General features: G+C 72.1%; 54 protein-coding genes and 1 pseudogene (2 of these 55 only partly in view). 30 read left to right on the forward strand and 25 right to left on the reverse strand.

Going from position 1 to position 54,881, the window contains the following annotated elements; genetic code table 11:
* Both V4Y04_RS04110 and V4Y04_RS04115 read right to left on the reverse strand, forming a co-directional pair.
* Positions 1–725 carry the 5' portion of a DUF6397 family protein gene (locus tag V4Y04_RS04110; RefSeq protein WP_332425936.1) on the reverse strand. 226 nt of this gene lie to the left of the window's left edge, so 725 of the gene's 951 nt are visible here — the first part of the coding sequence; it begins with the start codon at positions 723–725; the stop codon falls past the left edge of the window.
* Between the two features lie 123 nt (positions 726–848).
* Positions 849–1,262, reverse strand: coding sequence for a roadblock/LC7 domain-containing protein (locus V4Y04_RS04115; RefSeq protein WP_332425937.1), 414 nt, complete (start codon positions 1,260–1,262; stop codon positions 849–851).
* Between the two features lie 88 nt (positions 1,263–1,350).
* On the opposite strand from V4Y04_RS04115, the gene V4Y04_RS04120 reads away from it, so the two are divergent.
* Positions 1,351–1,779, forward strand: coding sequence for a PPOX class F420-dependent oxidoreductase (locus V4Y04_RS04120; RefSeq protein ID WP_332425938.1), 429 nt, complete (start codon positions 1,351–1,353; stop codon positions 1,777–1,779).
* A gap of 177 nt (positions 1,780–1,956) precedes the next feature.
* Entirely contained in the window at positions 1,957–2,556 is a 600-nt protein-coding gene (locus V4Y04_RS04125; protein WP_332425939.1) for a class I SAM-dependent methyltransferase, read from the forward strand.
* A 189-nt stretch (positions 2,557–2,745) separates the two neighbouring features.
* Here V4Y04_RS04125 and V4Y04_RS04130 read toward each other — a convergent pair whose 3' ends face one another.
* A complete protein-coding gene (locus tag V4Y04_RS04130) occupies positions 2,746–3,324 on the reverse strand; it encodes a restriction endonuclease (protein ID WP_332425940.1) in 579 nt (192 codons plus the stop codon).
* Between the two features lie 301 nt (positions 3,325–3,625).
* Here V4Y04_RS04130 and V4Y04_RS04135 point away from each other — a divergent pair, with 301 nt between their 5' ends.
* The 3 genes and pseudogenes from V4Y04_RS04135 to V4Y04_RS04145 all read left to right on the forward strand — a co-directional run bounded on the left by V4Y04_RS04135 (position 3,626) and on the right by V4Y04_RS04145 (position 6,012).
* Complete coding sequence (locus V4Y04_RS04135) at positions 3,626–3,922, forward strand: hypothetical protein (RefSeq protein WP_332425941.1); 297 nt, start codon at positions 3,626–3,628, stop codon at positions 3,920–3,922.
* Positions 3,923–4,160: 238 nt separating this feature from the next.
* Positions 4,161–4,428: pseudogene (locus V4Y04_RS04140) on the forward strand (hypothetical protein); the annotation flags it as partial.
* Between the two features lie 195 nt (positions 4,429–4,623).
* On the forward strand, positions 4,624–6,012 hold the full coding sequence (locus V4Y04_RS04145) for a tannase/feruloyl esterase family alpha/beta hydrolase (protein ID WP_332432703.1): 1,389 nt from the start codon (positions 4,624–4,626) through the stop codon (positions 6,010–6,012).
* Between the two features lie 46 nt (positions 6,013–6,058).
* Here the strand turns inward: V4Y04_RS04145 and V4Y04_RS04150 are convergent, their stop codons facing one another.
* Positions 6,059–6,241, reverse strand: a complete 183-nt coding sequence (locus V4Y04_RS04150; protein ID WP_332425942.1) for a hypothetical protein — start codon at positions 6,239–6,241, stop codon at positions 6,059–6,061.
* A 410-nt stretch (positions 6,242–6,651) separates the two neighbouring features.
* Between V4Y04_RS04150 and V4Y04_RS04155 the strand changes: the two genes are divergently transcribed.
* Together V4Y04_RS04155 and V4Y04_RS04160 are read left to right on the forward strand one after the other, a co-directional pair.
* The gene (locus V4Y04_RS04155) at positions 6,652–9,573 is read left to right on the forward strand and encodes a DEAD/DEAH box helicase (RefSeq protein WP_332432704.1); all 2,922 of its coding nucleotides are present in this window, start codon (positions 6,652–6,654) and stop codon (positions 9,571–9,573) included.
* Positions 9,570–11,021, forward strand: coding sequence for an SWF or SNF family helicase (locus V4Y04_RS04160; RefSeq protein WP_443079947.1), 1,452 nt, complete (start codon positions 9,570–9,572; stop codon positions 11,019–11,021). Before V4Y04_RS04155 ends, V4Y04_RS04160 begins: the two co-directional genes overlap by 4 nt.
* Before the next feature lie 53 nt (positions 11,022–11,074).
* Here V4Y04_RS04160 and V4Y04_RS04165 read toward each other — a convergent pair whose 3' ends face one another.
* The gene (locus V4Y04_RS04165) at positions 11,075–11,413 is read right to left on the reverse strand and encodes a hypothetical protein (RefSeq protein ID WP_332425943.1); all 339 of its coding nucleotides are present in this window, start codon (positions 11,411–11,413) and stop codon (positions 11,075–11,077) included.
* Between the two features lie 464 nt (positions 11,414–11,877).
* Positions 11,878–13,044: a xylose isomerase gene (gene xylA / locus V4Y04_RS04170; protein WP_055598213.1), complete on the reverse strand. Its 1,167-nt coding sequence runs from the start codon at positions 13,042–13,044 to the stop codon at positions 11,878–11,880.
* A gap of 115 nt (positions 13,045–13,159) precedes the next feature.
* Here xylA and xylB point away from each other — a divergent pair, with 115 nt between their 5' ends.
* The gene (gene xylB, locus V4Y04_RS04175; protein WP_332425944.1) at positions 13,160–14,605 is read left to right on the forward strand and encodes a xylulokinase; all 1,446 of its coding nucleotides are present in this window, start codon (positions 13,160–13,162) and stop codon (positions 14,603–14,605) included.
* Positions 14,606–14,702: 97 nt separating this feature from the next.
* Positions 14,703–15,941 (forward strand): ROK family transcriptional regulator, encoded by a 1,239-nt coding sequence (locus V4Y04_RS04180; RefSeq protein WP_332425945.1) that lies wholly within the window; start codon positions 14,703–14,705, stop codon positions 15,939–15,941.
* Between the two features lie 134 nt (positions 15,942–16,075).
* On the opposite strand, the gene V4Y04_RS04185 is transcribed toward V4Y04_RS04180, so the two are convergent.
* The 3 genes from V4Y04_RS04185 to V4Y04_RS04195 all read right to left on the reverse strand — a co-directional run bounded on the left by V4Y04_RS04185 (position 16,076) and on the right by V4Y04_RS04195 (position 18,276).
* Positions 16,076–17,149, reverse strand: coding sequence for a hypothetical protein (locus V4Y04_RS04185; protein WP_332425946.1), 1,074 nt, complete (start codon positions 17,147–17,149; stop codon positions 16,076–16,078).
* A 47-nt stretch (positions 17,150–17,196) separates the two neighbouring features.
* Positions 17,197–17,781: a TerD family protein gene (locus V4Y04_RS04190; RefSeq protein WP_332425947.1), complete on the reverse strand. Its 585-nt coding sequence runs from the start codon at positions 17,779–17,781 to the stop codon at positions 17,197–17,199.
* 129 nt (positions 17,782–17,910) lie between these two features.
* Entirely contained in the window at positions 17,911–18,276 is a 366-nt protein-coding gene (locus tag V4Y04_RS04195; RefSeq protein ID WP_332425948.1) for a DUF4180 domain-containing protein, read from the reverse strand.
* A gap of 95 nt (positions 18,277–18,371) precedes the next feature.
* Between V4Y04_RS04195 and V4Y04_RS04200 the strand changes: the two genes are divergently transcribed.
* Positions 18,372–18,770 carry a luciferase domain-containing protein gene (locus tag V4Y04_RS04200; RefSeq protein ID WP_332425949.1) on the forward strand — a complete coding sequence of 133 codons (399 nt, stop codon included), beginning with the start codon at positions 18,372–18,374 and terminating at the stop codon, positions 18,768–18,770.
* Between the two features lie 58 nt (positions 18,771–18,828).
* On the opposite strand, the gene V4Y04_RS04205 is transcribed toward V4Y04_RS04200, so the two are convergent.
* The 6 genes from V4Y04_RS04205 to V4Y04_RS04230 form a co-directional block, all read right to left on the reverse strand.
* Positions 18,829–19,023, reverse strand: coding sequence for a hypothetical protein (locus V4Y04_RS04205; protein ID WP_332425950.1), 195 nt, complete (start codon positions 19,021–19,023; stop codon positions 18,829–18,831).
* A gap of 110 nt (positions 19,024–19,133) precedes the next feature.
* Positions 19,134–19,997 (reverse strand): phosphatidylinositol-specific phospholipase C/glycerophosphodiester phosphodiesterase family protein, encoded by an 864-nt coding sequence (locus V4Y04_RS04210; protein WP_332425951.1) that lies wholly within the window; start codon positions 19,995–19,997, stop codon positions 19,134–19,136.
* A 233-nt stretch (positions 19,998–20,230) separates the two neighbouring features.
* Positions 20,231–21,385, reverse strand: coding sequence for an acyl-CoA dehydrogenase family protein (locus tag V4Y04_RS04215; RefSeq protein WP_332425952.1), 1,155 nt, complete (start codon positions 21,383–21,385; stop codon positions 20,231–20,233).
* Positions 21,382–22,566 carry an acyl-CoA dehydrogenase family protein gene (locus V4Y04_RS04220; protein WP_332425953.1) on the reverse strand — a complete coding sequence of 395 codons (1,185 nt, stop codon included), beginning with the start codon at positions 22,564–22,566 and terminating at the stop codon, positions 21,382–21,384. The genes V4Y04_RS04215 and V4Y04_RS04220 overlap by 4 nt, the downstream gene beginning before the upstream one ends.
* A complete protein-coding gene (locus tag V4Y04_RS04225; protein ID WP_332425954.1) occupies positions 22,563–23,540 on the reverse strand; it encodes an NADPH:quinone oxidoreductase family protein in 978 nt (325 codons plus the stop codon). Before V4Y04_RS04225 ends, V4Y04_RS04220 begins: the two co-directional genes overlap by 4 nt.
* 140 nt (positions 23,541–23,680) lie before the next feature.
* The gene (locus V4Y04_RS04230) at positions 23,681–24,253 is read right to left on the reverse strand and encodes a helix-turn-helix domain-containing protein (RefSeq protein ID WP_332425955.1); all 573 of its coding nucleotides are present in this window, start codon (positions 24,251–24,253) and stop codon (positions 23,681–23,683) included.
* A 62-nt stretch (positions 24,254–24,315) separates the two neighbouring features.
* On the opposite strand from V4Y04_RS04230, the gene V4Y04_RS04235 reads away from it, so the two are divergent.
* From V4Y04_RS04235 to V4Y04_RS04255, 5 genes are all read left to right on the forward strand, one after another.
* Entirely contained in the window at positions 24,316–25,365 is a 1,050-nt protein-coding gene (locus tag V4Y04_RS04235; protein ID WP_443079948.1) for an NAD(P)/FAD-dependent oxidoreductase, read from the forward strand.
* A 59-nt stretch (positions 25,366–25,424) separates the two neighbouring features.
* Complete coding sequence (locus V4Y04_RS04240; RefSeq protein ID WP_332425957.1) at positions 25,425–26,963, forward strand: ATP-dependent DNA ligase; 1,539 nt, start codon at positions 25,425–25,427, stop codon at positions 26,961–26,963.
* Positions 26,960–27,424 (forward strand): NUDIX domain-containing protein, encoded by a 465-nt coding sequence (locus V4Y04_RS04245; RefSeq protein WP_332425958.1) that lies wholly within the window; start codon positions 26,960–26,962, stop codon positions 27,422–27,424. Before V4Y04_RS04240 ends, V4Y04_RS04245 begins: the two co-directional genes overlap by 4 nt.
* Before the next feature lie 77 nt (positions 27,425–27,501).
* A complete protein-coding gene (locus V4Y04_RS04250; RefSeq protein ID WP_332425959.1) occupies positions 27,502–28,887 on the forward strand; it encodes an NADP-dependent succinic semialdehyde dehydrogenase in 1,386 nt (461 codons plus the stop codon).
* A 25-nt stretch (positions 28,888–28,912) separates the two neighbouring features.
* Positions 28,913–29,149: a DUF6213 family protein gene (locus V4Y04_RS04255; RefSeq protein WP_332425960.1), complete on the forward strand. Its 237-nt coding sequence runs from the start codon at positions 28,913–28,915 to the stop codon at positions 29,147–29,149.
* 46 nt (positions 29,150–29,195) lie between these two features.
* Here the strand turns inward: V4Y04_RS04255 and V4Y04_RS04260 are convergent, their stop codons facing one another.
* Together V4Y04_RS04260 and V4Y04_RS04265 are read right to left on the reverse strand one after the other, a co-directional pair.
* A complete protein-coding gene (locus tag V4Y04_RS04260; RefSeq protein WP_332425961.1) occupies positions 29,196–29,858 on the reverse strand; it encodes a transcriptional regulator in 663 nt (220 codons plus the stop codon).
* 182 nt (positions 29,859–30,040) lie between these two features.
* Positions 30,041–31,267: an acyl-CoA dehydrogenase family protein gene (locus V4Y04_RS04265; protein ID WP_332425962.1), complete on the reverse strand. Its 1,227-nt coding sequence runs from the start codon at positions 31,265–31,267 to the stop codon at positions 30,041–30,043.
* Between the two features lie 171 nt (positions 31,268–31,438).
* On the opposite strand from V4Y04_RS04265, the gene V4Y04_RS04270 reads away from it, so the two are divergent.
* Positions 31,439–32,080 carry a TetR family transcriptional regulator gene (locus V4Y04_RS04270; RefSeq protein WP_332425963.1) on the forward strand — a complete coding sequence of 214 codons (642 nt, stop codon included), beginning with the start codon at positions 31,439–31,441 and terminating at the stop codon, positions 32,078–32,080.
* A gap of 350 nt (positions 32,081–32,430) precedes the next feature.
* On the opposite strand, the gene def is transcribed toward V4Y04_RS04270, so the two are convergent.
* On the reverse strand, positions 32,431–33,009 hold the full coding sequence (gene def, locus V4Y04_RS04275; RefSeq protein ID WP_332425964.1) for a peptide deformylase: 579 nt from the start codon (positions 33,007–33,009) through the stop codon (positions 32,431–32,433).
* Between the two features lie 149 nt (positions 33,010–33,158).
* On the opposite strand from def, the gene V4Y04_RS04280 reads away from it, so the two are divergent.
* The 3 genes from V4Y04_RS04280 (at position 33,159) to V4Y04_RS04290 (ending at position 36,381) form a co-directional block, all read left to right on the forward strand.
* Positions 33,159–34,397: a Mur ligase family protein gene (locus V4Y04_RS04280; RefSeq protein ID WP_332425965.1), complete on the forward strand. Its 1,239-nt coding sequence runs from the start codon at positions 33,159–33,161 to the stop codon at positions 34,395–34,397.
* Positions 34,398–34,440: 43 nt separating this feature from the next.
* Positions 34,441–35,169 carry a type 1 glutamine amidotransferase gene (locus V4Y04_RS04285; RefSeq protein ID WP_055609394.1) on the forward strand — a complete coding sequence of 243 codons (729 nt, stop codon included), beginning with the start codon at positions 34,441–34,443 and terminating at the stop codon, positions 35,167–35,169.
* Positions 35,170–35,355: 186 nt separating this feature from the next.
* Entirely contained in the window at positions 35,356–36,381 is a 1,026-nt protein-coding gene (locus tag V4Y04_RS04290) for a 6-phosphofructokinase (protein WP_332425966.1), read from the forward strand.
* A 34-nt stretch (positions 36,382–36,415) separates the two neighbouring features.
* Here the strand turns inward: V4Y04_RS04290 and V4Y04_RS04295 are convergent, their stop codons facing one another.
* The gene (locus V4Y04_RS04295) at positions 36,416–37,696 is read right to left on the reverse strand and encodes an RNA-guided endonuclease InsQ/TnpB family protein (protein ID WP_332425967.1); all 1,281 of its coding nucleotides are present in this window, start codon (positions 37,694–37,696) and stop codon (positions 36,416–36,418) included.
* Positions 37,697–37,719: 23 nt separating this feature from the next.
* On the opposite strand from V4Y04_RS04295, the gene tnpA reads away from it, so the two are divergent.
* The 4 genes from tnpA to V4Y04_RS04315 all read left to right on the forward strand — a co-directional run bounded on the left by tnpA (position 37,720) and on the right by V4Y04_RS04315 (position 41,507).
* Complete coding sequence (gene tnpA, locus V4Y04_RS04300) at positions 37,720–38,148, forward strand: IS200/IS605 family transposase (protein WP_332425968.1); 429 nt, start codon at positions 37,720–37,722, stop codon at positions 38,146–38,148.
* Between the two features lie 195 nt (positions 38,149–38,343).
* On the forward strand, positions 38,344–39,294 hold the full coding sequence (locus tag V4Y04_RS04305) for a cytochrome c oxidase assembly protein (protein ID WP_332425969.1): 951 nt from the start codon (positions 38,344–38,346) through the stop codon (positions 39,292–39,294).
* Positions 39,295–39,394: 100 nt separating this feature from the next.
* Positions 39,395–41,317 (forward strand): serine/threonine-protein kinase, encoded by a 1,923-nt coding sequence (locus tag V4Y04_RS04310; protein ID WP_332425970.1) that lies wholly within the window; start codon positions 39,395–39,397, stop codon positions 41,315–41,317.
* Between the two features lie 13 nt (positions 41,318–41,330).
* Complete coding sequence (locus V4Y04_RS04315; protein WP_107098506.1) at positions 41,331–41,507, forward strand: hypothetical protein; 177 nt, start codon at positions 41,331–41,333, stop codon at positions 41,505–41,507.
* 61 nt (positions 41,508–41,568) lie between these two features.
* Here V4Y04_RS04315 and V4Y04_RS04320 read toward each other — a convergent pair whose 3' ends face one another.
* Genes V4Y04_RS04320 through V4Y04_RS04335 form a run of 4 tightly spaced genes read right to left on the reverse strand, consistent with a single transcriptional unit; the run spans position 41,569 to position 45,637 of the window.
* Positions 41,569–42,774, reverse strand: a complete 1,206-nt coding sequence (locus V4Y04_RS04320) for a sensor histidine kinase (RefSeq protein WP_332425971.1) — start codon at positions 42,772–42,774, stop codon at positions 41,569–41,571.
* Positions 42,771–44,483: a sodium/solute symporter gene (locus V4Y04_RS04325; RefSeq protein WP_332425972.1), complete on the reverse strand. Its 1,713-nt coding sequence runs from the start codon at positions 44,481–44,483 to the stop codon at positions 42,771–42,773. Before V4Y04_RS04325 ends, V4Y04_RS04320 begins: the two co-directional genes overlap by 4 nt.
* Positions 44,484–44,498: 15 nt before the next feature.
* Positions 44,499–44,858 (reverse strand): hypothetical protein, encoded by a 360-nt coding sequence (locus tag V4Y04_RS04330; RefSeq protein WP_332425973.1) that lies wholly within the window; start codon positions 44,856–44,858, stop codon positions 44,499–44,501.
* 8 nt (positions 44,859–44,866) lie between these two features.
* Positions 44,867–45,637, reverse strand: a complete 771-nt coding sequence (locus V4Y04_RS04335; protein ID WP_332425974.1) for a LytR/AlgR family response regulator transcription factor — start codon at positions 45,635–45,637, stop codon at positions 44,867–44,869.
* 203 nt (positions 45,638–45,840) lie between these two features.
* Here V4Y04_RS04335 and V4Y04_RS04340 point away from each other — a divergent pair, with 203 nt between their 5' ends.
* The 5 genes from V4Y04_RS04340 (at position 45,841) to V4Y04_RS04360 (ending at position 52,562) form a co-directional block, all read left to right on the forward strand.
* Entirely contained in the window at positions 45,841–46,323 is a 483-nt protein-coding gene (locus V4Y04_RS04340) for an Lrp/AsnC family transcriptional regulator (RefSeq protein ID WP_257853230.1), read from the forward strand.
* A gap of 164 nt (positions 46,324–46,487) precedes the next feature.
* On the forward strand, positions 46,488–47,300 hold the full coding sequence (gene ddaH, locus V4Y04_RS04345; protein ID WP_332425975.1) for a dimethylargininase: 813 nt from the start codon (positions 46,488–46,490) through the stop codon (positions 47,298–47,300).
* Positions 47,297–48,523, forward strand: a complete 1,227-nt coding sequence (gene rocD, locus V4Y04_RS04350) for an ornithine--oxo-acid transaminase (protein ID WP_332425976.1) — start codon at positions 47,297–47,299, stop codon at positions 48,521–48,523. Before ddaH ends, rocD begins: the two co-directional genes overlap by 4 nt.
* A 251-nt stretch (positions 48,524–48,774) precedes the next feature.
* A complete protein-coding gene (locus V4Y04_RS04355; RefSeq protein WP_332432706.1) occupies positions 48,775–51,234 on the forward strand; it encodes a SpoIIE family protein phosphatase in 2,460 nt (819 codons plus the stop codon).
* A 98-nt stretch (positions 51,235–51,332) separates the two neighbouring features.
* Complete coding sequence (locus V4Y04_RS04360; protein WP_332425977.1) at positions 51,333–52,562, forward strand: PP2C family protein-serine/threonine phosphatase; 1,230 nt, start codon at positions 51,333–51,335, stop codon at positions 52,560–52,562.
* Between the two features lie 31 nt (positions 52,563–52,593).
* On the opposite strand, the gene V4Y04_RS04365 is transcribed toward V4Y04_RS04360, so the two are convergent.
* A complete protein-coding gene (locus tag V4Y04_RS04365) occupies positions 52,594–53,052 on the reverse strand; it encodes an RpiB/LacA/LacB family sugar-phosphate isomerase (RefSeq protein WP_332425978.1) in 459 nt (152 codons plus the stop codon).
* Positions 53,053–53,374: 322 nt separating this feature from the next.
* On the opposite strand from V4Y04_RS04365, the gene V4Y04_RS04370 reads away from it, so the two are divergent.
* Positions 53,375–54,100 (forward strand): lysophospholipid acyltransferase family protein, encoded by a 726-nt coding sequence (locus tag V4Y04_RS04370; protein WP_332425979.1) that lies wholly within the window; start codon positions 53,375–53,377, stop codon positions 54,098–54,100.
* Between the two features lie 168 nt (positions 54,101–54,268).
* On the opposite strand, the gene V4Y04_RS04375 is transcribed toward V4Y04_RS04370, so the two are convergent.
* Positions 54,269–54,565, reverse strand: a complete 297-nt coding sequence (locus V4Y04_RS04375) for a type II toxin-antitoxin system Phd/YefM family antitoxin (RefSeq protein ID WP_332425980.1) — start codon at positions 54,563–54,565, stop codon at positions 54,269–54,271.
* A 91-nt stretch (positions 54,566–54,656) separates the two neighbouring features.
* Between V4Y04_RS04375 and V4Y04_RS04380 the strand changes: the two genes are divergently transcribed.
* Positions 54,657–54,881 carry the 5' end (the start) of an ATP-dependent Clp protease proteolytic subunit gene (locus tag V4Y04_RS04380; protein ID WP_332425981.1) on the forward strand. 411 nt of this gene lie beyond the right edge of the window, so 225 of the gene's 636 nt are visible here — the first part of the coding sequence; its start codon is at positions 54,657–54,659; the stop codon falls past the right edge of the window.

Below are 54,881 nucleotides of genomic sequence, written 5' to 3' on the forward strand. Positions count from 1 at the left end.
CAGGCGATCTCGTCGGGGTCCTGGGCGGTCACGAGGGTCTCCGTGAGGACGGCGCCGGGTGAGCCCGGAGCACTGCGGGAGGGCCGCTCGGGGCAGAACCGGCTGAGGTGGGAACGCTCATAGGGGTCCTTGACGACCTCGTGGATGTACAGCGGGTCGAGCAGGGACGCGACCGCTCCGGCGCGCGACCACGGGTCGGTGGCCCGGCGGAGCAGGGTTGCCAGACGGCGGGTGCGCCAGTTACGGGCCCGTAGGTCGAGACCGGTGTCGAGCTGCCCCCTGAGGTTGTCGGACGTACGGCCCCTCAACAGTGAGGTGTTCCTCTCGTCGGCCGCGAACTGCCGCAGTTCCTCTGCGAGATAGAGCCAGACCACGGCACGGTAGCGGTTGAGGTAGAACCTCGTGGGGGCCAGCATCCCCAGCCGGGCCAGTCGCGTGAACCGGTCCTTCGTCACCCCCATGAGCAGCGCACCCTCCGTGGTGCCCACGGTCCTGACGCTCTCACGCAGGGCCTCCGGGTGACCTGGCCGGGCGCGGAGCCGTTCGAGTTCGGCGCGGTCCACGCGGCGGCCGGCTCCCCGCTCGTCGGGGGTGGCGCGGATCCGTCCGAGGTCCACGGCGAGGTCGAACTCATCTGGCTTGAGGCCGAGTTCGCGTGCCGCGCGGCCTGCCGTGATCCAGGAATCGACGGTCGCGGCTTCGTGTGTGGTGGTGTTTCCGGACATGCTCGTCTCCCCCGTGGAGTGCGGGCCGGCGCCGTGTGCGCCGCTCGGAGAAAACCGTATCCGGTCCATCACTCTTCGTGACGAGCCTGTGGATAACTCCACGGGGGCCAACGAACGTGCAGGTCAGTCGCTTGTGGGGTCGTCGGGTTCCGGTCGGCGGGCGTCCACGTCCAGATGTTCGCCGACCCGGTTGACCAGCAGCGTCATCTCGTACGCGATCCGGCCGATGTCGGCCTCGGCTCCGCTGAGCACGCACAGGCAGCTACCGGCACCGGCCGCGGTGACGAAGAGCACCGCTTCGTCGAACTCGATCATCGTCTGGCGCATCCCGCCCGCGCCGAAGTGCTGTCCGGAGCCCTTGGCGAGGCTGTGCAGTCCGGACGAGACCGCGGCTAAGTACTCCGCGTCCTCACGTCGAAGCCCTGTACTCGTCCCGGTCACCAGCCCGTCGTTGGACAGGACCAGCGCGTGCCGTACTTCCTCGACTCTCTGGGTCAGGTCGTCCAGCAGCCAGTCGAGTCCCCGTTTTTGCGTCATATCGTGAATCTCCCCCTTGCTCTTCCCCGTATGGGTCCCTCCGCCAGCCTTCCCCACGGCAGGGCGCCGGACAAGGAGGATAGGAGCCATGGGACAGAGGATGACCGACGAGGAATGGCGGGAGTTCGTCTCGTACGGGACCCGCACCGCCAAACTTTCCACCGTGCGGGCCGACGGCAGTCCGCACGTGGCACCGATCTGGTTCGTGCTCGACGGGGACGACGTGGTGTTCAACACCGGCGGGGAAACGGTGAAGGGACGCAATCTGGCCCGTGACGGGCGGGTCGCCCTGTGCGTGGACGACGACCGGCCGCCGTTCGCCTTCGTGGTGCTGCGGGGCCGGGCGCGGATCTCGGAGGATCCCGATGACCTGGTGCGCTGGGCCACCCGGATCGCCGCGCGGTACATGGGCCAGGACCGTGCCGAGGAGTTCGGGGTGCGCAACGGCGTACCGGGGGAGCTCCTCGTCCGTGTCGCCGTCGAGAAGGTTCTGTCGGAGAAGGGCGTCGCGGACTGATCGCCGGACCGTGGCACGAGGTGACGCGGCCCTGGTGGTCTCACGCGGGGCGACACGGTCAAGGGCGGCCGTGGCCGGATCCATTGCCTCGGCGAGGCGTACTCGCGCGGGGCGGTACGTCGCCGAGGCCCGCCGGATGCTGGGGGCCGGGCCGTCCGGTGGGGGATCATGCCGGGCATGAGCGACGACCACACACACGTCCAGGAGTTCTTCACCGCGCGTGCCGCCGACTGGGACCGCCGGTTCCCCGACGACGGTCCGGCCTACGCGGCGGCGGTGGCCGGGATAGGGCTGCGCGAGGGCGCCCGGGTGCTCGACGCCGGCTGCGGCACCGGACGGGCCCTGCCCCCGCTGCGTGCGGCCGTGGGCCCTTCCGGAACGGTCCTCGGGGCAGATCTGACCCCGGCCATGCTGCGGGAGGCCGCGCGGGCCGGACGGGGCCACGACGGGGTGCTGCTGCTCACCGACGTATCCGCGCTGCCACTGCGTTCGGGATCACTCGACGCCGTGTTCGCGGCGGGCCTGATCGCGCACCTGCCCCACCCGGCCGAGAACCTCCGGGAGCTCGCACGGGTGGCACGTCCCGGTGGCGTGCTCGCGCTGTTCCATCCGATCGGCAGGGCGGCGCTCGCCGCGCGTCAGGGCCGCTCGATCACGCCGGACGACCTCCGCGCGGAGGCGAACCTCCGTCCGCTGTTGGCCGGCTCGGGTTGGCGCATGACGTCGTACGCCGACGAGGACGCCCGGTTCCTGGCGCTGGCCGTCCGCGTGGGCTGAGCGCCCGGCCCCGCGCCGGTGCCTCTCGGCCCGTACCGGCCGACAGCACCCGGGCGACTGTTCCGCCGGCACTTCGCAGCCTGCCGGTCCGGAGCCGGATGTTTCGGAAGGCATGGCCACCGGCACTCCCGGTCCTCGATGCGCCTGGCGTGAAGGGGCAACGCTGTTCACGACACGGCGGTTCTCCTGTCAGTCGTGGTCCGGGGGGAGCTTGCGGTGGGTACCGGAGCGGCTGATGTCCAGGTCCAGGAACGAGATCAGCGAGGTTCCGCTGTTCCAGAAACCGAGCAGGTTGACGTCGATCAGGCACAGCCGGTGACGGGCGGCGAACTCGCGGGCCGGCTTGGTGAAGACGCAGGAGGCCACGAAGACGGGTACGTCGGCACCGTGTTCGACGCGAGCCGTGCCGTTGAACGTCTGGAGGTCACGGCTCCCGACCGTGCGGTGCTTGGCGTACCGCTTGCACTGGATGACGAAGCGACGGCCGTCGGGCAGGTACCCGGTCACATCGGCTCCGAGGTCACCGGCCCCGCCGACGCGCGTGACATCGGTACAGCCGTCCCGGCGGCACAGGTCGGCGACGTACCGCTCGAACTCGCGGTCGTCCATCGCCCAGACCACGTCCAGCGACCGGCGCGCCTGCCGTCGTGCCTCCTCGGCGAGCCTGCCTCTTTCCGCCCGTGCCTCACGCCGCCCGGCGCGTACGAGGCCTGCGGTGACGGCTGCGGCCACGACGGCGGCCAACGCCACCAGCAGCACTGTCCCCATGCCGTTCCCCCTGTTCCCTCTGTCGGAGTGCCGCCTTGTTGCTCCCCATTCGGGTGCGGGTCCATCCGGCGAGGCCGGCCGGGCAGGAAGTACTGGTGTGCCGCGGCGGCCGGTGGTTCCGGCACACCCTGCCGAGCCCTGATTCCGCAAACGAGTGAGCTCGAAGGGGACGGTTGAACGGTTCCGGCCGTTCGAAGCGCCTCACCGCACTGCCCCTTCTGTCGCGGACGCCGCGACTCTACGTTGAGTGGCAGGAGATGAACGGCCGGCGAGGGAAACCGCTCAGGGAAAGGTGGACCGGATGTGGGGCAGGGTTCGCAGGATCGGGGGCAAAGTGGTGGACAGCCTTCGCACGGAGAAAAGGACCGGGCGGGAGGAGCGTCCGCACAATCTGTTCGAGGCCGCCGCGACGTACGTCTCGGCCTGCGCGGAGGACGATCAGGAGCGGATCGACGAGGCGGCCGGCTGGGTGTCGCCGGAGGCGCTGGCGTTCGGGGTGAACGAGTTGGCGTGCCGGGCGGTCGTCGCGCTCGCGCGGGAGCGCGACGCGTCTCCGCGGACGGTCGCGCGGGACCTGCTGGGGCTTCCGGCAGCCTGATCCGGCCGGGAGTGCGTGGCCGATTCGTCCCGACGGGCCAAGGAGCCGCAGCTCCGGGTGCGGCTGTGAGGCCGTGACAAGGGGCTCGGGGTCGACGACTCGGCCTCCCCTGTCGCGGGCGGTTCCGTGGAGGCCTCCGACAGCTCTGGAGAAACAACCGGTGACGGTCCGGCCGGCGACAGTCCGGTCGGCGAGGGCATGACCGCGGAGCAGCCGAGCGAGGGCACCCCGGCAGACGGGCCACAGCGGCATTCGGCGGGGCCTGGCGTAGGCACGTGCCTACGTCTCCTCGCCGCCGCTCGGCCGGGTCCGCTCGCCCTTCGCACCGGGTGACGCCCGGCACCCCGCGTGCCGACGGGCCCGGTCGGCCCCTGGTCGCCAGGACCGACGACATGGCGTTCGTCCTGCTCGACGGCGCACCCGGCGAGGTCCTTCCGGTGGGCAGGGGGCCGGAACTGCCGGGTCTTCCGGAGGGCTTGGACAGAATCGGCGTACGGCCGCTCTGAACCGCACCCGGTGGGGGCGTCTGTCTCCGCGTGAAGTACGTGCCTGCCTTCGCATGTGGTGCGAACCCCCACGCGTCGGCGTCGCTCCATAGGGCGCCAACCCATCGATGATGGCAGCGTTGGGCCCGCACCATGGGGCAGCTTCGTGCTCCGTACCGTGCCCTCTTCCGCTTCCCGTCCTTCCTGGAGGCCGTCATGCGCCCGTCCCTCGGCGTTCCGTTGCTCGCCTTCGCCCTCGCGGCGGCAGCCCTCATCGCTCCAGCTCCGGCCGACGCCGCCACCGAGGACGAACACTGCGCGCGCCAGGAACGTGTGCGGGTGCCGGGTGCGGCCCACCAACGCGTCACCTGTCTGGCCGATCTGACCACCACGGGGCTGGCGGGCACCCCGTACACCGACCCGGCGGACCAGGCAGGACTGACCGCGGCCGCCACCCGGTCGCCGTCAGGAGTGCCCGGCATCCAGGTCGACGGGTACTTCCCGGACTCCTCCCGCTTCAACACGACGCACGGCTGGGCGCACGACGCGCAGTTCGTGATCCGGCTGCCCGACCGGTGGAACGGCGGGTTGGTCGTCACGGGCGCGCCCGGCACCCGCAAGCAGTACGCGACCGACAAGGCCATCTCCGACCGGGTACTGGCCCAGGGGTACGCGTATGCCTCGACGGACAAGGGAAACAACGGGGTCGACTTCTACCGTGACGGAGTCCGGCCCGGTGACGCGGTGGCCGAGTGGAACACCCGGACCACGCAGCTCACCCGGGCGGCCAAGCAGGCGGTGGCCCACCGTTACGGGCATGCCCCGCGCCGGACGTACATGACCGGCGTCTCCAACGGCGGCTATCTCACCCGCTGGCAGCTGGAGAACCACCCGGAGCTGTACGACGGCGGCGTGGACTGGGAGGGCGGACTGTGGAGCGCCGACGGGACCGGTCTGTTCACCACCCTGCCGGTCACGGTGGCCCGGATGTTCGGTACGGCACGGGACGAGGACCTGCACGCGGCGGGCTTCGCACCGGGCTCCGAATTCCTGTGGCCGTACCACGAGAAGGCCTACTGGGGTGTCACGCAGAAGATCTACCGCGCCGAGTTCGACCCGGCCTACGATCCCGCGTGCCCAGGGCCCTCGGCCGGGACCACGGTGGAGCAGATCCTGGCGCCGTGCGCGTCCGACGCCACGTACGACTACGCCTCGCGTCCCGCTTCCGTGCACCGCGCCGTGGCCCGGGTGGCACTGACCGGGCGTATCGGCCGGCCGCTGATCACGCTGCACGGTGATCTGGACGCCCTGCTGCCGAAGGCCGCCCACTCCGACGTGTACGCCCGCATGATCGACGCGAAGGGCCGGGGACCACTGCACCGCTACTACACGGTGCAGGGCGGCACCCACGTCGACGGGCTGTACGACACCCATCCGGACCGGCTGCGGCCGATCCTGCCCTGCTACCGGTCGGCGTTCGACACTCTGACCGCATGGGTGGAGCGTGGCGTCAGGCCGCCCGCGGACCGGACGATCGACAGGCCCGCCGAGGGTGACGTGGTCAACTCCTGCGCGCTGGACGGTGCTGGGGCGGCGGCGCGGTAGCAGTGCCCGGTCAGGGGCCCGGTCCTTTGGGACGGGCCCCTGCGCCTCAGCGGCCCAGCTCCTTGCGCGAAACGCGGCGCAGCCTGCTCCGCTGCGAGGGGTCCAGGGTGAGGTACGCGGCGGCCGGGACTCCCAGGATGATCAGGAGCGCCGCCCACCAGGGCAGCCAGATGAACAGAATGAGCCCGGCCGCCACACCTCCCACGGCGATCTTGGCATTCTTCGACATGGTGTCGCCTCCTTCGCGGCCACTGCCGCTCTCTGTCCTGAAAACGGCCCCGCGCTCCCGACGGTTCCGACCGCGACCCTGAGACGTCCCTGAGGTTCGCCCCCTAGGGTTGCCTCAGAGACCGCCGTCGAATCCCGAATCCCGAATCCCGAATCGTCGGCTCGCCGGCCCTTCGGGACGGAGCACGACCGCGTGTCCATGGTGTCCCAGTTCACATCTCAGGCATACCCGGCCGACCGCGGCCGTGCTGTACTCTCGGCGACTCCTACCCCACTAGTCAAGTTTGATGAATCAAGGATTCCGTGAGCGCTGCGCAGACGACTCCCGCGTTCCCCTCCCCCACCCAGTACACCGACCTGGCCCGCTGCTCCGCCGTGTTCGTCCCCGGCGACCCCGCCCGCACCGGCCGCATGGCCTTCTGGCGGCCCGACGGGTCGGCTCCCCCTGCCGTGAACACGGCGCAGGTCGAGGAGCTGACCGTCGTCGTGCCCGGCGGCGAGGGGGTGGAGGCGGTGAGCGTCCCCGCGGTGCTGCTGCCGGTGCGTGCCGCCCTGCCCGTCCTCACGCGCGCACGGGCCGACGGTGCCGGGCACCCGGCCGCCGTCTTCTGGGGTACCGCCGCCGTGCACGCACTGCGTCTGGTGGCGCGCGGGCTGCTCCTGCCGGGACTGTCCCCGGCCGGTCACGACGCCTGGCGCACGGGCCCGCTGGACGCGGAGGACATCGAGGCCGTGCGCCGGCTCGCCGCCGCGATGCCGCCCGAGGCGCACGCCCAGCCGCTGGACGGCACCGGGCCCCTGCGGCTGCCCGACCCCGAACGGCTGCTGCGCGCCTTCCTCGACGCGGTCGCCGACGCCCTGCCCCGCTCCCCCGCCGCGCCTCTGGTGACCGGTTCCCCCGCCTTCGCCGTGCCCGAGCCGCAGCACCTGCCCGAACTGCGTGACTGGGCCGCCGACGTGGCCGCGGGTCACGACGCGGGCGTACGTCTGTCGCTGCGCATCGAAGTGCACGGCCTCACCGACGCGCCGGAGACCTGGGCCGCGCCGAAGAAGCAGGCGACGCATGGTGCCACGGACCACGCCGGTCCCGCCCTCCACCCCATCGACGACGGCGCCGACGTCACGTTCCGGGCCGTGCTCCAGGTGCACGGCGTGAGCGATCCCTCGCTCGTCGCGGACGCCACCGATGTGTGGGCCGGGGCCGCGGAAGGCCAGGACGGCCCGGTCGGCTCAGCCGGCCCGGTCGGCTCAGCCGGCCCGGATGGCGGCTTCGGGCCGCGGGCCCGGATGGACACGCTGCTCGCGCTGCGCCGGGCCGCCCGCGCCTGGGCCCCGCTCGCACCCCTGCTGTCGGCGACCGTGCCCGACGCGGTCGAACTCGCCGACGAGGAGATCACCGAGCTCCTCGGGGAGGGCGCGCGGGCGCTCGCGGCCGCGGGCGTCGACGTGCACTGGCCCAAGGAGCTGATCCGCGAACTGACCACCCGCGCGGAGATCGGTCCCGCCGACGAGGAGCGGCCACCCGGCCGGGCAGGCTTCAAGGGCACCTCTCAGCGACCGTCCTTCCTGTCGGCCGACGCGCTGCTCGCCTTCGACTGGTCGTTCGCCCTGGGCGACCGGACGCTCACCCGCGCGGAGCTGGACCGGCTCGCGGAGACCAAACGCCCCGTCGTGCGGCTGCGCGACCAGTGGGTGCTGATCGATCCCCAGGAGGTGCTCCGTGCCCGTGCGCGCCGGGACCACGAGGTCACGCCCGTCGACGCGCTCGGCGCGGCCCTGACCGGCTCGGTGGAGGTGGACGGCCGCCGGTTCGAGGTGCGCCCCACCGGCCGGCTGGCGACCCTGCGGGACCGGCTCGCGGAGCCCGAGTCCCAGGAGCCCGTCCCGCAGCCCGCGGCCCTCGCCGCCACGCTGCGGGACTACCAGCGGCGCGGGCTGAACTGGCTGGCCCACATGACGTCCGTGGGCCTGGGCTGCTGTCTCGCCGACGACATGGGCCTCGGCAAGACGATCACCCTGATCGCCCTGCATCTGCACCGGCAGTCCGACCCCGCGTCCGCCGGGCCCACCCTCGTGGTCTGCCCGACCTCCCTGATGGGCAACTGGCAGCGGGAGATCGAACGGTTCGCGCCGGGCACCGAGGTGCGCCGCTTCCACGGTGCGCGCCGCTCACTGGACGGTGTGGCCGACGGCGAGTTCGTGCTCACCACGTACGGCACCATGCGCCTGGACGCTCCCCGGCTCGCCGAGGTGCCCTGGGGGATGGTCGTCGCCGACGAGGCACAGCACGTGAAGAATCCGTACGCGGCGACGGCCCGGCAGTTGCGGTCCATCGACGCACGCGCGCGCGTGGCGCTCACCGGCACGCCGGTGGAGAACAACCTCTCGGAGCTGTGGGCCATCCTCGACTGGACGACGCCCGGGCTGCTGGGCCGGCTCGGCACCTTCCGCAGGCGGTACGCGGATGCCGTGGAGGGTGGGACGGACCCTGCCGCGGCGGAGCGGCTGGCCCGGCTGGTACGGCCGTTCCTGCTGCGCCGCCGCAAGTCGGACCCGGGAATCGCGCCCGAGCTGCCGCCGAAGACGGAGACCGACCACGCGGTGTCACTCACGCAGGAGCAGACGGCGCTGTACGAGGCCGTGGTCCGCGAGGCCCTGGCCGAGATCTCCGGCGCTTCCGGCGTCTCCGGGACCGACGGCATGGCGCGGCGGGGAATGATCGTGAAGCTGCTGACCGGGCTGAAGCAGATCTGCAACCATCCGGCGCAGTTCCTCAAGGAGGAGCGACCGGCGATCGCGGGGCGGTCCGGGAAGCTCGAACTGCTCGACGAACTCCTCGACACCGTGCTCGCCGAGCAGGCCTGCGTGCTGGTCTTCACGCAGTACGTGCAGATGGCGCGGCTGCTGGAGCGGCACCTCGCCGCGCGGGGTGTGCCGTCGCAGTTCCTGCACGGCGGGACACCGGTCGCCGAACGCGAGGCGATGGTGCGGCGCTTCCAGGACGGCGAGGTCCCCGTCTTCCTGCTGTCACTCAAGGCTGCGGGCACCGGGCTGAACCTCACCCGCGCCGAGCATGTCGTGCACTACGACCGCTGGTGGAACCCCGCCGTGGAGGCGCAGGCCACGGACCGCGCGTACCGCATCGGCCAGACCCGGCCGGTGCAGGTGCACCGGCTGATCGCCGAGGGCACGATCGAGGATCGTATCGCCGAACTGCTGATCCGCAAGCGCGAGCTGGCGGACGCGGTGCTCGGCTCCGGCGAGACGGCGCTCACGGAGCTGACGGACGCGGAACTGGCGGATCTGGTGGCACTGCGAGGGGGACCGCGATGACCCGGTACAACGGTGACGGAGCTGAAGTGGAAGACACCGACGACCGGTACGAGTCGGAGGGAGCTCCGATGGGCGGGGCCGGCCCGGACGGAACCGGCCCCCAGGGGGACCACCCGCAGGGGAGCGGCGGCGGGGCCGGCGCGGAGCGGACGTTCGCCGCGCTGCCTCCCGCGCGGGGACGTGGTTTCGCGCAGACCTGGTGGGGCCGGGTCTGGCTGACGGCGCTGGAGGGTACGGCGCTGGACGCCCAGCAGCTCAAGGCGGGCCGCCGGCTCGCCCGCGCGGGAGCGGTCGGTGCCGTGTCCGTACGGCCGGGGCGGATCACGGCCGTCGTGCAGGACCGTGACCGCACGGCGCACCGCGCGGACGTGCTGTTGCAGGAACTGTCCGACGAGCAGTGGGACCGTTTCCTGGACATGGCCGTCGAGCGGGCCGGGCATGTGGCGGCGCTGCTCGACCGGGAGATGCCGCCGCATCTGGTGGAGGACGCGGAGCTGGCCGGGGTCGCACTGCTGCCGGAGCTGGGCGATCTGGAGCCGGAGTGCGACTGCGGAGCGTGGGACCACTGCGGTCACACGGCGGCGCTCTGTTACCAGGTGGCCCGGCTTCTGGACCATGACCCGTTCGTCCTGCTCCTGGTGCGGGGACGCGGTGAGCGCGTCCTGCTGGACGCGCTCCAGTCGTGTGGCGGGCCGCCGGCCGCTTCCGGGCAGCGGCCGCGGCCGGAGGGTGTGGACGCGGCCGAGGCGTTCGCGGCGGGCGGCATCCGGCCGGCGCTGCCCGGCGTCCCCCCGCTCCCCGCGGAGCCGGGGGTGCCACCGTCTCTGGACACGGACGAGCCGCCGGTTGCCGGAGTCGACCCGTCCGCCCTGGAGTTTCTCGCCGCGCGGACCGCCGTGCAGGCCCACCGTCTGCTGGCGGAGGCGCTCCACGACGGGCACGAGCGGCACCCGGCTGCGCCGGAACCAACGGTGGCGCGGGACGCGGTGCGGCTGGCCGCCGGTGAGCCCCCGCACTCCGTGGCGGCTCGGCTCGCCGACGGTTCGGGCCGTGGCCGGGAAGGCCTGGCGGTGGCGGTACGGGCCTGGCGCCAGGGCGGTGCGGCGGCACTGGCCGTGCTCGACGAGGAGTGGACGGTGGACGCCGAGGCCCTCGCACGCGCACGTGCCGCCCTCGAGTCGGCCTGGGCCGAGAACGAGGAGGCCGAGCGGCCGGTGTTCCGGGCCCGAGCCAACCGCTGGACCCTCGACGGCGGGCGGATCCAGCTGCGCCTGGGACGCGACGGCCGCTGGTGGCCGTACCGCAAGGAGCGCGGCCGTTGGGTCCCGGCCGGAGGCGCCGACCAGGACCCTGCGACGGCCCTGGCCGCAGCGGACTCGGAAGCGCGAACGGAGGCCCGCGCGGAGCCGAAGCCGGACGCGGCGGCGGGGCGGCCCTCCGGGACGTAGCCCTCCTGGAGCAGCTTCGTGCCGGCCCTCGCACGCCACGCGTTCCGCTCGGTTCAGCGCAGCGCGGCCTCGTCCAGGGACGGTGGGAGCGACTCGAGGCCACTCGGCAGGTTGCTGGGCACGCCGCTCGGCAGGTTCGGCAGCTCGGTCGGCAGCAGGCTCTCCAGATCACTGGGCAGCTCACTCGGGAAGTCCGACGGCAGTTCGGTGGGGAAGCCGGACGGCAGCAGGCTCTCCAGGTCACTGGGGAGTTCGGACGGGATGCCCGAGGACGGCTCCGGCGAGCCGTCGGTCCGGCTTCCTGTGGGCCGGTCGCCCGGCGAGTCGTCGCCCCCCGACGCCATCAGCACGATGACGGTGACGGCCGCCACGGCCACGATCGCGGCGAGCACGATGAGCAGGAGATTGCGGCGCCCGCCGGAACCACGTCCCGGGCCTGCCCCGTCGTCGGGCGGGCCCGGTGGCGGAGGTGGTTCCTGTGGCGGCGGTGCGCCACCGTACGAGGGAGGTCCGAAGCCGCCGCCCGGGGGCGGCGTGTCACCCGGCGGACCGGGCGGCTGGGGCGGTACCGGTGGCGTGGCCATACCGGCCATGGTCGCCTCGGACGCATCCTCGCGCGAGCCTCCCGCGCGGAATTCGCCACGGAGAGGGACGCCGGATTCCGGGCCGGGGGCCGGAAATCAGCGTCGGGCGGTCTCCGCGCGGTGGGCCGGACGCCTGCGCGCGATGCCGGACGCCTGCGCGCGATGAGGCGCGGCCGACGCGCGAAAGTACCGCGCCGGCCGCGCCCGCACCCCCTCTCCCACGCCCGCAGCAGACTCCGGCAGGTCTCCCGGGCCCCCGGAGCCGGGGGAACTCAGCCCCGGGCGCCCAGCAGGTGATCCATCGCCAGCTGGTCGAGGTGCTCGAAGCCCATCCCGCGCGCGGCGGCGGTGTCGGCGTCGAAGTCCTCGAAGGCGGACCGGTCGCCGAGCAGGGCCTGGAGTCCGTCGGCCGCCGTGGGCTCGGCCAGCTGGTCCAGACGGGCCGCGCGCAGCGCCTCCTGCACCTCCGGGTCGGAACGGAAGGCAGCCGCGCGGTCCTTGAGGATGAGGTAGTTGCGCATGCAGCCGGCCGCCGAGGCCCACACACCGTCGAGGTCCTCGGTCCGCGGCGGCTTGAAGTCGAAGTGCTTCGGGCCGCTGTAGCCGGCCGACTCCAGCAGGTCCACCAGCCAGAACGCGGCGCGCAGGTCACCGGCGCCGAACCGGAGGTCCTGGTCGTACTTGATGCCGGACTGGCCGTTGAGGTCGATGTGGAACAGCTTGCCGGCCCACAGCGCCTGCGCGATGCCGTGCGGGAAGTTCAGCCCGGCCATCTGCTCGTGGCCGACCTCGGGGTTGACGCCGTACAGCTCGGGCCGCTCCAGGCGCTCGATGAACGCCAGGGCGTGGCCGACGGTCGGCAGCAGGATGTCGCCGCGCGGCTCGTTCGGCTTGGGCTCGATGGCGAAGCGGATGTCGTAGCCCTGGGAGGTGACGTACTCGCCGAGCAGGTCGAAGGCCTCCTTCATCCGGTCCAGGGCGACCCGTACGTCCTTGGCGGCACCGGACTCGGCGCCCTCACGGCCGCCCCAGGCCACGTACACCTCGGCGCCGAGCTCGACCGCGAGGTCGATGTTGCGAACGGTCTTGCGCAGCGCGTAGCGGCGCACGTCCCGGTCGTTGGCGGTGAAGGCGCCGTCCTTGAACACCGGATGGGTGAACAGGTTGGTCGTCGCCATCGGCACCTTCATGCCGGTGGAGTCCAGCGCCTGGCGGAACCGCTTGATGTGTCCCTCGCGCTCGCTGTCGCTCGAGCCGAACGGGATCAGGTCGTCGTCGTGGAAGGTGACGCCGTGGGCGCCCAGCTCGGACAGGCGCTGCACCGACTCGACCGGGTCGAGGGCGCGTCGGGTGGCGTCACCGAACGGGTCCCGTCCCTGCCAGCCGACGGTCCACAGGCCGAAGGTGAACCTGTCCTCGGGGGTGGGCTGGTAGTTCATGCTGCGGCTCCTTGTTCGCTGAGGCTATTTCGTCATGGCGGTTTACAAATTAGTATGCAGCATCATCTCTGGGAAGATGGTCAGCCCGCCGGGTCGTACTTAGAGGGAGAAATCGATGTCAGCAGCCGAGGGTCCGCTCGTCGTCGGCGTGGACACGTCCACCCAGTCCACCAAGGCGCTGGTCGTCGACGCGGCCACCGGGCGGGTCGTGGCGAGCGGCCAGGCACCCCACAAGGTGACCTCGGGAGCGGGCCGGGAGAGCGATCCCCGTCAGTGGTGGGACGCCCTGACAGAGGCCCTGCGCCAATGCGGTCAGGCGGCACACGAGGCCGCCGCGGTGTCGATCGGCGGCCAGCAGCACGGGCTGGTCGCCCTGGACGCCCACGGCGAGCCGGTACGCCCGGCGCTGCTGTGGAACGATGTGCGCTCCGCGCCCCAGGCCCACCGGCTGACCGAGGAACTGGGCGGCGCGAAGTTCTGGGCCGAGCGCACCGGAAGCGTGCCGGCCGCGTCCTTCACGGTCACCAAGTGGGCCTGGCTGGCGGAGCACGAGCCGGAGGCGGTCCGTGCCACCAAGGCCGTCCGCCTCCCCCACGACTATCTGACCGAGCGGCTCACCGGGCAGGGCACGACCGACCGCGGCGACGCCTCCGGCACCGGCTGGTGGGCCTCCGGGACCGAGGCGTACGACGAGGAGATCCTCGCGCACGTGGGGCTGGACCCGGCGCTGCTCCCCCGTGTCGTGCGCCCCGGCGAAGTGGCCGGGACCGTGCGCGAGGACCATGGCCTGCCGTTCTCCAAGGGCACCCTGGTGGCGTGCGGCACCGGGGACAACGCGGCCGCCGCGCTCGGCCTGGGGGTACGGCCCGGCACGCCGGTGATGAGCCTCGGCACCTCGGGCACGGTGTACGCGGTGTCACGGAGGCGGCCCGCCGACCCGACCGGCATCGTGGCGGGCTTCGCCGACGCGTGCGGTGACTGGCTGCCGCTCGCCTGCACGCTCAACTGCACGCTCGCCGTGGACCGGGTCGCGACACTGCTGGGCCTGGACCGCGAGGCCGTCGAGCCGGGCGCCGGCGTCACGCTCCTGCCCTTCCTGGACGGCGAGCGCACCCCGAACCTTCCCAACGCGTCCGGTCTGCTGCACGGGCTGCGCCACAACACGACCGGTGGCCAGCTGCTCCAGGCCGCCTACGACGGTGCCGTGCACTCGCTGCTGGGCGCGCTGGACCGCGTGGTCGACGAGGACGCGGACCCCTCGGCTCCCCTGCTGCTGATCGGCGGCGGCGCGCGGGGCACGGCCTGGCAGCAGACCGTACGGCGGCTGTCGGGACGGCCCGTGCAGGTGCCCAAGGCGCGGGAGCTGGTCGCGCTGGGGGCGGCGGCGCAGGCGGCCGGTCTGCTCACCGGCGAGGACCCGGCCGCGGTCGCCCGCCGCTGGGACACGGCCGCGGGGCCGGTGCTGGAGGCGGTGGAGCGGGACGAGGAGACGCTGGCCAGGATCACCGGGGTACTCTCCGACGCGGCCCCGCTCCTGGAACGCGGCACGGACACCGCCTGACGGCCGAGAACCGATTCAGGGCCGGTTCAGAACCGGTTCACGACCGATTCAGGACCGACCGAGAACGACCCGGCCCCGACCAAGGACTGACGGAGGCATGAGCGCACCGCTGCACGAGGCCCGCCCGGCCGGCCCGGGGCGGACGCTGCCCTCGGCCGGCCCGCAGCGGCGCGCGCTGCCCGACACCCAGCAGGGCATGCGCCGCCGCAATCTCTCGCGGGTGATGCACACCGTCAGCGCCGAGGGGCCACTGTCCCGGGCCGCCGTCGCCTCCCGCATCGGCCTGACCAGGGCGGCGGTGTCCACCCTGGTGGACGAGCTGGTCCGCTCGGGCCTGCTGGAGGAACTGGGCCCCGAGCGGCCCGGACGCGTGGGCCGGCCCGGCTCGGCACTCGCCGTCAGCGGGCGCGGTCCGGCCGGGATCGGCGCCGAGGTCGGCGTCGACCACCTCGCGGTCTGCGCGGTCGACCTGCGCGGAGAGATCCGGACCCGGGCCGTGCGCCACGTCCCGAACCGCGGCCGCTCCCCCGCGGCCGTGAGCGAGGAGCTCGCCGCGCTGCTGCTCCGGGTCGTCGGCACGATCGAGGACGAGGGTCTGTGGCCGGCCGGGCTGACCGTGGCCGTACCGGGCCTGGTGGCACGCGACGCCCGGACTGTCGTCCGCGCGCCGAACCTGGGCTGGCACGACACCGACCTCGGCGCCCTGCTCCCGGCGCGGTTCCCGCTGACCGTGGTCAACGAGGCCAACTGCGGCGCGCTGGCCGAGCTCTGGCTCGGCGAGGGCACCCCGCGCGACTTCCTCCACGTCTCGGCCGAGATCGGCATCGGCGCCGCGGTGGTCGTGGAGGGGCGACTGCTGCTCGGAAACCGGGGCTTCGCGGGCGAGCTGGGCCATGTGCCGGTCCGGCCCGACGGCCCTGAGTGCGCGTGCGGCGGCCGCGGCTGCCTGGAGCAGTACGCCGGCGAGGAGGCCGTGCTGCGCGCCGCCGGCCTGGAGCCCGGCGAGGACCGCGTGGGCCTGCTCGCGGGCCGCGCCGCGCAGGGCGACCCCGCCGTACGACGTGCCCTGCACGACGCGGGAACGGCGCTGGGCATCGCGCTGACCGGGGCGGTCAATCTCCTGGACCCCGAGGGCGTCGTCCTGGGCGGCGCCCTGTCCGGGCTCGCCCCCTGGCTGCTGCCGTCGCTCCGCTCGGAACTGGCCCGGCGCACGGCGGGCCCGGCCTGCCCCGTCTCGGTGTCCGCCCTGGGCCCCCAGGGCCCCCTGCTGGGCGCGGCCCACTCGGTGATCCGGGGAATCCTGGACGACCCCGCGTCCGTCGCCGAACAGGCTTGAGCCGAACTGTCCGGCCGTCACCGGCCGTTCGGTCTGCCGCGGGGCGCGGTTGCCCGTTGCCGGTGGGGCGTGGTTGCCGGTTGCTGCCGCCGGGGCGGGCAAGGGGAACGTCGATGCCGCCGGTGGCCTCGCGGCTAATCCCCGCCGCCTCCGCCACCGCCTCCGTCACCACCGCCTCCGTCACCACCGCCACCACCGTCGCCGCTCCCGCCGTCGCCTCCGTCCGAGCCCCAGCCGTCGCCGCCGCCGGGCTCGTTGTCGTCCCTCCCCCTGCCGAGGTTGCTGAACCAGGGACGGCCCCACGACGCGTCATCGGCGCCGTCCGGCTCGTATCCGTCCACCGGGCCGCGCTCCGACCTGAACCGGGCCGAGCCGGTCGTGTCCCCGAGCCCGAAGGCGACGGCGAAGACCTGCGCCATGACGGCGTCCAGCGGGTCGGGGCTCTCGTACCACACGGGGGCCAACGGCAGCAGTACCGTGTCCTGTTCCGGCCAACGCGAGGGCTGCGCCAGGAGGGCGACACGCCGTTCGTCGCGCAGCAGCCACGAACTCTCCGCGTCCCTCCTCGACAGCACCCAGTGCCGGTCGGGCAGTCGTACTTCCACGGAACTCTTGGACTTGCGCAGTTTCTTCCGGAGAACCAGTTCCGCGGCGACGTCGCCGACGGTCAGCCGCAGGCCCTTGCCGGGTTCGGGGCTGTCGGGATGGAAACCGCGCGGCGCCCTGATCCGCACCACGGAAGCGCCCGGCCCCCACACGTCCACGCGCACCAGTCGCCGGTCCACGGTGACGGTGACCGGCCCGGCGGGGCCTTGCGCGAACCGCCGCGCGATCCACAGCGGCACGCCCTCGGCACGAGCCCGGGCCCCCAGCATGGCCACCTGACCGGGCCCGCCGCACCACCGGACCGCCAGTTCCCCCAGGGCGTGGGCGAACCCCGCGGCCTGTCGCACCTTCAACGGCGTGGTCGTGCCGGTGACACGGGTCACCGGCACGACCCCGGCTCCGTCCGGGAGCCACCCCAAGGGGCGTTCCGTCCCGCCGCCTCCGAGCCAGAATCCGCGGTGGAACGCCTCGGCCATGGCGCCGAGGTTCAGCTCGCTCAACGGCGTGATCCTGCCGCCCCTGCGCAGCCGGTCCCCGGTCAGTTCCACGGTCCGTGCCAGCGGATTCCTCGACCGCTCGCCGTAGAGCACCTGGCTCACCACGGCCCCGCCCCCCTATCCACGCAGTCCGCTCGGCCGGCCCGCTCTCACTACTTGCTGACAGCGAACCGCATCAGGGCGTGCTCGTCACCCTGCTTGACCTTGCCCGTCACATTGATCACCTCGAGCTTCCACGCGCCACCGACCCGGATCGCCTTGGCCACGGCGCAGCAGTTGTCCTGGGTGAGCATGCTCGGCCAGATGTCGGCGACCTGCTGGGTGCTGCCCCCGGTGGCGTCGTAGACCTTGAAACTGATGTTGCGCGCCTTCTGGAAGGCGCTGCCCTTCTTGTAGGCGGCGGCGACGAACACGATCGACGTGATGTTGGACGGGACCCGGGCGAACTCGACGGTCACCGTCTCGTCGTCCCCGTCGCCGTGTCCCGTCTGGTTGTCTCCGCTGTGGATCAGCGAGCCGTTGCCCAGCGGGTCGAGCGAGTCGAGACCCGCGAGGCGTACCGGGTCCCCGCCCTGCATGGCGATGGCGATCAGGTCGAGGTCCGTGCCGGTCTTGCGGCGCATCTTGCCCAGCACCCCGCCGCTGCTGCCGGCGGTCGGGTCCCAGGAGGCCCCGATGGACAGGTGGGTCACTCCGTCCAGGTCTGCCGGGCCGTCTTCCTTCGTAAGCGTGATCATGAGTGGGTCATCCTTCATCAAGACGGACTACGACACTCAAAGTGTGCCCGATGCCCTGTCCGCCGCCTGCGACCGGCCCCAGGAAGGGAGGGACGTGGCCTCCCGCCGGCAGGGCCTCTGCCGGCACTCTCAGGCCGGCCGCGCCTCGAGTTCCGCACGGTCGGGGACGAACCAGAGTCGCTTGCCCCGGTTCGCCTCGCGCACGAAGTCGCGGAGGGCGTCGCTGCCGGCCACGTGGGAGGCGATGTCGCCGATGATCGCCAGGCGGACGCGGTAGTTGACGAACTTCTGCGCGACCTCACCGGCCACGCCCGAGCGCAGGACGAAGAAGTCGTCCGCCACCCGCTCGACCGGGACGGCCGCCATGTCGGCCTGACACCCCAGGGCGTCACCGATCAGATCGAGGGCGGTCCGGCCGCCACTCAGTTTCGATCCGTCCCTGCCGCACAGGAGAACGGAGACTCCGTGCACGGTCGCGAGGTGACCGGCTGTCACGATGTGATCGTATATGAGCGAGCACATCGCTCACTGATCGATTAAGAAACGCCCAACCACTGGTTGCCGCACGGTGAGCAGGTCACTATGAGGTCATGACACCGGCGCAGCAAGCCATGGAGCGACTTCGGGCCTGGCCCGATCTCACCGCCTGCAAGGCGGGGTGCGGTACCGGGCAGGCTCTCCGTTTCGCCCGGGCCGAGGTCGTCCACTTCCACACGGGACGGGACGTCGACCTCCATCTGACCCGCCGCGCCATCCAGCGCTTCCGCTACGACCTGAGCGCCTCGACCGCGATCCAGCTGGTCCCGGGGTCGAACTGGGTGACGGTGCATCTGGACTGCGCCACCGACATCGACCTGCTGCTGACCCTGGTGAGCGTGGCCCTCAAGGCCCACCAGGCCGCCCCGCTCCCCTCCCCCGCGCCGACGGCCCCCGGGTGCAATTTCCACCGGGTCACGGTGCTGCCGCGTGACCTGGTGACCGAACGCTGAGAAAACGCCCGCCCCTTGGCCGATCGGGAACCTCCGGTACCGACGGCCTCCGGCCTCCTCAGGGCCTCAGACCGCTGACGATGTCCGCCGTGGCCGTCAGGCCGCTGTGGATGGCGGGGGCGATGCCCGAGCCCGCCAGATAGAACCCGAGCAGCAGGCAGACGATGCCGTGGGAGAGCTTCAGTCCGCCGTTGCGCAGGAAGATCACCGCCAGGATCGCGAGCAGCAGCACCACAGAGATGGAAATGGCCATCGTCAACCTCCTCCGCCACGTCCGCTTCGCGGCGTTCGGCCGCAAGTGTGGCGTAGCGGAGGGTTCGTCCGGGCGGCTGAGCTGTCCTCCGAACGTGTGGTGTCTACGGCTTACCGCGGGCGGTACGCGTCGAGGAAGGACTCCAGCCCTGCGAGGTCGTCGGTGTTGAGGTGGTCGACGTCCGCGGCGACCAGTTCGCCCCACAGGGCGTCCCGGGCGGGGCCCGGCAGGTCGGGGGTGGCCCAGAACCGGACCGTCCGGCCGCGCCCGTGCGCGGTGCCCACGATGTCACGCAGCTTGCGTCGCTCGGCGGCGGGGAACGGACCGACGCCCTGCCAGGTGAAGTTGAGCGTCCAGTTGTCGCTGATCAGCGGGATCAGGGAAGAGCGGGCCGGGCCGCCGAGGTCGGCCAGCCGGCCGTCGTAGAAGGCGTGCCGTACCCGCTGGGCCTCCATCGGGGCGCGGGCGGCGCGGTCGCCGGAGACGACGGCGGTGACCGGACCGGGCAGCACCCGGCCGTCGGCGCAGGTGGTGAACAGGTGCCGGTACCGCTGGAGACGGCGGTGCAGCTCGAGGTAGGTGGACGCGCCCTCGGTCTTGATGTCGATGAGCAGCCGGAGCGGTTCGCGGTGCCCTCGGTACACCGATCCGTGGTGGGCTCGCACACGGGCGGTGAGCGGGTCGAGGTAGAGGGACTCCAAAGTGCGGGACGGGTCGAGGTCCTCGGGGCCGTGGGCGACCAGGAGTTGGTCGCCCACGAGGTGGATGTCGGCCTCGACGCTGCCGAAACGGTGGTCGATGGCGTCGAGGAGGGGACGCGGGTGCTCGTAGTCGTTGTGGGCGTGGGCCCGCCACAACGGCCTTGGGCGATAACCGTGTTCACCGGCCAGTGCCTGGGTCGCCGGCAGGGCGAACGAGGCCGCGAGGGCGGTGCCGAGGATGGTGAGGGCTCTGCGACGGGTGGTGAGGGCCATGCTCCGCCTCCCTGGAATGACGTACGGGGACCTCTGGAGTATGAGGTCCCCGCATGTCCAAGGAGCAGTGCCGTGAAGCGAGTTGTCCGATCCGCCGTCGCACGTTCACCTCGTGGGAGCCGGACGCACGGGAGAGCCCGCCGTGACGGCGGGCTCTCCCGTGCGACGTTCGGCCGGGTGCGCGTGCCGGTACCCGGCGGATTCGACGGTAAGGAAAGGTAAGTGACGCTGCCTCAGGGGGTTCGTAGATCGACGAGTTCGGCCAGCGCCTCGCGGTGGGCGCCCGCCGTACCGTAGGCGATCGAGTCGGCCTTGGCCCGCTTCAGGTACAGGTGGACCGGGTGCTCCCAGGTCATTCCGATGCCGCCGTGCAGTTGCAGCGCCTCCTCGGCGGCATGGACGGCGACCTGGCCCGCGTATGCCTGCGCGACAGCAACGGCGACAGCCGTATCGGGGCCGTCACCCACGGTCACCGCGTCGGCGGCCAGCGCGTCCGCCGCGTTGCGGGCCGCCGCACGGAGGCTGACGACCTCGAGCCACAGTTGGGCGAGCCGGTGCTTGAGCGCCTGGAAACCGCCCACCGGCCGGTTGAACTGCCTGCGATCCTTCAGATAGCGGACGGTCTCCGTCAACGACCATTCGGCGAGCCCGAGTTGTTCCGAGGCCAGCAGTCCGGCGCCCGCGCGCAGAGCCCGTTGCACGGCGGGCTCCGCGTCGCCCACCCGGTGTCCCGGGGTGCCGTCCAAGGTGACGCGGCCGAGGGGCCGGGTCAGGTCCAGGGAGGTCTGCCCGGTAACGGTGACGCCGGTGGCGTCCGCCTCGACGGCGTACAGCCCGCCGTCCGCCGCCGGGACGAGCAGCACGTCGGCCGCGGCCGCGTCCGCGATGCCTGCCAGCTCGCCGTGCAGGACGCCGTCCGCCGCGCGGGCGCTGGGAAAGGGCGCGCCCGGGGCGGTGTGCAGGGGGACGGCAAGGGCGCCGATGCGGCGCGCGGACGCCAGCGAGGTGAGCACCTCGCTTCCGTCGGCACAGGCCAGCAGTGCCTCGGTGGCCACGACGGCGCTGGTCAGATAGGGCACGGGGGCGACGGCCCGCCCCAGCTCCTCGAGGACGACCGCGGCCTCCCGGTGCGTGGCGCCCTGGCCGCCGCGCTCCTCGGGCACCAGCAGCCCGGCGAGGCCCATGCCGTCGGCGAGTGCCTTCCACAGCGACAGGTCGTGCGGAGTGTCCGACTCGGCGCGGGAGATCACCCGGGCCGCGCCGCAGTGGTCGGTGAGCAGGTCCCGGACGGCGGCGCGCAGCGCCTCTTCCTCCTCCGAGTAGAGGAGATCGGGTTGCGCGCTCACCGGACTCACCGGGCCGGTCTTCGTCGGGCTCGTCGTGCTCATCGGGCCAGGTCCTTCCAGGCGACGTCCTTGTCGGTACGCGGCTCGGCCGGGAGGCCCAGGACGCGCTCGGCGACGATGTTCAGCAGGACCTCGCTGGTCCCGCCCTCGATGCTGTTGCCCTTGGAGCGGAGGTAGCGGTAGCCGGCCTCGCGACCGGTGAAGTCGACCAGTTCGGGACGCCGCATGGTCCAGTCGTCGTACAACAGTCCCTCGGCCCCGAGGAGTTCCACCTCCAAGCCACTGATCTGCTGGTTGAGGCGGGCGAAGCCCAGCTTCATCCCGGCGCCCTCCGGGCCCGGCTGGCCCGCGACGAGCTGCTGGCGCAGGCGTTCGCCGGTGAGCCGGGCGACCTCGGCCTCCACCCAGAGTGCGAGCAGGCGCTGGTGCAGGTCGTGGGTGCGCAGTTCGGGACGTTCGCGCCAGGTCCTCGCGACCGGGCCGATCATGCCGCCCTCGCGGGGCAGCCGCATGCCGCCGATGGCCACGCGCTCGTTGTTGAGGGTGGTCTGCGCGACCCGCCAGCCGTCGCCGGTCTCGCCGAGCCGGTGGGCGTCGGGGATGCGGACGCCGGTGAGGAAGACCTCGTTGAACTCGGCCTCACCGGTGATCTGGCGCAGTGGCCGTACCTCGACGCCGGGGTCGGTCATGTCGCAGACGAAGTAGGTGATGCCCCGGTGCTTGGGCACGTCCGGGTCGGTACGGGCGATGAGGATGGCCCAACGGGCGGCATGGGCACTCGATGTCCATACCTTCTGCCCGTCGACCACCCAGCCGTCCTCGTCCACGCGGGCCGCCCGGGTGCCCAGGGCGGCCAGGTCGGATCCGGCGCCCGGCTCGCTGAACAACTGGCACCAGACCTCCTCGCCGGTCCACAGTGGCCGCAGGAAGCGCCGCTTCTGCTCCTCCGTGCCGTACTGCAGAATCGTCGGCGCGGCCATGCCGAGGCCGATGCCGATGCGCCGCGGGTCGTTGCCGGGCGCCCCGGCTGCCTCCAGCTCGGCGTCCACGACGGCCTGGAGGGATCGCGGGGCGTTGAGTCCGCCGAGCCCCTCGGGGTAGTGCACCCAGGCGAGTCCCGCGTCGAAACGGGCGCGCAGGAAGTCGAGGCGGCCGGTGGTGGCGGGCGGCTGCGCGACCAGCAACTCCTGGGTGCGCCGCCTCAGTTCGGCTGCGTCGGTCATGCGAGGGCTCCGTTCTCCGCTGCGGGCAGTACCGCGACGCGTCCGGTGGTGACGCCGTCCGCGACCCGCTGCACGGCACCGGCGGCACCGGACAGCGGCACGCGCTCGCTCACCAGCGGTCTGACGGCGCCCCGGGCGGCCAGCTCCAGAAGCTGCTCGTGGCAGTGCTGGACCAGTTTCGGGTTCCTGGTGTTGTAGAGGCCCCAGTGCAGGCCGAGGACCGAGTAGTTCTTCACCAGGGCGTGGTTCAGCGCCGGGCTGGGGATCGTGCCGCTCGCGAAGCCGACGATCACGATCCGGCCCTCGAAGGCCACGACCTTGGTGGACTGGATGTAGGCCTCTCCGCCGACCGGATCGTAGATCACGTCGGCGCCCCGGCCGCCGGTGGCCTCCTTCACCGCGGCGATGACGTCCTGCTCACGCCGGTCGATCACCACGTCGCAGCCCAGTTCGCGGGCGGCGGACACCTTCGCCCCGCCGCCGACCACGCCGATCACGGTGGCACCCGCGGCCTTGCCGAGCTGCACGGCCGCGCTGCCGACCCCTCCCGCGGCGGCGTGCACGAGCAGCGTCTCGCCGGCCTCCAGGCGGGCCCGGCGGTGCAGCCCGAACCAGCCGGTCTGGTAGCCGATGTGCAGAGCGGCGGCCTCGGCGTCGTCCAGCACGTCCGGGGCGGAGCGCAGTCCGGCGGCGTCCGCGACGGCGTACTCGGCGAAGCCGCCGTACGGCAGCGCGGGGTTGGCGAGGACCCGGCGCCCGTCCTCGGTCTCGCCGCAGATCTCCACCCCCGGGGTGAACGGCAGCGGCGGCCTGACCTGGTACTGGCCCCGGCACATCAGCGCGTCCGGGAAGTTGATGTTCGCGGCACGCACCTTCAGCAGGACCTGGCCTTCACCGGGCGTCGGCCGCTCCACGTCCGCGAGGCTCATCACCTCGCCCGGTTCGCCGATCTCGTGCACCTGCCATGCCTGCATGCGGAGCCTCCACGGGACTGTGAACGTCGTGTTCGCCTGACCGGGTCCACCGCATACTAAGCGGTCGCTTGCCTTCAGGGAACCGTCTCGTACGTCACGGCCTCGCGCACCCCGGTCCACCGAGGAGGCTTCCTCGTCCGTCAGGGCCGCTTGGGACGTGCCCGTACGTGCATCCGCTCCCCCTGCGGACCGAACAGGCTGAGGAACTCCACCGGCCCCTCCCCCGTGGACCCGAAGGCGTGCGGCACGCGCGTGTCGAACTCCGCCGCCTCCCCCGCCGTCAGTACCACGTCGTGCTCGCCCAGCACCAGCCGCAGCTTGCCGGACAGCACGTACAGCCACTCGTAGCCCTCGTGCGTGCGGGGTTCAGGCTCGAACGTGCGTTGCGGTTCGAGCACCTTGTACGCCTGGAGTCCGCCGGGCTGGCGGGTGAGCGGCCAGTGGGTGCGTCCGCAGTGCTGGAACGGCTTGGATCGGATGCGCGGATCGCCGACCGGTGGCGCACCCACCAGGTCGTCCAGCGGCACCTGGTGGGCCTGCGCGATCGGCAGCAGCAGTTCGAGGCTGGGTTTGCGCAGTCCGGACTCCAGCCGCGAGAGGGTGCTCACGGAGATGCCGGTCGCCTCGGACAGCCCTGCGAGGGTCACCTCCCGCTCCTTCCTGATCCGCCTCAGCCGGGGGCCCACATCCGCGAGAACGTCGTCGGTAGCCATACGGATATTGCAGGATCAGCAAAGGCATTTGTCAATCCGGTAGTGCTCGGGCGACGGTCGACGTGGAGGTGGTCACCATGACCGGAAAGAGCGGGAGAACCCGCGAAGGACACGTGCACGGGACCGGAGGAACGGACGGCACCGGCACCGGCTACGACGTGGTGGTGGTCGGAGGTGGTGCGGCCGGGCTGTCCGCCGCGCTGGTGCTCGGCCGGGCCCGGCTGCGGACCCTGGTCGTCGACGCGGGCGAGCCGCGCAACGCGCCCTCGCCCCATATGCAGGGCTATCTGTCGCGGGACGGGATGTCACCGGCCGCGTTCCTGGCCGCCGGCCGTGAGGAGATCGCGGGCTACGGCGTCGAACTGCTCACGGGCCGGGTGACGGCCGTGACCCGGAACGACACCGGCACCGGCACCGGCACCGGCACTGGCACTGGCAACGCAGGCTTCGCCGTACTGCTGGACGACGGCCGGACCGTCCGCGCGCGGCGGCTGATCGTCGCCACCGGGCTGAAGGACGAACTGCCCACTGTCCCCGGAGTCACCGAACGGTTCGGACGGGACGTGCTGCACTGCCCGTTCTGCCACGGATGGGAGGTCCGCGATCAGCCGTTCGGCGTGCTCGCCTCCAGCGCCATGAGTGTTCACCAGGCACTGATGGTGTCCCGGTGGTCCAAGGACGTCACCTTCTTCCTGCACACGGTCGCCGAGGAGGAGCTGTCCGACCAGGACCTGCGCCGGCTGGCCGCGGCCGGTGTCGGCGTGGTGCCCGGCGAGGTCGCGGAACTGGTGGTCGAGAACGACCGGCTCACCGGCGTCCGTATCACCGACGGCTCCGTCCACGCCCGCTCCGTGCTGTACGTCGGGCCGCGCCCCGTGCCGCGGACGGGCCTGCTGGAGCGGCTCGGCGCCGAGCTGTCCGAGACCCCGTTCGGCGCGTACCCGGTCGTGGACCCGACGGGCCTGACCTCGGTGCCGGGCGTCTGGGCGGCGGGCAACGCGGTCGGCTTCGCCGAACAGGTCGTCCACGCGGCGAGCGGGGGCTACCGGGCGGCGGCCGCGATCGTCGGGGATCTGCTGATGACGGACCTGGACGCCGCGGTGGCCGCGTGATCCGCGGCCACTTCGGCGGCCCGGGTGTGGAACGCCGGGCCCCGTAGCACCATGACTGCATGCTGCTGTCCCGGCTGGCCCGTGTGTCGCGGGAGATCGCCGCCACCTCGGCACGGTCCCGGAAGATCGCGCTGCTCGCGGATCTGTTCCGGGACGCGGAGGCGGACGACGTCCCCGTCGTCATCCCGTATCTGGCGGGCCGGCTGCCCCAGGGCCGGATCGGCGTGGGCTGGAAGGTCCTGAGCCGGCCGGTCGCCCCGGCGGACCGGCCGGCCCTGACGGTGCGCGCGGTCGACGCCCGGCTGGGCCGGCTCGCCGAGGTGTCCGGCCCCGGTTCGCAGGCCGAGCGGGCCCTGCTGGTCGGGGAGCTGCTGGGCGCGGCGACCGAGGACGAGCAGCGGTTCCTGATCGGCCTGCTCACCGGCGAGGTCCGGCAGGGGGCCCTGGACGCGGTCACGGTGGAGGGGCTGGCGCGGGCGACCGGGGCGCCGCCGGCGGAGGTGCGGCGGGCGGTGATGCTGGCCGGCTCGCTGCAGGCCGTGGCCGGTGCACTGCTGGCGGACGGCCCCGGCGCACTGGAGCGGTTCCGTCTCACGGTGGGGCGCCCCGTGCTGCCGATGCTGGCGCACAGCGCCTCCTCGGTCGCCTCGGCGGTGGAGAAACTGGGGGCGGTGGCGGTCGAGGAGAAACTGGACGGCATCCGCGTCCAGGTGCACCGCGACGGCGACACGGTGCGCGTGCACACCCGCACTCTGGACGACATCACCGACCGGCTGCCCGAGGTGACGGCGGCGGCACGGGCGTTGCCGGGCGAGCGGTTCGTCCTGGACGGCGAGGTCATCTCCTTCGACGAGGAGGGGCGCCCCCGCTCGTTCCAGGAGACCGCCGGCCGGGTCGGTTCCCGGGTGGACGTGGCCACGGCCGCCCGGGACGTGCCCGTCTCCGCCGTTTTCTTCGACGCGCTGTCCGTCGACGGCCGTGACCTGCTGGATCTTCCCTTCGCCGACCGGCACGCGGAGCTGGCCCGGCTGGTGCCGCAGGTCATGCGGGTACAGGGCACCAGGGTGTCCGGGCCCCAGGACGCACAGGTGGCGGAGGACTTCCTCACCGACACGCTGGCGCGCGGTCACGAGGGCGTCGTGGTCAAGGGACTCGACGCCCCCTACAGCGCCGGGCGGCGCGGCGCGTCCTGGCTGAAGGTGAAGCCCGTGCACACGCTCGACCTGGTGGTGCTGGCGGCCGAGTGGGGCCACGGACGCCGTACCGGCAAACTGTCCAACCTGCACCTGGGTGCCCGCACCGCCGACGGCGGCTTCGTGATGCTCGGCAAGACCTTCAAGGGGATGACCGACGTCATGCTGACGTGGCAGACCGAACGGCTGCGCGAACTGGCGGTCGACGAGAGCGCGTACGTCGTCACCGTGCGCCCGGAACTCGTCGTGGAGATCGCCTACGACGGCCTCCAGCGCTCCACCCGCTACCCGGCCGGTGTCACCCTGCGCTTCGCCCGGGTGGTCCGTTATCGCGAGGACAAGCGCCCGGACGAGGCGGACACGGTGGAGGCCCTGCTCGCCGCGCACCCGGAGGCAGGACCGTGAGGGGCACCCGGAGCGCCGGCCTACTGGTGTTCAGACACACCGATCACGGGCTGGAGGTGTTGCTCGGTCATATGGGCGGCCCGTTCTTCGCCCGCAGGGACGCCGGCGCGTGGACCGTGCCGAAGGGCGAGTACGACGCCGGTGAGACGGCCTGGGACGCGGCGCGCCGGGAGTTCGAGGAGGAACTGGGCCTGCCGCCGCCCGACGGGGAGGCCGTGCCGCTCGGCGAGGTCCGGCAGCCGGGCGGCAAGACCGTCACGGCCTGGGCCGTCGAGGGCGACCTCGACCCGGCGGCCGTGGTGCCCGGCACCTTCCGGATGGAGTGGCCGCCGAAGTCGGGGCGGATGCGGGAGTTCCCGGAGCTCGACCGGGTGGAATGGCTCTCCGCGCACCGGGCGCGGGAGCTGATCGTCTCCGCCCAGGCGGTGTTTCTCGACCGCTTGGCGGAGCACTCGCCCTGAGGAACCCTCCCGCGTTGCGACGCCCACCGTCGCGCGGGAGGGTCGACATGCACGCCCCGTCCCCAGGGAGGCCAGCCATGCCCATCGCAACGGTGAATCCGGCGAACGGCGAGACGCTCAGGACGTACGAGGCCATGGGCGAGGAGGAGACCGAGCGCCGGCTCCAGCTCGCGGAGGCCACGTTCCGCACGTACCGGACGACGACGTTCGAGGAGCGCGCCCGCCTGCTGCACCGGGCCGCCGGCCTCCTCGACGAGGACCGGGACAGCATCGCCGAGGTGATGACCACCGAGATGGGCAAGCCGGTGGGGCAGTCCCGCGCGGAGGCCGCCAAGTGCGCCAAGGCGATGCGCTGGTACGCCGACCACGCCGCGGGCCTTCTCGCCGACGAGGAGCCCGACCCGTCCGAGGTGAAGGACTCCGGCGCCTCCCGGGTCCTGGTGCGCTACCGGCCGCTCGGCCCGGTGCTCGCCGTCATGCCGTGGAACTTCCCGCTGTGGCAGGTCGTACGGTTCGCCGCGCCCACGCTGATGGCCGGCAACGTGGGACTGCTCAAGCATGCTTCGAACGTGCCGCAGACCGCCCTGTACCTGGAGGACCTGTTCCACAGGGCGGGCTTCCCCGAGGGCTGCTTCCAGACCCTGCTCATCGGCTCCGCGGCGGTCGACGACATCCTGCGGGACGAACGGGTCAGGGCGGCCACCCTCACCGGCAGTGAGCCCGCGGGGCGCGCGGTGGCCGCCACCGCCGGAGAGATGATCAAGAAGACGGTGCTGGAGCTGGGCGGGAGCGATCCGTTCGTCGTGATGCCCTCCGCCGACCTGGACCGGGCCGCCGAGGTCGCGGTCACCGCGCGGGCGCAGAACAACGGGCAGTCCTGTATCGCCGCCAAGCGGTTCATCGTGCACACGGACGTCTACGACGCGTTCGCCGAACGCTTCACCCGGGGCATGCGGGCGCTGACGACGGGCGACCCCATGGACGAGGCGACGGATGTCGGCCCGCTCGCCAGTGAGCAGGGCCGAAAGGACCTGGCGGAGCTGGTCGACGACGCCGTACGGTCCGGGGCGCGTGTGCTGTGCGGCGGCGAACTCCCCGAGGGGCCCGGCTGGTACTACCCGCCGACCGTCCTGGCCGGGATCACCCGCGACATGCGCGTCCACCGGGAGGAGGCCTTCGGGCCGGTCGCCACGCTGTACCGGGCGGCCGACCTGGACGAGGCGGTGCTGATCGCCAACGACTCCCCGTTCGGCCTGAGTTCCAACGTCTGGACACAGGACGAGGCGGAGGTCGACCGGTTCGTCCGGGACCTGGAGGCGGGCGGCGTCTTCGTGAACGGGATGACGGCGTCCCATCCGGCGCTCCCGTTCGGCGGGGTCAAGCGGTCCGGGTACGGACGTGAGCTGTCCGGGCACGGAATCCGCGAGTTCTGCAACATCACCACGGTTTGGCACGGTGCGTGACGCTCCCGCGGCTACGATCCGGTCTGTGAACCGCGAAGTGACTCTGCCTCTGATCGTCGACCACCGCGGCACCTTGCAGGTCTCCGCGGCGGACGTGAGCAAATTGCTGCGCACGATGGGCGGGCGGTGGCTGCATCTCGTGGAGTCCGGCGACGAGCAACTCGACGAGGACACGGTCGCCGCGCTCACCATCGAACTGGCGAAGCTGGCCGACCGGATCGACGTGGCGTGCATCGCCCACAGCAGCGGGGGCAGGGCCTGAGGCCTGCCCCCGGAGAAGCGCGGGCGGCGGTCTGCCGGTCGCGTGCTCACACCGGCCGGAGCAGCGTCCTCCAGAACAGCGACTCGTAGCTCTGCAGCAGGTGGCCGTACCCCCGCGCCAGGCTCTCGTCGAGGCGGCCCGTGTCCAGGCCGTCCTGGACCGCTTCCGCGGCCGTCCGGTCCAGGCCGGGAACCGGTTCGGCGAAGAAGTCGAAGAACGCGCAGGCCTCGTCGGTGAAGCCGTAGTGGGTGCGCAGCGCCTCGGCGATGGTGGCGCAGTAGCCGCCCCAGGCCGAGAAGTTGGCGGTCACGGAGAGGACGGCGTCCGCCGGTGCCGCGTTGAGGGCCAGCCAGGCGACGTAGGCGGGGTATGCCTGGCAGCCCGGCAGGGGGTCGTACGACGCCGCACGCTCCCGGTCCACGCCGCAGGCCGCGGCGAAGGAGTCCAGCCGCGCCGCCGCCAGGTCCTCGCCCTCGGCCAGGGCGGTGAAGTACGCGGCGGCCCGCGGCTGGTCCGCGGAGCGGTCCGCCAGGTGCCGGAACGCACGGCGGTCGGCGGGGATCACCCAGTTCTGTTCCAGGGCGAGCGCGGCCAGGGTGTCCCGGCCGGCCTCACCGCGGGCGATCAGCGGTACGAGCGGGTTGGACCGGGGGTCCGGGGCCAGTTCCCGCGTGATCGTCTCCAGCAGTTCCCGGGCCGTGCGCGTCATCGCGGTCTCCGTCGCGTCGGTCGGCCGGTCCGTGGGGCGACCGGCTCCCCACCATGGTCCCCCAGGGGCCGGGCGGACGTCATCCGCGATGACTCGGCAACGCGACGGAGCGGCGGCCCGGCGGTGTGGTTCCCGCTGCCGGGCCGGCTCCGCTCCCCGCCTCAGCTCCTTGCGTGCGGCGCCTAGCGGATGGGCATGCCGGACAGGGTGCGGGCGATGACCAGGCGCTGGATCTCGCTCGTGCCCTCGAAAATGGTGTAGATGGCGGCGTCGCGGTGCATGCGCTCCACCGGGTACTCGCGCGTATAGCCGTTGCCGCCGAGGATCTGTACGGCCTGGGCGGTGACCTGCTTGGCGGTCTCGCTGGCGTACAGCTTGGACATGGAGCCCTCGGCCGCGGTGAAGGGCTTGCCGTTCACCGCCATCCAGGAGGCACGCCACACCAGGAGGCGGGCGGCGTCGATCTGGGTGCGCATGTCGGCCAGCTGGAAGGCGACGCCCTGGTTGTCGATGATCGGGCGGCCGAACTGCTCGCGGGTCTGCGCGTACTCCATGGCGACCTCGTAGGCCGCGCGGGCGGTGCCGACCGCCATGGCGCCGACCGCCGGACGGGACGCCTCGAAGGTGGCCATCGCGGCGTTCTTCACCCTCTCTCCGCCCTGCTGGGCCCGCTCCCGGGCGCGGGCGAGGCGCTCGTCGAGCTTCTCCTTGCCGCCGAGCAGGCAGGAGCCGGGCACACGGACGTTGTCCAGGATCACCTCGGCGGTGTGCGAGGCGCGGATGCCGTGCTTCTTGAACTTCTGGCCCTGGGAGCAGCCGGGGGTGTTCGGCGGAATGATGAACGAGGCGTGGCCCTTGGAGCCGAGCCCGGGGCCGACGACCGCCACGACGACGTGGACGTTGGCGATGCCGCCGTTGGTCGCCCAGGTCTTGGTGCCGTTGATCACCCACTCGTCCTTGGCCTCGTCGTACACGGCACGCGTCCGCATGGAGGCGACGTCGGAGCCGGCGTCGGGCTCGGAGGAGCAGAAGGCGGCGACCTTGACGTCGTTGACGTCGCCGTACATCTGGGGGATCCAGGTGCCGATCTGCTCCTCGGTGCCGTTGGCGAGGACGCCGACGGCGGCGAGGCCGGTACCGACGATCGACAGGGCGATGCCGGCGTCGCCCCAGAACAGTTCCTCCATCGCCGTGGGGATGCCGAGGCCGGTGGCGTCGAAGTACTGCTGGGCGTAGAAGTCGAGCGAGTAGATGCCGACCTTGGCGGCCTCCTGGATGACCGGCCAGGGAGTCTCCTCGCGCTCGTCCCACTCGGCGGCCGCGGGGCGGATCACATCGGCGGCGAAGCCATGGAGCCAGTCCCGGACTTCCCTCTGTTCGTCGTTGAGCTCCATGGTGAACTCGGCCATGTCCCCTCCAGCGGCGTCACACATACGTGTTACTTGCGGTAACCGCAGTCTGTTACCGGCTGGTAGAGAAAGTCAACTCCTCCGGACCCCCGTCATCCCGTTCGCCGCTGGTCACACCGTCAGTGTTAGTTTGCGCAGGCGTCAACGAATCAGCAGGGGTGGGGAGAAATCATGGACACCACACAGCGGACCGATCAGCAGCGGTCCGCCGACCGCCGCCGGCGTGAGCTGCTGGAGGCCGCCGACCGGGTGGTACTGCGTGACGGCCCGCATGCCTCGATGAACGCGATCGCCGCCGAGGCGGGCATCACCAAACCGATCCTCTACCGGCACTTCGGCGACAAGGGAGGACTGTACGCCGCCCTCGCCCAGCGGCACACCGATGCCCTGCTGGCCTCGTTGCGGGCGGCGTTGGATGCCCCGGCGGACCGGCGGGAGCGGGTCGAGAACACCCTGGACACCTATCTCGCGGCGATCGAACTGCGTCCCCAGGTGTACCGGTTCCTGATGCACCCGGCGGAGGGCTCCCCCGGCGACCAGGGCTTCGACGTCGGCAAGCACTCGGCGCCGCTGCTGCGGCGCATGGGCGAGGAACTGGCCCAGGTCATCGAGGAGCGGCTGGACCTCGGCCCCGGCAGTCAGCAACTGGCCCGCGTGTGGGGGCACGGAATCGTCGGCATGATGCACGCGGCCGGCGACTGGTGGCTCGGCGAACGGCCGTGCTCCCGAGCCGAGTTGGTGCGCAGCCTGGCCGACCTGCTGTGGGGCCGGCTGGCGGCGGCGGGCGACCGGGTCGGCGGGCCGGGGTTCTGAGCCCGGCCCCGGCCCCGGCCCGCCTCGGCCGGCCGGCCGGCCCGCTCCACCGGTTCCGCCGGCTCCAGGAGACCGCCCGTCCTTCGGTCCCGCCCGCTCCCTCGGTCCCGCCCGCTGTCGGCGCGTCCACCCTCTGTCGGTGCGTCCACCCGCTCTCGGTGCGTCCACCAGGTCGTGGGCGTCGGCCAGGTCGTGGGCGTCGGCCCGCTCGATCCAGGTGTCGGTGCCCCCGGCGCCCGGCACCGCCGCCGTGAGGCCGGTGCCGGCCGGGCCGGCGGGGGCCCGCAGCAGGAACTCGTCGACCGTGGCCGTGCCCAGCGGTGCGTCCACAGGCTCGGGATGCCGACCCCTCAGCCCTCCGCCTTCGAAGCACCACCCGCCCCCCGGTCCCGCCCGTTCCAGGAGGCCCGCCGCACCTGGCGGTCGAGCCTGCGCCGGCGCAGGCCGGTCAGGCGGTCGGCGTAGACGCGGCCCTCCAGGTGGTCGCACTCGTGCTGCAGGCACCGGGCGAAGAAACCCGTGCCGTGCACGGTGACCGGGTCCCCGGCCGCCATGCGGCCCTCGACGACCGCGTGGTCGTGACGTTCCGTCCCCGCCTCCAGGCCCGGCAGCGACAGACAGCCCTCCGGGCCGCGCACCACCACCCCGTCCGTCTCGACCAGCCGCGGGTTGACCACATGTCCCAGGTGACGGACGTCGTCGTCGTCCGGACAGTCGTACACGAACACCCGCAGCGGTACGCCTATCTGGTTGGCGGCCAGGCCCACCCCCTGCGCGGCGTACATCGTCGCGAACAAGTCCTCCACGAGGCGGGCCAGTTCCGGGCCGAAGTCGGTCACCTCCTCGCAGGGCGCGTGCAGCACCGGGTCGCCGAGCAGAATGAGGGGCCGGACACGACCGTGGACACCGGGGATGGAACCGTCTCGCATGGCGGTCAGAGTACGGTCCTTTGCAGCAACGCCCGTCTCATGGGGGGTGACGTGGTTCTGGAGTGCGAATGGTTCTCGATAGGCTGAGGTTCACACCACGTGGCCGCCAGCCACAGGCGCGGCGCGTACGCAAGGAGGATCGAGACTAGATGGCAGGCAACTCGGACCCGCTCACGCCGCGGGCCAAGCTGGCCGTGACCGCCGGCAGGGCGGTCGCAGCGGCATCACGCGCCGCGGGACGCGGCAGCGGTTCGGTGATCGGCGGCCGGGTGGCGCTCAAACTCGACCCCGACCTCCTCGCCCGGCTCGCCCAGAACCTGGACTGCATCCTGGTGTCGGCGACCAACGGCAAGACCACCACCACCCGCCTCATCGCGGAGGCCCTGCGGGCCGCCGGGCCGGTCGTGTCCAACGCCCTGGGCGCCAACATGCCCGCGGGCATCACCTCGGCACTCGCGGGCGGCTCGGAGTCGAAGTTCGGCGTCATAGAGGTCGACGAGAAGTACCTCGCCGGCGTCGCCCGGGACACCGACCCCAAGTGCATCGCCCTGCTCAACCTCTCCCGCGACCAGCTCGACCGGTCCGGTGAGACGCGGATGCTCGCGGAGAACTGGCGCGAGGGCCTGGCCGGTTCCAAGGCGGTCGTCGTCGCCAACTGCGACGACCCGCTGGTCGTATGGGCCGCGTCCTCCTCCGCCAATGTGATCTGGGTCGCCGCGGGCCAGATGTGGAAGGACGACGCCTGGTCCTGCCCGTCCTGCGGCGGCGTGATGCAGCGCCCCGGAGACGACTGGTTCTGCAACGAGTGCGGATTCCGCCGGCCCACCCCGAGCTGGGCGCTCTCCGGCGACCACGTCCTCGACCCGCACGGCTCCGCCTGGCCGATCCACCTCCAGCTGCCGGGCCGCGCCAACAAGGCCAACGCCACGAGCTCCGCGGCCGTGGCCGCGGTGTTCGGGGTGCCCCCGCAGGTCGCCCTGGAGCGCATGTACCAGGTGCAGGCCGTCGCCGGCCGGTACGACGTCGTCCAGTACCAGGGCCGTGACCTGCGGCTGCTGCTCGCCAAGAACCCCGCGGGCTGGCTGGAGACGTTCTCGCTCATCGACCCGCCGCCCACCCCGGTGATCCTCTCGGTGAACGCCCGCTCCGCCGACGGCACCGACACCTCCTGGCTGTGGGACGTCGACTACACCCGGCTGGCCGGCCACCCGATCGTCGTCCTCGGCGACCGGAAGCTGGACCTCGCGGTGCGGCTCGAGGTCGCGAACCAGCAGTTCCAGGTCTGCGATGACCTCGACCGGGCGCTCCAGCAGTGCCCGCCCGGCCGGATCGAGGTCATCGCCAACTACACCGCGTTCCAGGACCTGCGCCGCCGCGTCGGCAACTGACCCGGCCGGCGCATCGCGACGTACTCACAAGGACAGTGACTTCATGAGCGACAACGGTCTGCGGATCGTATGGATCTACCCCGACCTGCTGAGCACCTACGGCGACCAGGGCAATGTGCTCGTCGTGGAGCGCCGGGCCCGGCAGCGTGGCCTCGACGTGTCCCGGCTGGACGTGCGAAGCGACCAGCCGATCCCGACGTCCGGCGACATCTACCTGATCGGCGGTGGTGAGGACCGTCCGCAGCGGCTCGCCGCCGAGCGGCTGCGCCGGGACGGCGGCCTGCACCGGGCGGTGGGCAACGGCGCGATCGTGTTCTCCGTGTGCGCCGGTTACCAGATCCTCGGCCACGAGTTCATCAACGATCTCGGCCAGCGGGAGCCCGGCCTCGGCCTGCTCGACGTCGTCTCGGTGCGCGGCGAGGGCGCCCGGTGCGTCGGCGACGTGCTGGGCGACATCGACCCGCCGCTGGGTCTGCCGCCGCTGACCGGTTTCGAGAACCACCAGGGCGTCACCCACCTCGGTCCGACGGCCCGCCCGCTCGCCCGGGTCCGCTTCGGCAACGGAAACGGCACGGGGGACGGCACCGAGGGTGCCTACAACGACACCGTGTTCGGCACGTACATGCACGGCCCGGTACTGGCCCGCAACCCGCAGATCGCGGATCTGCTGCTGAAGCTGGCGCTCGACGTCAACGCGCTGCCGCCGACCGACGACCACTGGTACGAGGCACTGCGGGGCGAGCGCATCGCGGCCTCGCAGCAGCCCGCGTAACCCGCGACCGCGTCGGACGGGCCGGTGCCATCCGGCCCGTCTGACGGCTGGTCCGCACAGGTGAGCGGGGTCGTCCAGTAGGCGGACGCGCGCTTCGGTCCCACCCCCCGGTGCCGCTAGGGTGGCGGGATCGAGCCGGACGACGCGGTCCGGTCCCGGCCCACGGCTAGAAGGTTGTTTCGGGCTATGCGCATTGGTGTCCTCACGTCCGGCGGCGACTGCCCCGGCCTGAACGCCGTCATCCGCTCCGTCGTCCATCGCGCCGTCGTCGACCACGGCGACGAGGTCATCGGCTTCCGGGACGGCTGGAAGGGCCTCCTGGAGTGCGACTATCTCAAGCTCGACCTCGACGCGGTGGGTGGCATCCTCGCCCGCGGCGGCACCATCCTCGGATCCTCCCGGGTGCGTCCCGAGCATCTGCGGGACGGTGTGGCACGGGCCAAGGGGTACGTCCAGGAGCTCGGCCTCGACGCGATCGTCCCGATCGGCGGTGAGGGCACGCTGAAGGCGGCCCGGCTGCTGTCGGACAACGGCCTGCCGATAGTGGGTGTGCCGAAGACCATCGACAACGACATCGCCGTCACCGACGTCACTTTCGGCTTCGACACGGCCGTCGGTGTGGCGACCGAGGCGCTGGACCGGCTGAAGACGACCGCCGAGTCCCACCAGCGGGTGCTCATCGTGGAGGTCATGGGCCGCCACACCGGCTGGATCGCGTTGCACTCCGGCATGGCGGCCGGCGCGCACGCGATCGTCGTACCGGAGCGGCCCTTCGACATCGACGAGCTGACCGCGAAGGTGGGTGCGCGGTTCTCCGCGGGCAAGCGGTTCGCCATCGTGGTCGCCGCGGAGGGCGCCAAGCCGCGGGCCGGGACCATGGACTTCGACGAGGGCGCCAAGGACGTCTACGGCCACGAGCGGTTCGCCGGGATCGCGCGGCAGCTCTCCGTGGAACTGGAGACGCGGCTCGGCAAGGAGGCGCGTCCGGTGATCCTCGGACACACCCAGCGCGGCGGGACCCCGACCGCGTACGACAGGGTGCTGGCCACCCGCTTCGGCTGGCACGCCGTGGAGGCCGTGCACCGCGGGGAGTTCGGAAGAATGACCGCGCTGCGCGGCACGGACATCGTGACGGTGCCGCTGGCCGAGGCCGTCGAGACGCTGAAGACGGTGCCCGACGCCCGCTACGCCGAGGCGGAGTGTGTCCTTTGAAGTGCTCTCCCGGCTGAAGCCGGGAGATTCCTGTCTACCTCACGGTGGCGGGCTTGACGCGCTTGGCGCGCCTGACGACTGCCCTCCCGGCAGCCGGGACGAGCGCGAGGCCCGTCCGGTACAGGTGCAAGACGTTGCGGGCCGCGTTGTGGTCGGCGTTGCCCGACCAGCCGCAGTCCGGGTTCCTGCACACGAACACGGCCTGGGACTCCCGGCTGCCGGGCGTGATAGAGCCGCACGCCGAGCAGCGCCGGGAGGTGTTGGGGGCGGGGACCTTGTGCAGGGTGCCGCCGTGCCGGGCGGTCTTGTAGGTCAGCAGGGTGACCGTGCGCCCCCAGGCCTCGCCGCTGATGGCACGGTTGAGCCCGGACTTCTGGGCGACGTTCTTCCCCGGCTCCTCGATGGTGCCCCTGGCGGACTTGACCATGTTCGGGAGGGTGAGTGCTTCGACCACGATCGTGCCGTAGGTGCGGGCGATGGCAGTGGTGGTCTTGTGCTGCCAGTCCAGGGCCCGGCGCTTGGCTTTCGCGCGCAGTCCCGCGATCCGGTCATAGGTGCGGTGCAGCCGGCCGCTGGTGCGCTCGCCGGACCTGCGGTGCCGCTTGCGCCGCGCGGCGCGCTGCTCCAGGCGCAGGAGTGTGGCCTTCTCCTCGCCGGTCAGCCATGCGCCGTGCTCGTACGCCGTCCCGTCCGAGAGGGCGATGGGCACGGTGACGCCCACGTCGATACCGACGTCCGACCCCTGGTGGGGATCGGGCCCGGCCTGAAGGGTCTGGACGCGGAAGGCGATGTGCCAGCCGAGCGCGTCCTTGATCAGCCGGGCCCCGGTGATCCGGTTCTCCGCGCCTGCGCGCTTTCCGACGGGCAGGTCCTTGGTCCAGCGGAAGCGGACCCGGCCCACCTTGGGAAGGTTGACCACGCCCCATCGCCGGTGCACGCGGACGATGTTCAGGTCGCGTCCCTGTGGGATGTCCACGGACATCACCGTGCGGAACCGTCCCTTGAAGTGCGGGGCGTCGGCCCGGTGCTCCCAGCAGTTCCGCCACGCCCGGAAGTACGCCTTGAGTACCGCTTGAGCGGCCTGCGCGGGGAGGGCGGCCAGGAAGTCGATGTCCTTGCGGGCCTGGTGGATCGCGGCGTCCGCGTTCGCGAGTGTCCGCTTCTCCTTCGGCATCATCTGCCACCAGGCGTGCAGCAGGTTCCACAGGGTGCGGGCCGCGTGCGCCTGATCATCCACCGCGTGAACCCCGGCAGACGACAGCGCAAGCCGGGCACGGTGCCCGAACTGCCGCTTGACCAGGGTGTATCGACTCACGATCGCGAGAATAGCCAGGGTTGGTGTCACCACGCTGGAACCCGAACCCTGATGTCAGAACCGGTCGCCATGTTGTCTACAACCTGCACGTTCACTTGGTTTTTCTCACCAAATACCGGCGGAATGCGTTCACCGACGCCATGCTGACCCGCACGGAGGAGATCATGCGGGAGGTCTGCGCCGACTTCGAGGCCGAACTGAAACAGTTCAACGGCGAAGAGGACCACGTCCACCTGCTCGTGCACTACCCGCCCAAGGTCCAGCTCTCCAAGCTGGTCAACTCCCTCAAGGGCGTCAGCTCCCGCAGGCTCCGCCAGGAGTACGACAGCCACGTCCGCCGGCATCTGTGGGGCGGACACTTCTGGTCCGGCTCCTACTTCGCCGGATCATGCGGCGGGGCACCCCTGACCGCCGTCAAGCAGTACATCGAAAACCAGCAACGCCCCGCCTGACCGACACCCCGGAGACCGCAGCGCACTCCGGCGCTCCGCGCCTCCGGCCCAAGGATGGCCTTCACCCCCGGCGTAAACGCCGGAGCACTGGCCAAGATCAAAGGTAGAACCGCCCCCGGTCGCAGCCGCGGCCGGGGGCAGTTCTACTCTGGTGCGGACAGACGGCGCACAACCCCCACGAAACGGAGCCGGCGAATGGATCACAGCGGGCACGGCACGACCATGGATCTGCCGCCGTTCACGCTGGGGCGAGGACTCGCCTGGTCGGCGGACCCGTTCTTCCTCGTCGCCTGTCTGCTGGGGCTGGCGCTGTACGGCTGGGCGGTCGTCCGCCTGATGCGACGGGGCGACAAATGGCCGGTGGGACGGACCGTGTCGTTCTTCGTCGGCGTGCTGAGCATCGGGCTCATGATGTGCACCGGGCTGAACGACTACGGCATGGTCATGTTCAGCGTGCACATGGTGCAGCACATGGTCATCAGCATGGTGTCGCCCATCCTGATCCTGCTCGGCGCCCCCATCACGCTGGCGCTGCGCGCCCTGCCCCCGGCCGCCCGTGGCCGCAGGGGGCCGCGCGAACTGCTGCTGATGCTGCTGCACAGCCGCTACATGCGGGTCGTCACCCACCCGCTGTTCACCATCCCGATGTTCATCGCGAGCCTGTACGCGCTGTACTTCACCCCGCTGTTCGACTTCCTGATGGGCTCCCAGGTGGGGCACATCTCGATGATGGTGCACTTCCTCGCCGTCGGCCTGGTCTTCTTCTGGCCGATCATGGGCGTGGACCCGGGCCCGCACCGGCCGGGGCACCTGATGCGGATGCTGGAGCTGTTCGCGGGCATGCCGTTCCACGCGTTCTTCGGCATCGCGCTGATGATGGCGTCCACGCCGATGGTGACGACGTTCCAGAATCCGCCGGGCTCGCTGGGCATCGACGCGCTCGCCGACCAGAACGCGGCCGGCGGTATCGCCTGGGCGTTCAGCGAGATCCCGTCCGTGCTGGTGCTGATCGCATTGTTGTTCCAGTGGCATGCCTCGGAGCAGCGGCAGGCCAAGCGCACCGACCGGGCCGCGGACCGCGACGGGGACAAGGAACTCAAGGCGTACAACGCCTATCTGGCCTCATTGCACACATCGGACAGATGAATCCCTTTCGATCACCTTCTTCCCCTCTCGCTCACTTTCTTCCCGATTCACCTGAAGGGTGACGCTGTTCAGTAATATGAGCCGCCGGGGGGAAGCGGTCATGGCGCTGCGCGCATCGTCGTCGGGAGCGGGTCGGGTCGTCGCCGGCCGCTACGTGCTGCTGCACCGGCTGGGCCGGGGTGGCATGGGGCATGTCTGGCTGGCCCATGACCAGAGACTCGCCTGTGAGGTCGCTCTCAAGGAGATCGTGTTCCGCGATCCGGCCGAGCCCGGCCAGGAGCGGGAGACCAGGGTCGCCCGTGCCCGCGCGGAGGCCCGGCACGCGGCCGGTCTGCGTGATCACCCGCATGTGGTGACCGTGCACGACGTCACGGAGCACGAAGGCCTGCCGTGGATCGTCATGGAGTACGTGGCGGGCGCCGTCGATCTGCGGGAACTGGTCGCCCGGCGCGGCCCGCTCGCCCCCGCCGAGTGCGCCCGGATCGGACTGGCCGTGCTGGACGCGCTGGCCACCGGTCACGAGCGGGGCGTACTGCACCGGGACGTGAAACCGGCGAACATCCTGCTCGCCCCGGACCGCACCGGAGCCCCGTACGGGCGGGTCCTGCTCACCGACTACGGCATCTCCGTGCAGCCGGACACAGGTGAGACGCGGTACACCATGGCGTCGGGAGTGGTCGGCACCGCGGGCTGGCTGGCGCCGGAGCGGGCCACCGGGAATCCGGCGACGCCGGCCGCCGACCTGTTCTCCCTTGGCTGCACGCTGTACCACGGCGTCGAGGGGCACGGCCCCTTCGAGCGGGAGTCGCCGCTAGCGTCGATCGCGGCGGTGGTCACGGAGGAGCCGCGCCGGCCGGTGCGGGCGGGCGCCCTGGAACAGGTGCTGCGAGGCCTGCTCGAGAAGGATCCCGAGCGGAGGACGTCCGCACGGGTGCTGGAGGCAAAACTGTCACGGCTCGTCACTCCCCAGTCCGAGTCGCACGTGCGGCCGCCCACCGACCTGGGTTCCCAGCCGCCCTGGGCCGCGTCGGCCCTGCCCGCGGTCGGGGCCGGAACTGCCACGAGCACGACAGGGCGCACGGGAGCCGCAGGACGGGAGGAAGCCGCCGGACCTGCGGATTCCGCGGCGGGTACCGCACGTGCGGGACGTGCGGGTCCCTCGGCGGCCGGGACCGCCCCCGCGCACCAGCGTCCGCGCCACCCCGGCCTGCGGGCCGCCGTCGCCGGCGGGCTCGGGGTGGTGCTGGCCCTGGGTGGCACCTGGTACGCGCTGGCCGACCGGACGGGCGACGGCGGGGTGGCGACGGCGCCGTACGGAGATGCCGTGGGGCTCGTCGAGCCGCTCGAGCGGGGCGACTGCGTGCGCGCCGTCTGGCCCGGCGGGCGCCGGTTCGCGGGCCCGCCCCGGCTCGGCGTCGAACCGGCCTGTGCGGGCGCGGCGGGGCGGGAGGTCGACGGGCAGGTCGTGGGATTCGTCGGGGCTTCCTCCGCCGAGGAGGCGCGGGAGCTGGGTCCGGCCCGGTGCGAGGAGGCCACACGGGAGTTCCGCGGGCGCATGGCCGCGGTGCGCCCGCTCGCCGTCGTACCGGTCCCGGACGGGTTCGAGGAGGCCGGGCGGCGCACCGCCTGTCTGGTCCTGGGGGCGCATGGGCCGTCGTACGGGCCGCTCGGCGACCGGCGCCCGTTCGGCGCCGCGCTCGCGGACACCCTGCCGATGCAGCGCCGGGACTGCCTGGACGCGCGTCCGGGGCGTCGGGCCCTGCTGGTACCGTGCGGCGGCCGGTACGACGAGCAGGTCCTCGGATTCACCCGGCTGGGCGAGGACGTCACGCTCGCCGAGGCGCGCGGGGTGTCGGACGCGGCGTGCGCCCGTGAGGTACCTCCGCGTGACTACGGCTTCGACCCGTCCGTCCACGAGGCCGGGTCGTGGACCGGTGAGCGGTCCTGGGAAACGGGCGCACATGTCGTCGTGTGCACCGTAAAAAGGCGGAACGGGGGCACCATGGAGGGAACCGAACCATGAGGAGGGTGTCGCGATGCCCGATACCAGCAACGGTTCCACCTCGACGAAGACCATGGGAGTACTCACCGTCGGCGGGCTCGTCGCCGTGACGGCGTACACGGCGGCGCTCGGCAGCAACGGATGGCTGTGGTTCGGCTGGGTCGTCCTGGGCCTGATCACCCTCGCCATGGTCGCCACGCGCAGCGCCTGAGCCACCCGCTGGACCGCGGTCGGTGGCCGGGCCGCCCGCGGTCCGCACCTGACGGGCCGGCTCACTTCGGTGCGAGCCGGCCCGTCAGGTGCACGCCCGGCTGGTACTTCGGCAGCCGGACGGTGACCCTCATGCCGGCGCCGACCGCGGTCTCGATGACGAGGCCGTAGTCGTCGCCGTACACCTGGCGGAGCCGCTCGTCGACGTTGGACAGACCGATTCCGCCCGTGTGGTCGACCTCGCGGGCGAGGATGCGGCGCAGAAGGCCGGGATCCATTCCGGCGCCGTCGTCCTCGATCACGACGAGCGCTTCGGCGCCGGTGTCCTGCGCGGTGATCTGTATGCGGCACTTGTCGGCCTTGCCCTCTAGGCCGTGCTTGACGGCGTTCTCGATGAGGGGCTGCAGGCAGAGGAAGGGCAGGGCGACCGGGAGCACCTCGGGGGCGATCTGCAGGGTGACGGAGAGGCGGTCACCGAAGCGGGCTCGGACCAGCGCCAGATAGTGGTCGATGGCGTGGAGTTCGTCGGCGAGGGTGGTGAAGTCGCCGTGCCTGCGGAACGAGTAGCGGGTGAAGTCTGCGAACTCCAGCAGCAGTTCACGGGCGCGCTCGGGGTCGGTGCGCACGAACGAGGCGATCACGGCGAGCGAGTTGAAGATGAAGTGCGGGGATATCTGCGCCCGCAGCGCTCTGATCTCGGCCTCGATCAGGCGGGTGCGGGACTGGTCGAGGTCGGCGAGTTCGAGCTGGACGGAGACCCAGCGGGCGACCTCTCCGGCCGCCCGGACCAGGACCGCGGACTCGCGGGGCGCACAGGCGACGAGGGCGCCGTGCACCCGGTCGTCGACGGTGAGCGGGGCGACGACGGCCCAGCGCACCGCGCAGTCGGGGGTGTCGCAGGTGAGCGGGAAGGCCTCGCCGCGGCCGGAGTCGAGGGGACCGGTCAGGCGTTCCATGATCTCGGTGCGGTGGTGGGCGCCGGCGCCGTCCCAGACGAGGACCTGTTCGCGGTCGGTGAGGCACAGGGCGTCGGTGCCGAGCAGGGAGCGCAGTTTGCGGGCGGACCGGCCGGCGGCCTCCTCGGTCAGTCCGGCCCGGAGCGGGGGTGTGGCCAGGGAGGCGGTGTGCAGGGTCTCGAAGGTGGCGTGCTCGACGGGCGTGCCGAGGCCGGCCAGTCCGGGCGGCCGGGCGGTGCGCCGGCCGAGCCAGAAGCCCGCGGCCAGCAGGGGCAGGACGGCCACGCACAGGCCCGCCAGGAATCCACTCACTTGGACACCTCCGTCCGTAGTTCCTCCGGCAGATGGAACCGGGCGAGCACAGCCGCCGTGCCGGGCGGTACCCGGCCGGGGGTGGCCAGGGAGACCAGGATCATGGTGAGGAAGCCCACCGGCACCGACCACAGGGCGGGCCAGGCGAGGAGCGCGTGCCAGGCGCCCTGGCCCGGGTAGCCGGCCATGGTCGCGGCGACGGCGAGGAAGGCGGAGCCGCCGCCGGTCAGCATGCCGGCCGCCGCGCCGGGCGGGGTGAGCCGGCGCCACCAGATGCCCAGGACGAGCAGCGGGCAGAACGAGGAGGCCGACACGGCGAAGGCGAGCCCCACGGCGTCGGCCACCGGCAGCCCGCCGACCAGGATGCTGGCCAGGAGCGGGACGGCCATGGCGAGCACCGTGCCGAGCCTGAAGTGCCGTACGCCGCGCGAGGGCAGGACGTCCTGGGTGAGCACGCCGGCCACGGCCATGGTCAGCCCGGACGCCGTGGACAGGAACGCGGCGAAGGCTCCCCCGGCGACCAGCGCGCCGAGCAGGTCGCCGCCCGCTCCCCCGAACATGCGGCCGGGCAGCAACAGCACGGCGGCGTCCGCGTCGCCGGTGAGGGTGAGTTCGGGGGCGTAGAGGCGGCCGAGGGCTCCGTAGACCGGGGGCAGCAGGTAGAAGGCGCCGATCAGGCCGAGGACGGCGACGGTGGTGCGGCGGGCGGCGACGCCGTGCGGGCTGGTGTAGTAGCGGACCACCACGTGCGGCAGGCCCATGGTGCCGAGGAAGGTGGCGAGGATCAGCCCGTACGTGGCGTACAGCGGGCGTTCCTCGCGGGACTCGGCGCGGGAGGGCGAGAGGGCGTCGTCGGCGCCGCGTCCCGCGGCCGGGACCTCGGCTCCCTCGGCGAAGGTCAGCCGGGTGCCGCCGTCGATGCGGTGGGTGCCGGCGGGCAGGCGGACCTCGGTGCCGTCGTGTTCGCGGCCGTCGACGATGCCGTCCACGGTGACGGCCAGCGGTGCGGTGATCCGCAGGTCGACGGTGTCGTCGACCCGGACGACACGCTGTTCTCGGAAGGTGGCGGGTTCGTCGAAGGCGTGGCTGGGCGCCCCGTCGCTCTGCCAGGCGAGGACCAGGAACAGTGCGGGCACGAGCAGGGCGGTGAGCTTGAGCCAGTACTGGAAGGCCTGCACGAAGGTGATGCTGCGCATGCCGCCGGCGGCGACGATGACGGTGACCACGACGGCGACGATCACTCCGCCGAGCCAGTCGGGGGCACCGGTCAGCACGGTCAGGGTGAGCCCCGCGCCCTGGAGCTGGGGCAGCAGGTACAGCCAGCCGACGCCGACGACGAAGGCGCCGGCGAGCCGCCGCACGGCCTGCGAGGCGAGCCGGGCCTCGGCGAAGTCGGGCAGTGTGTAGGCGCCGGAGCGGCGCAGCGGGGCGGCGACGAACAGCAGCAGCACCAGATAGCCGGCGGTGTAGCCGACCGGGTACCAGAGCATGTCGGGGCCCTGGACCAGGACCAGGCCCGCGATGCCGAGGAAGGACGCGGCGGAGAGGTACTCGCCGCTGATGGCGGCCGCGTTCAGGCGGGGGCCGACGGTGCGGGAGGCGACGTAGAAGTCGGAGGTGGTGCGGGAGATCCGCAGGCCGAAGGCGCCGACGAGAATGGTCGCCAGGACGACGAGGGCCACGGCGGGTACGGCGTAACTGGAGTTCACGGCGGTTGCGTTCCCTCAGCGGTCCTCGACGAGCCGTACGAAGTCGCGTTCGTTGCGTTCGGCGCGGCGTACGTACCAGCGGGCGAGCAGGACCATCGGCGGGTAGAGCCCGAAGCCCAGGACCGCCCACTCCAGCCTGCGGGTGTCCGGGGTGGCCGCGAAGACCAGCGGAAGGGGGCCGATGAGCAGGACGAGGACGGCGAACACGGTCAGTCCGGTGCGCAGTTGGATGCGCATCAGGGAACGGACGTAGGTGTGACCGAGGGTGGTCTGCTCGTCGATCTCGGTGCGCGGACGGTAGTAGCCGAAGGAGCGGCGGGATCGGCGGGGCGGGCCGGTGACGACCACGCGGCGTTCGGTCGGGTCCTGGGGCACGCGTTCCCCTAGCTCGTGGTCCGGCGCATCAGCAGGTCCCGCAGTTCACGGGCGTGCCGCCGACTGACCTGGAGTTCCTCGGAGCCGATCAGGACGCTCACGGTGCCCGCGTCCAGGCGGAGTTCCCCGATGTGGCGCAGGGCGACCAGATGGCGGCGGTGGATGCGGACGAAGCCGCGCGAGCGCCAGCGTTCCTCCAGGGTCGACAGCGGGATGCGGACGAGGTGACTGCCGCGGTCGGTGTGCAGGCGGGCGTAGTCGCCGTGGGCCTCCGCGTGCGTGATGTCGTCGACGGCGACGAAGCGGGTCACGCCGCCGAGTTCGACGGCTATGTGGTCCGGGTCGGGTTCGTGCACGGGGATCCGCGGAGTGCTGCCGCGCTGTGCGGCGGCGCGCAGTTCGACGACGCGGCGGACCGCCTCGGCCAGCCTCTCCTTGCGGACGGGCTTGAGGACGTAGTCGACGGCCTTGAGGTCGAAGGCCTGCACGGCGAAGTCCTCGTGGGCGGTGACGAACACGACCAGCGGCGGCCGGGCGAACCCGCCGAGCAGCCGGGCGAGGTCGAGGCCGTCGAGGCCGGGCATCTGGATGTCGAGGAAGACGACGTCGATGGCCTCGGGCCCGTCGGGTCCCGACTCCAGGGCGCGGTTGATGCGGCGCAGCGCCTCGGTCGCGTCGCCGGCGCCCTCGGCACTGCCGATGCGGGGGTCCGCGTGCAGCAGGTAGAGCAGTTCCTCCAACGAGGGGCGTTCGTCGTCGACGGCCAGGGCGCGCAGCATGAAGGTGGAGTCTAGGGGGGATTTCCACGTCTGGACATGGCTCGGACGTGGGCTTTTCCATCGGCCGGGAGGCTCTCGGATGCCCCGCGGGCCCGGGGCGGTGCCACGGGCGCCGCCACGACCGGCACCGGTCACCGCGCCTGACGGCGGGGACGGTCACCACGCGACGGGAAAGGCCGGCCGGTGCTGGTTACAGTGCGGATATGAGCAGCAGGCCCGCGCCGTTCGACGAGCTCGACCGACAGATCGTCACCGCGCTGATGGCGAACGCCCGGACGTCCTTCGCCGAGATCGGCGCGGCGGTCGGCCTGTCGTCGACGGCGGTCAAGCGCCGGGTGGACCGTCTGCGCGAGACGGGGGTGATCACCGGGTTCACGGCGACGGTGCGGCCGTCGGCGCTGGGCTGGCGGACGGAGGCGTACGTCGAGGTGTACTGCGAGGGTGCGGCGCCGCCCCGGCGGCTGGCGGAGGTGGTGCGCAACCATCCGGAGATCGCCGCGGCGATGACGGTGACCGGGGGCGCCGACGCGCTGCTGCATCTGCGGGCACGGGACGTGGAGCACTTCGAGGAGGTGCTGGAGCGGATCCGCGCGGAGCCGTTCATCCGCAAGACGGTCAGTGTGATGGTGCTGTCCCATCTGATTCCGGAGAGTCCGGAGGCGGGCGCGAGCCAGCCGGCTCCGTAGAGTTCACGGGGCCCGCGCGAGGCGCAGCAGACGTGCGTGAGGCGGTCGGAACACGCAGCATTACTGCGTGAGCGCGCAACTCATGTTCCTTGTCGTCCGAGCCGGTCGCTCCCTACCGTGGACATACCCCTGATGACACCGCGTGGAAGCGGAGGAACCTCTCTGTGACCGATGCCCGTGTGCCGTCCCGACGGCGCTACCTCGTCTGCGATCCCGGACACTTCGACGTGCGGTACGCGATCAACCCCTGGATGCGTCCCGACCGTCCCGTCGATCTCGCCCTGGCCCAGCGCCAGTGGCGCGCGCTGATCGATGTCTACCGCGCCCACGGTCATACCGTGGACAGCGTGAAACCGGTACCCGGCCTGCCCGACATGGTCTTCGCCGCGAACGCGGCGGTCGTCGTGGGGGGCCGCGTCCTCGGCTCCCTGTTCCTGGCGCCCGAACGGCGCCCCGAGTCCGTGCCGTACGAGAGCTGGTTCAAGGGGGAGGGCTTCGACGTCCACCGTCCCGAGTCGGTGTGCGAGGGCGAGGGCGATCTGGTCGTGGCCGGGCGCTGGATCCTCGCCGGCACCGGGTTCCGCACCACGCGCGAGGCGCATCACGAGGCGCAGGAGTTCTTCGGGGTGCCCGTGATCGGCCTGACGCTGGTGGATCCGTACTTCTACCACCTGGACACGGCGCTGTTCGTGCTGGACGAGGAGAACATCGCGTACTACCCGGAGGCGTTCTCGCCGGGGAGCCGCGAGGTGCTGGCCCGGCTGTATCCGGACGCGGTGATCGCGACCCGCGAGGACGCGATGGCGTTCGGCCTGAACTCCGTCTCCGACGGGCGCCATGTGTTCATCTCCCCCGAGGCGACAGGCCTCGCCGCCCAGCTCACCGACCGAGGCTACGTTCCCGTCCCCGTCGACCTGTCCGAGTTCCACAAGGCAGGCGGCGGGATCAAGTGCTGCACTCAGGAGATCCGCTCATGACCGCTGTCGCCCGTACCCGTTCGTCCGCCGAGCTGATCGGCGCGGAGGAGCCGGTTCTCGCGCACAACTACCATCCGCTGCCCGTGGTCGTCGCGAGCGCGCAGGGCGCGTGGGTGGAGGACGTGGAGGGCCGCCGCTACCTCGACATGCTGGCCGGCTACTCGGCGCTGAACTTCGGCCACCGGCATCCCGCACTGACCGAGGCGGCGCACCGCCAGCTGGACCGGATCACGCTCACCTCGCGCGCCTTCCACAACGACCGCCTCGCCGAGTTCGCCGAGCGGCTGGCGGCGCTGACCGGGCTGGACATGGTGCTGCCCATGAACACCGGCGCGGAGGCGGTCGAGAGCGCGGTGAAGGTGGCCCGCAAGTGGGCCTACGACGTGAAGGGCGTCCCGGACGGCCGGGCGACGATCGTGGTCGCCGCGAACAATTTCCACGGCCGGACGACGACCATCGTCAGCTTCTCGACGGACGAGACCGCCCGCGCCGGCTTCGGGCCCTTCACCCCCGGTTTCCGGGTCGTCCCGTACAACGACCTGGCGGCGCTGGAAGCGGCGGTCGACGACACGACGGCGGCGGTGCTGATCGAGCCGATCCAGGGCGAGGCGGGGGTGAACATCCCCGACGACGGCTATCTGACGGGCGTACGGGAACTGACGCGCCGCGCGGGGTGCCTGTTCGTCGCGGACGAGATCCAGTCGGGGCTCGGCCGTACGGGGCACACCCTCGCCGTGGACCACGAGTCGGTCGTCCCGGACATGGTCCTGCTCGGCAAGGCGCTGGGCGGCGGCATCGTCCCGGTGTCGGCGGTGGTGGCCCGGCGCGAGGTACTCGGGGTTCTGCACCCCGGCGAGCATGGTTCGACGTTCGGTGGCAATCCGCTGGCCGCGGCCGTCGGCACGGCGGTGGTGGAGCTGCTGGAGACGGGTGAGTTCCAGCGCCGGGCGGCGGAACTGGGCGTGGTGCTGCGTGGCGGGCTGGAGTCCCTGGTCGGCCGGGGCGTCGTCGGTTTCCGTTCGCGCGGACTGTGGGCGGGCGTCGACATCGACCCCGCGCTCGGCACCGGCCGGGAGATCAGTGAGCGGCTGATGCGGGAGGGAGTCCTGGTCAAGGACACCCACGGGTCCACCATCCGGCTGGCCCCGCCGCTCACCGTCCGGGGCGAGGAGCTCCAGGACGCCCTGGAGACGCTGGGGAAGGTGCTGGGCCAGGGCGGCTGACCTTCCTGTCCCGTTCCCGGGTTCTGCCCGGCCCGTGGCAGACGGGTGGGTGGGCGGAACCACGGGCGGGTGGACGCGTGGGCGGGTGGACGGGCCGGTCCCTGTCGTCCGTCCGCCCGTCGCCCGTCCGCCCGTGGTTCGCCGGTCCGGGCCTCGCCCAGGAAGCCCTCTGCCCGGTTCCCGGGTGAAGATGGGGTCAAGAGGTGGAGGACCACTCCCAGCGACGGATGAGGTCGGCCGTGGGCGGACACGTGAGCGGACACGGGGAGCAGGGCGTTGCCCGGCAGGGGTTCGACGTGGCCGATGCCGCCCCCCTGCTGCTCGATTTGCAGGGCGTGGTGACGAGCTGGACCGGTCCGGCCGAGCGGCTGCTGGGGTATACGGCGACCGAGGCGGTGGGCGGGAAGCTGTCCGATCTGCTGACCGCCGAGAACGCCGAGCGGGTGCCGGAGCTAATCAAGCGCTGTCGGGCCGACGACGGCTGGGCGGGCCTGATGACGGCCCGGCACCGGGACGGGCATCCGGTCCCCGTCATGGTCAGGGTGCTGCGGACCGTGAAGCCGCGGGGCCGCTCGTCTCTGCTGGTGCTGTTGTCGGAGCCGGCCGGCTCCCCCGGCTGGGACATGAGCCGCACGATGCTGGAGCAGATGGTCGCCGGATCGGCGATCGGGCTCGCGATCGTGGACACGGACCTGCGATACGTGTGGTCGAACCCCGCGCTCGAGCAGTTCGGCGGCGGTCCCTCCCAGCGGCGGCTGGGGCTGCGGTTCACCGATGTCCAGCCCGGCCTGGACGCCGGACCCGTCGAGGCGCAGATGCGCCACGTCCTGGAAACCGGCGAGTCGGTGACCGGCTTCGAGCAGGTCGGTCAGGCCCGTTCGGCACCGCTGCGGGAAACCGCGTACATGCTGTCGTTCACCCGGCTCGACGACGACCGGGGCCGTCCGACGGGCGTCTACTACAGCGTCGTCGACATCACCGATCGGCACCGCGCGCGCCGACGCCTCGCGCTGCTCGACCGGGCCGGCCGGCACATCGGACGCACCCTGGATGTCATGCACACCGCACAAGAGCTGGCCGACGTCGCCGTTCCGGAGCTCGCGGACTTCGTGACCGTGGACCTTCTGGAGACGGTGCTGCGGGGCGCCGAGCTCCCGCCGGGACCGCTCGCGGGGACGGACAAGGTGCCCTTGTGCCGCGCGGGCCACCGGTCGGTCCACGAGGACCTGCCGCGCACGGTCCAGGACATCGGCACACCGGTCTCCTATCTGCCCGGTTCGCCGCCGGTCCGCTGTCTGGCCACGGGCCGGTCCTGGCGTCAGGAGCAGCTCGACCCGCTCGCCCTGGAGTGGGCCGAGAGCACGCCCGGCCGCCGGGAGGCCACATTCCTGGAGCTGGGGCTGCAGAGCGTGATGATCGTGCCGATCCGCGCCCGGGGGGTCACCCTGGGCGTCACCGTGTTCTTCCGGCGCCGCAGGGACCCCTTCCTCGAGGAGGACCTGAACCTCGCCGAGGACCTCGTCTCCCGCGCCGCCGTCTGTGTGGACAACGCCCGGCGCTATACCAGGGAGCGGGACGCGGTGCTCGCGCTGCAGCGCAGCCTGCTGCCCCGCCGGCTCCCGGAGCAGGAAGCCGTCGAGGTGGCCGCGTGCTACCGCCCGGCCGACGAGCTGACAGGTCTGGGCGGCGACTGGTACGACCTGATCCCGCTGCCCGGCGCCCGCGTCGCCCTCATCGTCGGCGAGGTGCCCGGGCACGGCATCGACGCCGCCGCCGCGATGGGCCGGCTGCGGACCGCCGTACGGACCCTGGCCGCGCTGGATCTGCCGCCCGAGGAGGTACTCGCGCGTCTCGACGACCTGGTGGCGCGGTCCGCGCGGGAGGAAGGCTCGGACCTGGTGGGGACCTACGGCCAGGCCGTGGGATCCGGCTGCCTGTACGTCGTCTACGACCCGGTCGACGGCCGGTGTGCGATGGCCTCCGCGGGCCATCCCGCGCCCGCACTGGTGTCGCCGGACGGCACGGCCGACTTCGTCGAGCTGCCGGTGGGGCCCCCGCTCGGCGTGGGTGGCCCGCCGTTCGAGGCGAGGGAGCTGTCCCTGACCGAGGGCAGCACGCTCGCCCTGCACACCGACGGTCTGCTGACCGACACGGAGACCGGTTCGACCGCGGGCGGCCAGGACCGGTTGCGACAGGCACTGCAAGGGGCCGCGCCCTCGCTGGAAACGCTGTGCCGGACGGTGATGGACACCCTGGTGCCGACCCGCCCGTACGACGACGTGGCGCTGCTGCTGGCCCGTACCCGGCTCCTGGACGCCGGCCAGGTGGCGTTCTGGGACCTGCCGACGGATCCGGCCGCGGTGGCCGAGGCCCGCAGGACGGCCACCCGGCAGCTGGGCCGCTGGGGCCTGGACGAACTGGTCTTCACCACGGAGCTGATCGTCAGCGAACTGGTCACCAATGCCATCCGGTATGCCACCGGCCCCGTCCGGCTGCGGCTGATCCGTGAGCGCACGCTGGTCTGCGAGGTGTACGACGGCGGGGCGACCACACCCCATCTGCGCCATCCCCGCGCCATGGACGAGGGCGGGCGCGGCCTGCTGCTGGTCTCGCAGCTCGCCCAGCAGTGGGGCACCCGCTTCGTTCCCGAGGGAAAGGTCATCTGGGCCGAGCAGTCGCCGACCGGCCCGGACGACCCTCTCTTCGGCTGACACCTCCGGCACCGCACGTTTCCTGCCGACCCTCCCGTCACCCTCAATTCGCCCACCATATGGAAAAATGGTGAAATTCTGACAATGGGGCAACGGTCATGACACAAACGGCGATCGACTACGCGGCGGTGTACCACGCGCTGCCCGGCATGGTGGCGATCCTGACCCCGGGACTGGTGTACGCCGATGTCAACGAGGCGTTCCTCGAGGGCACCGGGCTCTCCCGGGAGGAGTTGCTGGGCCGCTATCTGTTCGACGTCTTCCCGGACAACCCTGGCGACCCCAGCTCCTCCGGCGCCCGCAACCTGCACGCCTCGCTGCTGCGCGTCGTGGCCACCGGCGAACGCGACACCATGGCCCTGCAGCGCTACGACGTCGAGAGCCGGGAGTACCCCGGCGAGTGGGAGGAACGCTACTGGAGCCCGGTGAACACGCCGGTGCTGGACAGCGACGGCAGCGTGGTCCTGATCGTGCACCGGGTCGAGGAGGTCACCGAACTGATGCGGGCCCGCGACCGTGCGGGCATCGACCAGAGCCGGGTCCTGGAGGCCGAGCTGTACACACGCGCCCGCGAACTGCAGGAGCTCAACAACCGGCTGCGCCAGGCACACGCCCGGGAGCGGCAGGTGGCGCTGGTACTGCAGGAGGCGATGCTGCCCGCCCCCCGGCAGGTGGGCCACCACCGCGCCGCCGTGCGCTACCGACCGGCGGTGGGCGCGCTCAACGTCTGCGGGGACTGGTACGACCTGGTCGACCTGGTGGGCGGCCACCGCATCGGCGTGTCCGTGGGCGACGTGGTCGGGCACGGGCTGGAGGCGGCCGGGGTCATGGGCCAGCTGCGCAGCGCGCTCACCGCCGCTTCACGGGTCGCGGCAGGACCCGCCGAGGCCCTGGACGTCGTGGGGCGCTACGCCCACGTGGTCGACGGCGCCGAGTCCGCGACCGTGGTCACCACCTTCGTCGACTTCGACCGGCACACCATCACGTACAGCAGCGCCGGCCATCTCCCGCCCGTGCTGGCCCACCGCGACGGACGGGTGGAGTTCCTCGACCGGGCCACCGATCCCCCGCTCGACGCCCTCCCCGAACCGGCCACGAGGCCCGAGGCGACGACCACGTTCACACCGGGGTCGACCCTTGTGCTCTACACCGACGGTCTGGTCGAGCGCCGCCGGGAGGACATCGACACCGGGCTCCTCCGGCTCGCCGAGTCGCTGCGCCGCCACCGGACACTGGATCCGGAGTCACTGGCGGACACCGTGCTGCTGGAGCTGCTGCCGCCCGGCGGCGCCGTCGACGACACCGCGTTGATCGTCGTCCGGCTGTGACGGTTCGCGCCGCGTCCGGGAACGGGACCGATCAGCCGGTGGCGGGCCGTGCGCCGTCGAGCCGGGCCGGCCGGTCCACGTTGCGCCGCTCCTCCTCGTCCCGACCGGACACCGGGGCGAACCAGGCGTCGAGGATCTCCTTCGGCAACGGCCCGTACGCCAGCCGCAGGCCGGGCGCCGGCACGTCGGCGTCGTTCCAGCGGCGCACGCCGTCCGCCGTGCAGGCGTCCGTGCACAGGGCCGCCCGTACGCCCGGCACCTTGTCGGCCGCGATCGAGGCACCCGTGCCGGTCCAGCAGCACACCACCGCCTGGTACACGGTCCCGTCGGCGACGTCGCGGGCGGCCGCCTCCGAGCAGAACGCCCACCCCATATCGTTCCCGGCACTCAGGGCACCGTGCACGCGCACCTCGGGGCCGCGCTCGCGCAGTTCGCAGAACAGGGCTCGGGCCACGGGTTCGTCCATGTCGGAGGAGACGGAGATCCGCATGGCACGAAGCCGATCGGGGTCCCCCCGCTCGAGCGAAGACGAGAGTGGGGGAGAAGTCGAGAGCTTGGGGAAAGAGCTCACTCGGGGCGCTCCGTCCGTGAAGCGGGCCCGGGCAGAGGACCGCGGCGGCACACGTCCGCGCCCGCCCGTGCGCTGACGGACGTTCAGCCGTCTGGCGGCTCCGCCCCGGCCCGTTTCCCGGCTCTGTCGCACAGGGTGCCGGACAGTCCCGCCCCGACCTACACTGACACCCCCACGACGTGCCGGTTGACCTGCTGCAACACGCCGCTGGGCCCGTCCGACGGAGTCGAGGAGCGCGCCCTTGTTCTACTACCTGCTGAAATACGTACTTGTGGGCCCGCTGCTGAGACTGGTCTTCCGGCCTCGAATAGAGGGCCTGGAGCATGTGCCGTCGTCCGGCGCGGCCATCGTCGCCGGTAACCATCTCTCGTTCTCGGACCACTTCCTGTTGCCCACGATCCTCAAGCGGCGCATCACCTTCCTCGCCAAGGCCGAGTACTTCACCGGTCCCGGCATCAAGGGCCGGCTGACGGCGTTCTTCTTCCACAGCGCGGGGCAGATCCCGGTCGACCGCTCCGGCAAGGAAGCCGGCCAGGCCGCCATCCGGGAAGGGCTCGGGGTGCTGGGCAGGGGAGAGCTGCTCGGCATCTACCCGGAGGGCACGCGGTCACACGACGGACGCCTCTACAAGGGCAAGGTCGGGGTCGCGGTGATGGCCCTCAAGGCCGGCATCCCGGTGATTCCGTGCGCGATGATCGGCACCTTCGAGGCGCAGCCGCCCGGCAAGGTCGTCCCCCACATCCACCCCGTGGTGATCCGCTTCGGCAAACCCCTCGACTTCTCGCGCTACGAAGGCATGGAGGAGGAGCGTGCGGTCCTGCGTGCCATCACCGACGAGATCATGTACGCCGTTCTGAAGCTGTCCGGACAGGAGTACGTCGATCAGTACGCGGCCGTCGCCAAGGCGGAGGAGGCCGAGCGCAAGGCGGCGGAGAAGCGCAGGCTCCCGCGGTTGCCGCGGAGCTGAACCGCCCGCCGGACCGGCCGAGCAGGCCACCGGCCCCGTAAGCGCATGAGCAGCCCACGAGTGAGGGGCGGCCGGAGTCGTCCGGCCGCCCCTCACTGTTCGTCCGCCGGGTGGATCGCGAGGGCGGGGGCAAGGCGAGAGTGACGGGCCACCGGGGCTCCGGGCGGCCTATGACGTGGCTGTCCCCCGGTGCTCCGCGGCGATGCCGAAGCGCTGCTGTTCGCGGGGAGCGGACACGGCCCCATGGACCCCGGCCACGGTGCTGATCACCTGCTCGCCTGCGGTCTCCCGGCCCTCGTCGAGTTCGTGGAGCTGGTCGAGTCGGCGCAGGTCATCAGCGGAAACAAGGGCGACGAGGGGCTTCCCGTGCCGGGTCACGACGACGCGCTCGCCGCCGTACACCACACGGTTGATCAGGTCGGCGAGCTCAGCCCTCGCTTGGGTCACCGGAATCTCGTAGGCCATACCCCCCATCATAACGTCACGTACGTCCTGTACATTTTTTACAGACAGCCGCCCGCAGGCCCCTGTGGACGGCAGCCACGAGGAGAAGCTCATGACCCGACCGCTCGGCCGCCACGTCATGCCCGGGTTCACCGAACACACGGCGTCCGGACACCGGACCGCGGATCCGTACGGCAAACTGCTGGAGGAGCGGATCCTCCTCCTGGGGACACCGATCGACGAGACCTCCGCGAACGACCTGATCGCCCAGTTCATGCACCTGGAGCACCGGGCCCCCGACCGGGACATCGCCCTTTACGTCAACTCCCCCGGTGGC

This window comes from Streptomyces sp. P9-A2 (assembly GCF_036634175.1).
Classification (GTDB): domain Bacteria; phylum Actinomycetota; class Actinomycetes; order Streptomycetales; family Streptomycetaceae; genus Streptomyces; species Streptomyces pratens.

What these genes read in the sequence shown, in the direction of transcription:
- def (WP_332425964.1), bottom strand. Translation starts at nt 33,009, where the DNA reads ATGCGAGACGGTTCCATCCCCGGTGTCCACGGTCGTGTCCGGCCCCTC.
- V4Y04_RS04205 (WP_332425950.1), bottom strand. Translation starts at nt 19,023, where the DNA reads ATGGCCATTTCCATCTCTGTGGTGCTGCTGCTCGCGATCCTGGCGGTG.
- V4Y04_RS04155 (WP_332432704.1), top strand. Translation starts at nt 6,652, where the DNA reads ATGGCCTTCTGGCGGCCCGACGGGTCGGCTCCCCCTGCCGTGAACACG.
- V4Y04_RS04115 (WP_332425937.1), bottom strand. Translation starts at nt 1,262, where the DNA reads ATGACGCAAAAACGGGGACTCGACTGGCTGCTGGACGACCTGACCCAG.
- V4Y04_RS04130 (WP_332425940.1), bottom strand. Translation starts at nt 3,324, where the DNA reads ATGGGGACAGTGCTGCTGGTGGCGTTGGCCGCCGTCGTGGCCGCAGCC.
- V4Y04_RS04250 (WP_332425959.1), top strand. Translation starts at nt 27,502, where the DNA reads ATGCCCATCGCAACGGTGAATCCGGCGAACGGCGAGACGCTCAGGACG.
- V4Y04_RS04125 (WP_332425939.1), top strand. Translation starts at nt 1,957, where the DNA reads ATGAGCGACGACCACACACACGTCCAGGAGTTCTTCACCGCGCGTGCC.
- V4Y04_RS04310 (WP_332425970.1), top strand. Translation starts at nt 39,395, where the DNA reads ATGGCGCTGCGCGCATCGTCGTCGGGAGCGGGTCGGGTCGTCGCCGGC.
- V4Y04_RS04225 (WP_332425954.1), bottom strand. Translation starts at nt 23,540, where the DNA reads ATGCAGGCATGGCAGGTGCACGAGATCGGCGAACCGGGCGAGGTGATG.
- V4Y04_RS04190 (WP_332425947.1), bottom strand. Translation starts at nt 17,781, where the DNA reads ATGATCACGCTTACGAAGGAAGACGGCCCGGCAGACCTGGACGGAGTG.
- V4Y04_RS04180 (WP_332425945.1), top strand. Translation starts at nt 14,703, where the DNA reads ATGAGCGCACCGCTGCACGAGGCCCGCCCGGCCGGCCCGGGGCGGACG.
- xylB (WP_332425944.1), top strand. Translation starts at nt 13,160, where the DNA reads ATGTCAGCAGCCGAGGGTCCGCTCGTCGTCGGCGTGGACACGTCCACC.
- V4Y04_RS04200 (WP_332425949.1), top strand. Translation starts at nt 18,372, where the DNA reads ATGACACCGGCGCAGCAAGCCATGGAGCGACTTCGGGCCTGGCCCGAT.
- V4Y04_RS04315 (WP_107098506.1), top strand. Translation starts at nt 41,331, where the DNA reads ATGCCCGATACCAGCAACGGTTCCACCTCGACGAAGACCATGGGAGTA.
- V4Y04_RS04305 (WP_332425969.1), top strand. Translation starts at nt 38,344, where the DNA reads ATGGATCACAGCGGGCACGGCACGACCATGGATCTGCCGCCGTTCACG.
- V4Y04_RS04215 (WP_332425952.1), bottom strand. Translation starts at nt 21,385, where the DNA reads ATGAGCACGACGAGCCCGACGAAGACCGGCCCGGTGAGTCCGGTGAGC.
- V4Y04_RS04280 (WP_332425965.1), top strand. Translation starts at nt 33,159, where the DNA reads ATGGCAGGCAACTCGGACCCGCTCACGCCGCGGGCCAAGCTGGCCGTG.
- V4Y04_RS04150 (WP_332425942.1), bottom strand. Translation starts at nt 6,241, where the DNA reads ATGTCGAAGAATGCCAAGATCGCCGTGGGAGGTGTGGCGGCCGGGCTC.
- V4Y04_RS04210 (WP_332425951.1), bottom strand. Translation starts at nt 19,997, where the DNA reads ATGGCCCTCACCACCCGTCGCAGAGCCCTCACCATCCTCGGCACCGCC.
- V4Y04_RS04365 (WP_332425978.1), bottom strand. Translation starts at nt 53,052, where the DNA reads ATGCGGATCTCCGTCTCCTCCGACATGGACGAACCCGTGGCCCGAGCC.
- V4Y04_RS04375 (WP_332425980.1), bottom strand. Translation starts at nt 54,565, where the DNA reads ATGGCCTACGAGATTCCGGTGACCCAAGCGAGGGCTGAGCTCGCCGAC.
- V4Y04_RS04340 (WP_257853230.1), top strand. Translation starts at nt 45,841, where the DNA reads ATGAGCAGCAGGCCCGCGCCGTTCGACGAGCTCGACCGACAGATCGTC.
- V4Y04_RS04260 (WP_332425961.1), bottom strand. Translation starts at nt 29,858, where the DNA reads ATGACGCGCACGGCCCGGGAACTGCTGGAGACGATCACGCGGGAACTG.
- V4Y04_RS04145 (WP_332432703.1), top strand. Translation starts at nt 4,624, where the DNA reads ATGCGCCCGTCCCTCGGCGTTCCGTTGCTCGCCTTCGCCCTCGCGGCG.
- rocD (WP_332425976.1), top strand. Translation starts at nt 47,297, where the DNA reads ATGACCGCTGTCGCCCGTACCCGTTCGTCCGCCGAGCTGATCGGCGCG.
- V4Y04_RS04120 (WP_332425938.1), top strand. Translation starts at nt 1,351, where the DNA reads ATGGGACAGAGGATGACCGACGAGGAATGGCGGGAGTTCGTCTCGTAC.
- V4Y04_RS04270 (WP_332425963.1), top strand. Translation starts at nt 31,439, where the DNA reads ATGGACACCACACAGCGGACCGATCAGCAGCGGTCCGCCGACCGCCGC.
- V4Y04_RS04265 (WP_332425962.1), bottom strand. Translation starts at nt 31,267, where the DNA reads ATGGCCGAGTTCACCATGGAGCTCAACGACGAACAGAGGGAAGTCCGG.
- V4Y04_RS04220 (WP_332425953.1), bottom strand. Translation starts at nt 22,566, where the DNA reads ATGACCGACGCAGCCGAACTGAGGCGGCGCACCCAGGAGTTGCTGGTC.
- V4Y04_RS04240 (WP_332425957.1), top strand. Translation starts at nt 25,425, where the DNA reads ATGCTGCTGTCCCGGCTGGCCCGTGTGTCGCGGGAGATCGCCGCCACC.
- xylA (WP_055598213.1), bottom strand. Translation starts at nt 13,044, where the DNA reads ATGAACTACCAGCCCACCCCCGAGGACAGGTTCACCTTCGGCCTGTGG.
- V4Y04_RS04285 (WP_055609394.1), top strand. Translation starts at nt 34,441, where the DNA reads ATGAGCGACAACGGTCTGCGGATCGTATGGATCTACCCCGACCTGCTG.
- V4Y04_RS04360 (WP_332425977.1), top strand. Translation starts at nt 51,333, where the DNA reads ATGACACAAACGGCGATCGACTACGCGGCGGTGTACCACGCGCTGCCC.
- V4Y04_RS04335 (WP_332425974.1), bottom strand. Translation starts at nt 45,637, where the DNA reads ATGCTGCGCGCCCTGGCCGTCGACGACGAACGCCCCTCGTTGGAGGAA.
- V4Y04_RS04160 (WP_443079947.1), top strand. Translation starts at nt 9,570, where the DNA reads ATGACCCGGTACAACGGTGACGGAGCTGAAGTGGAAGACACCGACGAC.
- V4Y04_RS04135 (WP_332425941.1), top strand. Translation starts at nt 3,626, where the DNA reads ATGTGGGGCAGGGTTCGCAGGATCGGGGGCAAAGTGGTGGACAGCCTT.
- V4Y04_RS04230 (WP_332425955.1), bottom strand. Translation starts at nt 24,253, where the DNA reads ATGGCTACCGACGACGTTCTCGCGGATGTGGGCCCCCGGCTGAGGCGG.
- V4Y04_RS04290 (WP_332425966.1), top strand. Translation starts at nt 35,356, where the DNA reads ATGCGCATTGGTGTCCTCACGTCCGGCGGCGACTGCCCCGGCCTGAAC.